Raw genomic sequence first — 55,033 nt, forward strand, 5'->3', positions numbered from 1 at the left:
CGCAGATGCGCTCGATTCGCATCTGTGGACCTACCGCGACGATTCCTTTCTGCCGCATGGAACCTGGCGCGATCGCGATGCAGCAGAGCAGCCGATCGTTCTCGCGGTGAATGGCGGCAATCCGAACGGCGCGTCGGTGCGCTTCCTCGTTGACTGCTCCGAGCTGCCGGAGGACGCGGCAGCTTACGAGCGGCTGGTGCTGGTCTTCAACGGCGAGGACGACGACGCGACTGCTGCGGCCCGCGCCGCCTGGTCAGCAAGCAAGTCGAAGGGCTTCGACGTCACCTACTGGCAGGCGGACGAGCAGGGCCGCTGGCAGCGGAAGGCGTAAATCGCTGCGATGCAGGGGCTGGCGTCGACTTAACCGATTGTGGCATTAAGCATGTTTCCCAACCAAGCTGACGCGCGAGGCTCGGGTCATGGTGATGCCGCAAACCCTCTGTTCAGTATCAGCGCGAAAGCGTTTAGCTCAGATTCATTTGGTAGCGTTTCCCGGGTTCAGCGAATGATTGGATTGGTGCAAGGCCCTCGCCTGAGGGTGGCAATCGCGCTGTTCGCAGTCCAACCGCTGCTGGCCGGCTGCGGCAGTGTGGATTTTTCATTGAAGGACCAGGAGTGGTTCAGGCGGCCGGCGATGTTCAGCCGAAGTCTGACGATCGAAACGCCACCGCTCAGCAACACGCGTGCGGTATCGGCGGCCGATTTGATCAGCGCCGAAGGCCATTGCGCTGGCATGGCGTCGCCCGCCGATGCCAGTGCGCTCGCCGAGACGACGCAGTCGATCGACCCGACGCAGGCCGGCGCAGGTGTCGCCATCGGCCGGACCGAGTGTGAGGTTGCCCGCGCTGCCGGCGCGCCGGACAATGTCGCGATCTCGAACGAACGCGGCCAGCGCGTCACCGTGTTGACCTACGTGCGCGGCCCACGGCCGGGGATCTACCGCTTCGCCGACGGACGCATGGTCTCTATGGAGCGTGCAGCCGAACCCGAACCGCCCGCACGCAACCCCAGGGGTTCGCGGGCGAAGCGCCAAGGCTGAGCTCGAGTTCGGATGAGTCGATCAGCCTGAAGCAGCCTCGAGCGAGCTGCTCGCCATCAACCATTCGTCTTCGGCGCGCTGGAGTGCTTGAGCCGCAGCGCTGCGCGCCTTGCTGAGCTGGGCTGCCTTGGCAGGCTCGCGCGTGAAGATGTCGGGCAGCGCGAGGGCGGCATCGATCTTGGCGATGATCGCGGTGATGCGTTCGACCTCAGCCTCGGCATCGGCGATCTTCTGCCGTAGCGACGTCTGTCCGACGGTTGTCTTACTGCGCGGCGTCTCGGTCGATTGTGGCTTTTCACGGCGGTCGCGCGGCGAGGTCCGCAGACCTCGTGCCGACAGCACCTCGCGTCGATAATCATCGAGATCGCCGTCGTAGGGCGTGACGGCGCGATCGGCGACGACCCAGAGGCGATCCGCGCAAGCGTCGATCAGGTAGCGGTCGTGGCTGACCATGATGACGGCACCGGGAAATTCGTTGATAGCCTCGGCAAGAGCTGCACGGCTGTCGATGTCGAGATGGTTGGTCGGCTCGTCGAGGATGATGAGCTGCGGGCCGAAGAAGGTCGCAAGACCAAGCAGCAGTCGCGCCTTCTCGCCGCCCGACAGGTTCTTCACCGGCGTGTCGGCAGCCGCAGCCGAAAAACCAATCGCGCCTGCGCGGGCGCGCACCTTGGCTTCCGGCGCGTCGGGCAGGAGCCTGCGGATATGCGAGTAGGGCGTACCGTCCTCGTTCAGTTCGTCCAGCTGGTGTTGAGCGAAGTAGCCCACGACGAGCTTGTCCGCGCGGGTCACGTGGCCTGAAAATGGCGCGAGACGCCCGGCGAGCAGCTTGACCAGGGTCGACTTGCCGTTGCCGTTCTGGCCGAGCAGGGCGATGCGGTCGTCGTTGTCGATCCGCAAGGTGACGCGGTTGAGTACCGGCTTTTCGGTTTCGTAACCGACGGTCACGTCGTTGACGGCGATGATCGGTGGCGACAGCAGTTTTGAAGGCTCCGGGAATACGATCTCGCGCACATCCTGCGTCACCAGCGCCGCGATCGGTTCCATCCTTTCGAGCATCTTGACGCGCGACTGCGCCTGACGCGCCTTCGATGCCTTCGCCTTGAAGCGATCCACGAAGGCTTGCAGACGGTTGCGCTCCGCCTCCTGCCGCTTGACCTGTTTGGCATCGAGCAGTTCGCGCGCAGCGCGCTGCTTCTCGAACGACGAATATCCGCCGCGATAAAGCGTCAACTTGCTACGATCCAGATGCAGGATCTGATCGACTGAGTTCTCCAGGAGATCGCGATCGTGACTGACGACGATCATGGTGCGCGGATAGCGTGCCAGATGATCCTCCAGCCACAGCGTGCCTTCGAGATCGAGATAGTTGGTCGGTTCATCGAGCAGCAGCAGGTCGGGTTCGGCGAACAGGGTCGCGGCAAGCGCAACGCGCATGCGCCAGCCACCGGAGAATTCCGAGCACGCGCGCGCCTGATCCGCCGTTGAAAAGCCAAGGCCCGAGAGAATGGCCGCCGCACGCGCCGGTGCGGAATGAGCGTCGATGTCCGTCAGACGGGTTTGTATGTCGGCGATCCGGTGCGGATCCTGCGCGGTTTCTGCCTCGCGCAACAGTGCGGCGCGCTCGAGGTCGGCGGCAAGCACCACATCAATCAGGCTTTCGGCGCCGTTCGGGGCTTCCTGCGCGAGGCTTCCGACGCGCCAGCGCGGTGGCAGCGCGATTTGTCCGCTCTCGGTCGGGATCTCGCCGCGGATGGCCTGGAACAGCGTGGATTTCCCCGCGCCGTTACGTCCGACCAATCCGATGCGCGCGCCCGGAACGATCTGCACGGTGGCATGATCGATCAGCAGCCGTCCGGCGATCCGGATCGAGATGTCGGTGATGGATAGCATTCGGCCTTTTCACCGCTCCGACGGCGCAAGGCAACCGCTTTCTGGAACTTGACCCGCCTGTCCCGGACGGCAAAGCGAAGTCGAACTTAGTGGCTGTTCTCTTTCGAATTGTCGCGCGCTTCGCGCTGGCGCATCTCGTCGAGCAGCTTCTGCAGCCGATCGGATACAGGCGGCTCAGCGCCGAGCGCCTGCCTCAACCTTTCGCCAATGCCGTCCGCTACGGCACGGCTGGTCGGTGCGTCGAGCTGGACATTGCTGATTGTGATCCGGCCGGCCATGACTGGTTCCATCGTCAACTCATTCACGTTCATGGCGATCAAGCGGCGAGCACCCTAATAGTTGCAGCGTCGGCCAAATGATGTGGGGAATTGCGTAAATTTTGAATGAATTGCGGCTTTAAGGAAACAGTCCGGTTCCCAATTTGAAGCCCCGGCCGCGCGGCGGCCGGGGCAATTGGCGACGATCAGTACGCGCAGACGTTCACGGTCCTCCAGCGCAGACCCTTCTTGGTCTGGACGAGGCGCTTCTCGAAACAGCCCGGCGACATCATCGGTGCGCCGATGTAGAGCGACGGCGCCATATAGACCGGATGATGGTGATGCCAGTGCGGATGCGGATGCGGATGCCAGCCCTTGCCCTTCAGCGGGAATGCAGACGCGGCGGTCGGAGCGAGCGCAGCGGCGCCGAGAGCAGCAACGGCAACGAGGCCAAGGGCGAATTTACGGATCATGCTTTAACTCCAAGGATGCGGCGAAGAACGCCTCTGTGGTGTCCCATGCGAGTTCGTCGCGATGGCTATGTTTTCCGTTCAATGACTTTTTTCGATCTTCAATCGAGGCCGCATCGACGAAAAACCCCGGCCGCGAAACGCGACCGGGGTTCAGAAGACTTACGGTTAACAATTGTTAACGGCAGACGTTGACCGGGCGATAGCGGAAGCCCCAGGGGGTTCTCACCAGCCGTTGCTGGATGCAGCCGTGATGGCGGGAGTGCGCTCGCGCGCCATGCCATCCGCGGTGCATCCCGAAGCCATGATGATGGCCTCGGAAGTGGGGGCCGTCGTGATAGGCCGATGCGCTGGTGGGCGCGAACGCAGCGATACCAAGCGAGCCGGCGGCGACGAGACCGAGAGCGAATTTGCGAAGCATTGTCCTCTCCATCCACGGGCGCTTCGACAGCGTCCGGTGTTGTGAGCGGTCCGTTCGAGCGTCTGCTGTTCGTTCGCTACGGCCACCCAATGCGGGGAAGACTAGAAGGGCGGGCCTGAACGGTCAGGCAGCGCGCGTGTCAGACAGGGTTCATCTTCGTGAATTCGCAGAAAGCTATATGACGTCGTGGTGATGTCAGCGCTTGCGCCTGAAAGCGACACTGCCGCAATCGGCAGCAGGGGCGGGTGGCGGCTTGCCGCCGCAAGTCGGCGCCGTTATAAGCCCGGCACCTTGTAACCCCCGTATTTTCCTAAGGACCAGACCATGGCGATTGAGCGCACCTTTTCGATCATCAAGCCGGATGCGACGGCCCGCAACCTGACCGGCGCCGTGAACTCCATCATCGAAAAGGCGGGGCTGCGTATCGTTGCCCAGAAGCGTATTCGCATGACGAAAGATCAGGCGGAAACCTTCTATGCCGTGCACAAGGCACGCCCGTTCTTTGGCGAACTTGTCGAGTTCATGACGTCCGGCCCAGTGGTCGTGCAGGTGCTCGAGGGCGAGAACGCAATTGCGCGCTACCGCGACGTGATGGGAGCGACCGACCCGTCGAAAGCCGCGGACGGCACCATCCGCAAGCTCCATGCGAAGTCGATCGGCGAGAATTCCGTGCATGGCTCGGATGCACCGGAGACAGCCGCGATCGAGATCGCGCAGTTCTTTCCGGGCAACGAGATCGTCGGCTGATCGTCCTGGTTCAAGCGCCCGGCGCGATCATGATCGTGTCGGGCGCCACCGCGCCTTCCGTCACACATCGGTCGCCGTCGATACGGACACGCATGTCGGCGACCAGGCGCACGGCCGCCGGATAAATCCGGTGCTCAACCGCAAGGATGCGCGCCGACAGCGTTTCCGCCGTGTCGTCGTCCTTCACGGCCACCACACCCTGGATCACGATCGGTCCTGCGTCTGTGTCCGGCGTCACGAAGTGCACGGTCGCGCCGGAGACCTTCACGCCGGCTTTCAAAGCCTGGCCGTGCGGGTCGAGGCCGGGAAAAGATGGCAGCAGTGATGGGTGGATGTTCAGCATCCGTCCGTGCCAACGCTGCACAAACTCGGGCGTGAACAACCGCATGAAACCGGCAAGGCACACGAGATCGATGCTGCGCTGATCCAACACGATTTGCAGCGCTTTCTCAAAAGCGGCGCGGTCCTTGCCGAACGGCCGGCTCTCGACGATCTCCACGGGAATTCCCGCAGCGCGCGCCTTGGCGACGCCGGCGGCGTTGGCCTTGTTCGAGACCACGACGGAAATTTCAGCCGGGAAATCGTACGCCCGCGCGCCCTCGATCAACGCGGTCATGTTCGATCCGCGGCCGGAGATCAGGATAGCGACGCGGCGTCTCATCGCGTCAGGCTCGCAGGTCGAGGTGATTGTCGTAGACGACCCGCTGCTCGTCACTGGTCTCGATGACGTAACCCAGATGGGAGACGATCTCGCCGCTGCTTGCGAGCACGTCCATCACACGCGCAAGTGTATCCGCCTTGACGATCGTCACCATGCCGATGCCGCAGTTGAACGTCCGCAGCATTTCCAGTTCGGCAATTCCGGCTTGGGCCGCGAGCCACTTGAACACCGGCAGCACGTGAACCTTGGCGAGATCTATCCGTACGCCGAGTCCTTTCGGCAGCACGCGTGGGATGTTGTCGGTGAAACCGCCGCCGGTGATGTGAGCGAAACCCTTGACGCCGTCGGTCTCGCGGATCGCACGCAGGCACGATTTGACGTAGAGCTTCGTCGGAGTCAGCAGTGCGCCGCCAAGCGTCATCACCGGTGCGAAAGGCGCCGGCGCCCCAAGGCTCGCGCCTGATTGTTCAACCACCTTGCGGACCAGCGAAAAGCCATTCGAGTGGAGGCCGGACGATGCGAGCCCTATGACAGCATCACCCGGGGCAATGTCGCGTGAGGGCAGCAGTGTGCCGCGTTCGGCAGCACCGACCGCGAAGCCTGCCAGGTCGTAGTCGCCGTCCTCGTAGAGGCCTGGCATCTCGGCGGTCTCGCCGCCGATCAGGGCGCAGCCGGATTCGCGGCAGCCTTCGGCTATTCCGGCCACAATGGCCGCCGTAGCTTCGGGATCGAGCTTACCGCAGGCAAAATAGTCGAGGAAAAACAGTGGTTCAGCGCCCTGGACCACGAGATCGTTGACCGACATCGCAACCAGATCGATGCCGATTCCCGAATGGATGCCGGTTTCGATCGCGATCTTCACCTTGGTTCCAACGCCGTCGGTGGCCGCGACCAGCACCGGGTCCTGGAAGCCCGCCGCTTTGAGGTCGAACAGGCCGCCAAAACCGCCGATTTCGGCATCCGCGCCCGGTCGCGCGGTGGCGCGCACCATCGGCTTTATGAGATCGACCAGCCGATTGCCGGCATCAATGTTGACGCCTGCATCTGCGTAGGTGAGGCTGTTCTTCCGATCGGTCATGCGGTTTCCTGTTGCCAAACCGGTGGTTACGCAGGATTCCGGTCGCGCGCAATGGCTCGCACCGGTCTCTCAGCTGTACTATGTAACAGGCAGCCCGGACGGACGCCCTGCAGGGAAGGACCGCCCTGTGCCGCGAGTGCGCTGGATTTGACGTTCGTACCAGTGCTTGCGGCGAGTCCTGCCTACGAACGTCAAATCCAGGAAGCGCACCAGCTTCATAACGTCGCTCGTGTCCCTCTTGGTTCTAACGTTCGCAGACGAGGTTGCCGCAAGGGGATGCGAACGTTAGAACCGGGATACTAGGACCTGCGCGTGAACCTTCCCAATCTTATTACTCTTGGCCGGATTCTACTCGTCCCGGTCATCATCTGGGCGATCACGTCCGGCCAGATGGCGGTGGCGTTCGTGCTGTTCTTCATCGCCGGCGTCAGCGACGCCATCGACGGCTTCCTTGCCAAGCGCTTCAACATGCAAAGCGAGATCGGCGCGCTGCTCGATCCGCTGGCCGACAAGTGCCTGTTGGTCTCCATCTATGTTGCGCTTGGCATCACCGCGGACATTCCGCGCTGGCTCGTCATTCTGGTGGTCTCGCGCGATATCATCATCATCGGTGCCGTGATCGTCTCTTGGCTGGTCGATCGGCCGATCCCGATGAAGCCGCTCATGGTTTCGAAGCTCAATACCGTGGCGCAGGTGGTCTACGCAGGGCTGGTGCTGGCCGGGCTCGGTTTTGGTTTCGTGTTCAGGCCGTTCGATATTATCCTGATGGCGATCGTCGCCGTGCTGACACTGCTGTCGGTCGGCTTCTATCTCGTCGAGTGGATCCGCCACATGAACGCGCTGGAGTCCGGGCGCTAGGCTTGTCGGCTGGGGCGGGCGCCGCGTCTGCGACGAGGGCCGCCGGACCATTCGAAATCGTCATTCGAGGAGTTGAGTGCAGTGACGGCAGGCGCGCAACCGAGGCAACTGGCATTCAAGTTGCCGCATGCGGAAAGCCTTTCGCGGGAGGATTTCCTGGAGGGGCCGCCGAACGCTGCCGCCCTTGAACTGGTCGACCGCTGGCCGAAGTGGCCAAGTCGCGTTGTCATGCTGGTCGGCGATAGCGGTTCCGGCAAGAGCCATCTTGCGGCCATCTGGGCTGCCAATGCCGGCGCCCGTTCAACCGCTGCCCGGGCCCTGACCGCAGGCGCAGTCCCAGGCGCGCTCGCGACAGGCGCTCTGGTGGTCGAGGACGTCGCACCTGCCGACATCGACGAGCGGGCGCTGTTTCACCTGCTCAATCTCGCGCGGCAGGAGGAGGTCGACGTGTTGATGACGGCGCGAACGTTGCCGGCGGGCTGGACGCTCGAGTTGCGGGATTTGCAGTCACGCCTGCGCGCGGTGCCGGTCGTGACGCTGGCGCCGCCGGACGATGCATTGTTGCGTGCCTTGATCGTCAAGCTTTGCATGGACCGTCAGCTCAGTGTCGATGAGGCGTTGGTCAACTACCTCGCGAGCCGGATCGAACGCTCATATGTCGCCGCGCGGAAGGCGATCGAACTGCTTGACGCCGAGGCGCTGCGCCTCAGGCGGCCTGTGACACGTGCACTCGCCTCGGAACTATTCCGCGGGCCTGCGGCTTGACGCCTCGTAGGGGCGGTTCATCATGGTCATCGAAACGTCACGGCTGATGGCGATGGTGCGCCGTCCGCGAGACCGCAACAAACCGTCTTTGCCCCGAACTTGGCTGAAGTGTCATGGATTCCTCTGAAGCTATTGTTCTAGAACAAAAAAATGTTCCAGCGGCTACCTCATCGACCGTCGCGGACGCAGGCCCCGAGCGGTTCATAAACCGCGAACTGTCCTGGCTGCATTTCAACCGCCGCGTGCTCGAGGAGGCGGTTAATACGCTCCATCCTGCGCTGGAGCGGTTGCGGTTCCTGTCGATATCGGCCAACAACCTTGACGAGTTCTTCATGGTCCGCGTCGCGGGTCTGAAGGCGCAGGTGCGCGAAGGGATCACCGAGCGAAGCCCCGACGGGCTTTCGCCGGCCGTGCAGCTCGTGCGTATCAACGAGGCGGTTTCTGCCCTCGCAAGCGATCAACAGGCGATCTGGCGCGACTTGCGGAAGATTCTCGCCGATGCGGGCATCGTGCTGGTGGAAGGCCGGGACGTGTCGAAGGCGGAGCGGGCGTGGATTGAGGATCACTTCCTCCACAACATCTTTCCGCTGCTGACGCCGCTGGCGATCGATCCGGCGCATCCGTTCCCGTTCATTCCAAGCCTCGGCTTCTCGATTGCGCTCCAGTTGACGCGTATCTCCGATGGCAAGGCGATGGACGCGCTGATCCGTATGCCCGGCAAGATCGATCGCTTCATCCGCCTGCCTTCGGCCAAGGACGAGGCGATGCGGTTGATGACGCTGGAGCAGGCGACGGGCCTGTTCATTGGCCGGCTGTTTCCCGGCTACACGGTGCAGGGACAGGGCGCGTTCCGTATCATCCGCGACTCCGAAATTGAAATCGAGGAAGAGGCCGAGGATCTGGTCCGCGTGTTCGAGACGGCGCTCAAGCGCCGCCGCCGCGGATCCGTGATCCGTCTCGAGGTCGAGGCGGCGATGCCGGAAGAGTTACGTGCGTTCGTGCAGCGCGCGCTGGCGGCGGCCGACGACGAGATGTTCCTGGTCGACGGCGTGCTGGCGCTGAACGAGCTGTCACAACTGACGCGGCTTGACCGACCGGATCTGGAATTCGTGCCCTATGTGCCGCGTCATCCGGAGCGCGTACGCGATCATGGCGGCGACATCTTCGCCGCCATCCGCCAGAAGGATCTGATAGTCCATCATCCCTACGAATCCTTCGATGTGGTCGTTCAATTCCTGCAGCAGGCAACGCGTGATCCGGACGTCGTGGCGATCAAGCAGACGCTCTATCGCACGTCGTCGAATTCGCCGATCGTTCGCGCACTGGTTGAAGCGGCGGAGGCCGGGAAATCAGTCACCGCGCTGATCGAACTGAAGGCGCGTTTCGATGAGGAAGCAAATATTCGCTGGGCGCGCGACATGGAACGCGCCGGTGTGCAGGTGGTTTACGGCTTCATCGAACTGAAGACCCACGCAAAGCTGTCGCTGGTGGTGCGCCGGGAGGCGGGCAGCCTCGCTACTTACGTCCACGTCGGCACCGGCAATTATCATCCGGTCACCGCCCGCATCTATACCGACCTTTCCTACTTCACGTCCGACGCGGTGATCGCGCGCGATGCGGCGCGGGTGTTCAACTACATCACCGGTTACGCCGAGCCGATCGACATCGAGAAGATGGCGGTTTCGCCGTTGACGCTGCGCAAGCGCATGCTTGAACACATCAATGAAGAGATCGGCTACGCCAAACAGGGAAAGCCTGCCGCGATCTGGATGAAGATGAACTCGCTGGTCGATCCCGAGATTATCGATGCGCTCTATGAAGCGTCGAATGCAGGTGTTTCGATCGATCTCGTGGTGCGCGGCATTTGCTGCCTCCGGCCTGGCGTCCCCGGCCTGTCGGAGAACATTCGCGTCAAGTCCATCATCGGCCGGTTCCTCGAGCACGGGCGAATCTACTGCTTTGGTATGGGACATGGACTGCCATCCCCGAAAGCAGCTGTGTATATCTCCTCGGCCGATATGATGCCGCGCAATCTGGACCGCCGGGTCGAGGTACTCTGTCCGTTGCAGAATCCCACTGTCCATCAACAGGTTCTGGACCAGATTATGCTGGCGAACCTGAAGGATAATGAGCAGAGCTGGCAGTTGTTGCCGGACGGATCGTCAACGCGTATGAAGGCCGCGAAAGGCGAGGAGCCTTTCAACGTCCATAAATACTTCATGACGAATCCAAGTCTGTCGGGCCGTGGCAAGTCGCTCAAAGAATCTTCACCGCGACGGCTCACGCGCCGTTCGGAACGCCAGCAATCACCACTTTAAGCTTGCGCAGCTTCGCCATGCGCGGCTTACCCATGCGTCGCGCAAAGCGGGCCCCGCCGTTGCCGTCATCGACATCGGTTCGAACTCGGTACGCCTCGTGGTCTACGAGGCGTTGACGCGCGGCCTCACGCCGTTCTTCAACGAGAAGATTTTGTGTGGGCTCGGACGTGAGGTCCATTCCTCGGGCCTGCTGGCGCCGGACGCAGTCGAACGCGCATTGGCGGCGCTGCGACGGTTTCGCGGATTGTGCCGCGTCATGCATGTCGGCCGCACGTTCGTCGTTGCGACGGCCGCCTGTCGCGAAGCCAACAACGGACCCGAATTCATTGAGCGCGCCGAGCGCATTCTCGGCACCGGAATCGAGATCCTGTCGGGGGCGCGTGAAGCCAAGCTGTCGGCGCTCGGTGTGGTGTCCGCGGTCTACAAGCCGGACGGGATCGTCGGTGACCTGGGCGGCGGCTCGCTGGAGCTCGTGGATATTTCTGGCAGGCGTGTCGGCCATGGGGTCAGTCTGCCGCTCGGCGGACTGGCCCTGCAGGACATGTCGCACAAGTCCATCAAACGTGCCGACAGGATCGTCAGGGAGGCTCTGGAGGGCCTGCCGGAGCTGAAGGCCGGGCGAGGGCGTACGTTCTATGCGGTTGGCGGCACCTGGCGCGCGCTGGCGCGGCTGCACATTTCACAGACCGATTATCCCCTGCGTGTGATGCACGGCTACGCCATCCCGGCGGATCAGGCGCTCGCGTTCGCCGGCCGGGTCAAGCGCATGCGGCCGGGGCGTGCTCTGCCGGACATCGAAGCGGTGGCCGATGCGCGGCGTCCGCTGCTCGCCTATGCGGCGCTGGTGCTGGAGCATATCATTCGCATCGCCAAGCCGAAGACGATCATGATCTCCACGTTCGGCGTGCGAGAAGGTCTGCTGTTCTCGAGGCTTTCCGCGAGCGAGCAGGTCAAGGACGGATTGCTCGCGGCCGCGCACGATCTCAACATTCTTCGATCGCGTTCGCCGAAGCACGCCGAAGAACTGTTCGACTGGACCAGTCGTTTCGTGAGAGCGGCGGATATCGTCGAGACCGCGGAGGAACGCCGCTGGCGGCACGCCGCCTGCCTGGTTGCTGATATCGGTTGGCGCGCGCACCCGGACTATCGCGGCGAGCAGTCGCTCAATTTGATCGCCAACGGCAATTTCGGCGCGATCGATCACGAGGGCCGGGCCTTTATCGGCCTGACGATCTACTATCGATACGCAGGTCTCGGCCAGCCGCATGACGAACTATCGCCGCGTATCAGCGAACTGATTCCCGAGGGCCTGATTGGCTGGGCGCAGATTCTCGGTACGGCGATCCGCGTCGCCCATCTCATCTCCGCTGCGCAGACCGGCGTGCTCGGTGCGACGCATTTCAAGCGTCGTGGCCGCAAGATCACGCTGGTGTTCGAACCGCGGGTCGCCGCGCTGGCCGGCGACCGGATCGCTGCTCGCTTCCGGCAACTGACACGGCTGATGGGGTTGTCGTCGGCGATCGAACGGGACTAGGTCCGATCGACCCGGACGACCCGTCCTTTTTCCACAGCGAGCGCGAGACTGCCGTGCTTCAACGCGAGCGCTGCTTCGCCGAACAATTCGCGCCGCCAACCGTGCAGGGCCGCTACGTCGGCAGAATCGCTGACCGCGATCTGCTCGAGGTCATCGATCGTGGCGATCACCTTTGCGGCGACGTGATGTTTCTCCGCCGTCATGCGCAGCAGGACCTTCAGTAGCTCCACCGTCGCCGATCCGGCATTGCCGCGCGGCCGGTCGAGCTTCGGCAGGGTGTGCGGATCGCGCGCAAGGCCGCGCTCCACCGCGGCGACGATGTCGCTGCCCCATTTCGAGCGCTCGAAGCCTTTCGGGATCGAGCGCAGGTTGGCCAGCTTTTCCAGCGAGGTGGGAGCGTGGGTGGCGATGTCGCCAATGGCGTCGTCTTTCAGCACGCGGCTGCGGGGCACGTCCCGCGTCTGCGCTTCGCGCTCACGCCAGGCGGCCACCTCCATCAGCACCGCGAGTTCTTTCGGCTTGCGCACGCGCGACTTCAGCCGCTCCCATGCGCGCGACGGCTCGTTGTCGTAGGTGCGTGGCGAGGTGAGAACTTCCATCTCTTCGGAGACCCAGTCGCTGCGGCCACGCTTCTTCAGGTCGGCATCCAGCACCTTGAAGACGTCACGCAAGTGAGTGACGTCGGCTTCGGCATAGACGATCTGTTCCTTGCTCAAGGGCCGCCGCGACCAGTCCGTGAATCTGTGGGTCTTGTCGGGGCGATGCCCGGTGACTTTCTCCACCAGCGCGTCATAGGCGATGCTGTCGCCGTAGCCGAGCACCATGGCGGCGACCTGCGTATCGAAAATCGGGTGCGGCAGCATGTTCGCCCGGTGCCAGACGATTTCGATGTCCTGGCGCGCCGCATGAAAGACCTTCAACACCGATTCCCTGGCCATCAGGTTGAAGAAGGGCTTGAGGTCGATTCCCTCGGCGAGGGCATCGATGACCACCGCCTCCTCGGGACTGGCCATCTGGATGACGCAGAGCAGGGGATAATACGTCGTCTCCCGCAAAAACTCGGTGTCGACGGTGATGACGGAATGTCGGGCGAAGCGCTCGCACGCGTGGGCGAGGTCCGCAGTCTCGGTAATCAAATCCATGGGCGCTGAATATCGCAGCTTTCGGGCCTTGTCGCCCTGCATTTAGCCCCGGATGGTATTGATTTCAGCCATGTTTCTGCCCCGAACCGCGGTCCGGGGGCAGAACCAAAGCAACCCAGGCACTCGGTTGCCGCGCAGCGCCGCCTCGGCTAAACCGGCGCTCGTCCAAACGCGGCGGATTCTCCCGCGTTTTCCGAGCCTTCAGGGTTATCATGCATCGCTACCGGTCCCACACCTGCGGGGCGCTCCGCGCCAGTCACATCGACGAGACAGTCCGCCTTTCCGGCTGGGTCCATCGCGTTCGGGATCACGGAGGTGTGCTATTTATAGACCTGCGCGACCACTATGGCCTGACCCAATGCGTGGCCGACCCGGATTCGCCCGCCTTCAAGGATGCCGAACGGCTCCGCTCTGAGTGGGTCGTCCGGATCGACGGCAAGGTCCGCCGCCGGCCGGAGGGGACCGAGAATCCGGAACTGCCGACCGGTGAGGTCGAGGTATTCGTCTCCGAGATCGAGGTGCTGGGTCCGGCCGGCGAGCTGCCGCTGCCGGTGTTCGGCGACCAGGACTATCCGGAAGATATCAGACTCAAATATCGCTTTCTCGACCTGCGCCGCGAGCGGCTGCATGCCAACATCATGCGGCGCGGGGCGATCATCGACTCAATGCGCCGCCGCATGAAGGAGAGCGGGTTCTTCGAATTCCAGACGCCGATCCTTACGGCGTCGTCGCCGGAAGGTGCGCGCGACTTCCTCGTGCCGAGCCGGATTCATCCGGGAAAATTCTACGCGCTGCCGCAGGCGCCTCAACAGTACAAGCAGCTGTTGATGATGTCCGGCTTCGATCGCTACTTCCAGATCGCACCGTGCTTCCGCGACGAGGATCCGCGCGCGGACCGTCTGCCGGGCGAGTTCTATCAACTCGACGTCGAGATGAGCTTCGTCACGCAGGAAGACGTGTTCACGACGATGGAGCCGGTGGTCACTGGCGTATTCAACGAATTCGCCGACAGCAAGCCGGTGACGTCCAACTGGCCGCGCATTCCGTTCGCCGAGGCGATGCAGAAGTACGGGACCGACAAACCCGACCTGCGCAATCCGCTGATCATGCAGAACGTCTCCGAACACTTCCGCGGATCGGGCTTCAAGGTGTTCGCGCGGATGCTCGAGGACCCGCGCAACCAGGTTTGGGGCATTCCGGGTCCGGGCGGTGGCAGCCGTGCGTTCTGCGACCGCATGAACTCGTGGGCGCAAGGCGAAGGTCAGCCCGGCCTCGGTTACATCATGTGGCGGGAGGGCGGTGAAGGTGCTGGCCCACTCGCCAACAATATCGGGACCGAGCGCACCGCTGCGATCCGCAGCCAGCTCGGCCTGAAGGACGGCGATGCGGCGTTTTTCGTCGCGGGCGATCCGGCGAAATTCATGCGCTTCGCAGGGCAGGCGCGCACGAAGGTCGGCGAAGAGCTGAACCTCGTCGACAAGGGCCGTTTCGAGCTCGCGTGGATCGTTGACTTCCCGATGTACGAGTACAATGAGGAAGAGAAGAAGGTCGAGTTCTCGCACAATCCGTTCTCGATGCCGCAAGGCGGCCTTGAAGCGTTGCAGAACACCAAGGACCCGCTGACGATCAAAGCCTTTCAGTACGACATCGTCTGCAATGGCTACGAGATCGCCTCAGGCGGCGTGCGTAACCACGTCCCGGAGGCGATGGTGAAGGCGTTCGAGATTGCAGGTTATGGCGAGGCCGACGTGGTCGAGCGCTTCGGCGGCATGTACCGCGCTTTTAACTACGGCGCGCCGCCGCATGGCGGCATGGCGGCTGGCGTCGATCGCATCGTCATGTTGCTTTGCGGTACGACCAACCTGCGCGAGATCTCGCTCTTCCCGATGAACCAGCGTGCCGAAGATCTGCTGATGGGCGCTCCGTCGGAGGCGACCACCAAGCAACTGAGAGAGCTTCACATCCGGCTTAATTTGCCGCAAAACTAAGCTCGGCAGGAACGCTCGAAAACTGACGGGCGTCAGAGGAAATACATGTCGTCGTCATCGGGTTCTGAAGACCTCAACGCCGCAGCGCTGGCGTATCATCGTTTGCCGCGGCCCGGAAAACTTGAAATTCAGGCCACCAAGCCGCTCGCTAACCAGCGCGATCTTGCGCTCGCCTATTCGCCGGGTGTCGCTGCCGCCTGCGAGGCCATCGCAGCCAATCCGCAGGAGGCGGCTTCCCTGACGAGCCGCTCGAACCTCGTGGCGGTGGTGTCGAATGGCACCGCGGTGCTAGGCTTGGGGAACATCGGCCCGCTCGCCTCGAAGCCGGTGATGGAAGGCAAGGCGGTTCTGTTCAAGAAATTCGCCGGCATCGACGTGTTCGACATCGAGATTTCGGCCGACACGATCGCGCGGGTGGTGGATACGGTTGCTGCGCTGGAGCCGACCTTCGGCGGCATCAATCTTGAGGACATCAAGGCGCCGCAGTGCTTCGACATCGAAGCCCAGCTCAAGGAGCGGATGAAGATCCCGGTCTTCCACGACGATCAGCACGGCACCGCCATCATTGTCGCGGCTGCCGTTCAGAACGCGTTGCTGCTGAACGGTAAGAAGATCGAGAACGTGAAGATCGCGGCCGCCGGCGCCGGTGCTGCTTCGCTCGCCTGCCTGAATCTGCTCGTTGCGATGGGAGCGAAGAAGTCCAACATCTACGTCTGCGACCAGGACGGCGTGGTCCATGAAGGACGAAACACGCGGATGGACCGCTGGAAGGCGCAGTATGCCCGCAAGACCGAGAAGCGGACGCTCGCTGAGGTGATCGGCGGTGCGGATATTTTCCTCGGTCTGTCGGGCCCCAAGGTGCTGACCCAGGAGATGGTCGCAACGATGGCCGACCAGCCGCTGGTCATGGCGCTGGCCAACCCAACGCCGGAGATCATGCCGGACGAGGTGCGCGCCGTCCGGCCCGACGCGATGATCTGCACCGGGCGCTCCGACTTCCCGAACCAGGTCAACAACGTTCTCTGCTTCCCCTTCATGTTCCGCGGTGCGCTCGATTGCGGTGCGACCGCGATCAACGAGGAGATGAAGCGAGCTGCGGCATCGGCGATCGCCGCGCTCGCGCGCGAGGCACCGTCGGACGTCGTCGCGCGTGCCTACGAAGGCGAGGTGCTCGGCTTTGGTCCGGGCTCGCTCATTCCTTCGCCATTCGATCCACGTCTGATCCTGCGCATCGCGCCCGCCGTCGCGAAGGCGGCGATGGCTTCGGGCGTCGCCTCGCGGCCGATCGCTGACTTCGAGGCATATCAGGAAACACTCGAACGCTTCGCGTTCCGCTCCGGTTTCGTGATGAAGCCGGTGTTTGCCAAGGCGCGCGCGCAGCCTGTTCGGGTGATCTATGCGGAAGGCGAGGACGAGCGCATTTTGCGCGCGACCCAGGCGGTGCTCGAAGAGCGGCTTGCAAAACCGATCCTGGTTGGCCGGCCGGCGGTGGTCGAGACGCGGCTGAAGCGTTTTGGACTGTCGATCCGTGCAGGCCACGATTTCGACCTCATCAATCCGGACGACGATCCGCGCTACCGCTCCTACGTGCAAGATTATATCGACGCCGCAGGCCGCTCCGGCATCACGCCGGAAGCTGCGGCCACGCTCGTTCGCACCAATAACACGGTGATTGCGGCGCTCGCGGTGTTGCGCGGCGAGGCGGACGCGATGCTCTGCGGCGTTGAGGGCCGCTATCTCAGCCACTTGCGACGCATTCGCGAGATTATCGGCTATGCGCCCGGCATGACGGAGTTTGCTGCGCTCGCGCTTGTCATCACGTCTCAGGGTGCGTTCTTCATCACCGACACCCATGTGCGGCCTGATCCGTCCGCCGATGAGCTCGCTGAGATGGCAGCGCTAGCAGCTAAGCACGTCGAGAGGTTTGGCCTGAAGCCGAAGATCGCCTTCCTGTCGCATTCCAATTTCGGCAGCTACGACACGCACTCGGCTCGCAAGATGCGCCGGGCGACGGAGCTGTTGAAGGAAGCGCATCCCGATCTTGAAGCTGACGGCGAGATGCACGGCGACTCGGCGTTGTCGCCGACGTCGCGGTCGCGTGTGCTGCCGCATACCTGCCTGGAGGGCGTTGCCAATATCCTGATGATGCCGAATCTGGATGCGGCCAACATCGCCTATCAGATGACGAAGGCGCTGACCGACGCATTGCCGGTTGGGCCGATTCTCATAGGAGCCGCGCGGCCGGCGCATATCCTCACGCCATCCGTCACGGCACGCGGAGTGCTGAACATGACGGCCGTGGCCGCTGTCGAGGCTCAGGAGCAGGCGGGGCGCGTCCGGCCAAGCTTGGTCTGAAACGCGGGTCCGTTCCGTTCTTACCGCCGGACGGCACGTCATGAATTGCGGCGAAAGCCGGACATTGGAAGCCGCGATCGTCCTTTGAAAAGGAACCGCCAGAGGGTAACAATCCGGCCCGGGTGGAGCTGAGAAGGAGATCCTTACGATGCGTTATTTGGGAGCTTCCCTGCTGCTCGCGTCAGCAATGGCGTTGCCGCTGCAGGAGGCGAAGGCGCAGGATCCGCTCGCCACCATTCTTGGCGGTGCGATCGGAGCAGGCGTTGGTGCTGCCGCGACCGGCGGTCGCGCTGCAGGTGCGATCGCAGGCGGCGTGATCGGTGCGACCGCTGCGGCTGCCATCACCTTCCAGCCGCGCCCGCGTGGCTACTACTGGTACGACAATCGCTGCTGGTACCGCTATCCGAACGGCGAGTACCGCTTGGTGCGGCGCGGCCATTGCGGCTGAGGAGCTGCGTAAGGGGATTCGGAAAAGGGCTGTCATGCAATATGGCGGCCTTTTTTCATGTATAATGATTGCGCTTTCGTTCTGGGGGATCGACAGATGCTGATGACGAGTGGCCGGGTGCTGTTTGCGTTGCTTTTCATTTTTTCCGGCGCGTCGAAATTTTTCGACATTGGCTCGACCGCGGCGATTATCGAGGCCAAGGTCGGCATTCCCGAGTTTGCCGCTGCCTATGCAAGCCAGATCGAAGGCTCTCTCGGCATGACCGTGTTCCGCCTGCTGGCGTTTACGGCCGCGAGCGTCGAGGTCATCTGCGGATTGATGATCGCTTTCAATCTCGCCCCGCGGTTCTTTGCCGCCATTCTCGTGCTTTTCGTCGCGGTGACGACGTTCTATGTGCATGACTTCTGGAATCAGAGCGGCGGTAGCGAGCGGCTCGAAAATATCGTGCATGTGATGAAGAACATCTCGATCATCGGCGCGCTCTTGATGATCATCGGCTATCGGTCCGTCTCGACAGTCACGCCGGAGCCGATCTATCACGACCGGGTGGCGCTGTGACGGGACGCGCCTCTGCAATGGATCGATGCCTCCGCGAGATACAATGCCGTCCCCGCGGGCGCGCAGTTACCCAGTAACTCGTCGCGATTTCAAAATGGTGCGAGGCTACTCTACGTCCGCACCCATTTGACGAGACGGACGTCTTGTGACGCATCCAGCAATCGGGATTCAGCTTGCGTAAGCCCGTGGCTGCGCAGAATCTCTGCGGGCGCTGACTGCGGAACGCCGCTGAACGCCGGTACACCGCCTGGAAGCTTGACGCGCGGCGCGAGCGTCAACCAGAAGACGTCATAGCGATCGAGGAATAGGTCGAAAATCTCCGTCCCGCCAATGACGGCGACGAGTCCGGCGCGCACACCGAGAAGAGCCGCCGCCTGCTCGATAGACGCGCCGGCGGGATTCCAACGCACGGCGTTACGATTCCTCTCATCCGGCTCGATCGTCTCGATCTGTCGCGTTGCGATGAGACGCTTGCGGTTCGGCGAATTGCGCTGGCCTTCGGACGAGTGGCGCCCGTGCACGATCAGCGCGGCCGCATCGAGCTTGGCTTCGAAGAAGCGCTTGTCTGCCTCTACGATCAATTCGGGCGGCTGGTTGCCTTGCGCGTCCGCGAGCATGCCGTCAGAGGAGACGATCGCACAACCTTCGAAATGGAAGTCGGCCACGAGGCTGGTGTCCTGTTTCTGACGCTCGCACTGAATGGGATCGCGGCAAGGTTGATCGGAACGTCAAAAGCGCCGCACTAATTGGAAAGCCTTACGGCGCCGTCGAGCTGCCGCGCAATCGCAGTAACGACGCGAGTGTCCGTCGGCTCGACGCGTTCAGCGAACACATCGACAATATGGCCGTCACGGCCAATCAGGTACTTGTGGAAATTCCAGCGGGGCAGGTCCCTTGGACGCTCCGTCGCTGCCCATTTGTAAAAGGGGTGTGCATTTGGCCCGCGAACGTCAACCTTCGCCGCCATGGGAAACGACACGCCGTACTGATGATGCGCAGTCTCGGTGATTTCCTTCTCCCCGCCGGGTTCCTGATTGCCGAAGTCATTTGAGGGAACGCCAATGACGACGAGCCCGCGCGCACCGAACTTCGTCCAGAGCTCCTGCAGGCCCGCATATTGCGGCGTGAAGCCGCACAGCGAGGCCGTATTGACGATCAAGAGCGGTTTGCCTGTGTAGTCGGCAAGGTTGATCGGCTCGCCCTGCAGCGATTGGAAGGAAAAACCGTATGCGGTGCGGGTGCTCATGGCGGGTTGTCCGAACGCTGGCGACGCCGCGCTCGCGAGCATCAACCCCAGCAACTGCCTGCGACTGAAGATCATTTTAGGTCGTCCGGACCGATAGGAACGGCATCGGGCACGAGTGAGCTAAATTTGACGCTCACACCAGCATTGAAGGCCCGCCTGCGAGCGTTAAAATCAGGAGATGAGTGTCCCTCCAAATGCCGCGATTTGCAAACGGCAATCGTCTGGTTCCGTGCGGTTGCGCGGCGCGCAGGTCGGCATCACGCAGAATTGCAGCCGCAGGCCGGCTGCACGGGGCCTGGCCTGCGCCACGCAGCGTCAGGCCAGCTTGCTGTCGGCGAACCGAAAAATTAGCGCAGCGGCACGATGAAGTCGGTGCCCTTGCCGGTTTCCCAACCGTTCAGGCCGTGATCAGAGATCAGCAGTGAACCGCCGGGCGTAATGATCGACGCGATCTTTGCAATTGCTTCGTCCGGAATCGTGATGCGATCCAGCGCCTCCGACGCATTGAGCGGCGCGATCACTGTCGACTGAGCGGGGACCGGGGCAGCTTTGGTCCCGCGTCGTGCCTCGCGCTTGGGCGCGGATTTGCGGGGGACCTGCGGCAGTGAGACGACGGACCAGCGCAGCGCAGTGGTGTCGGCCTTGTCGCCGCGCGCCGTGAAGACGTGCGTGCCGAGCGGACGATCCGCGTCGGCGATTTCGACCGGCGTATCGAAGATGGGCTCGTATCCGTGGCGGATGTAGAGCTTCTTGTCCTTGCGGCTGATGAACACCGCGATGTGGTTGTGGCTACGCGAAGTGCTGGCGGGCGCAGGCTTGGCCGGCGCAGGCATTGCACTGGGCGTTATGATATCGGCGGGCCTAGCGATCTCCTGCGCGGGTTCGGCGACGTCAGCCGAGGCTGCAGCGGCGGATTTGGTCGGGGCCGACTTTTCCTTCGCCTTTGGCTCGGTCGATTGCGCTGTCGCGACGGAGATGAGTTCGGCCGGCTTCTCCGTCGCGTCCGCGAACTTGGTTTCGGCAGCGGCTTCAACCTCGGCTTCGACTGTCTGTGGACCGTCGGCCATGGTGTTGCTGCCGGCCGTGGTCGGCTCGTTATATCCTTCAGTAGTCTTGGTTTCAGTATCCCGCGCTTCGGTATCCTTGGCCTCGGCGTTCTTGGCCGGCGTTACGTCCGACAGCGTTCCCTTGATACCTGTCATTGTACCGCGTGCGTCCGCCGTGCGCTGTTGCGCCATCGCTGCGCGATCCGATTTGGAAAGGGCGGTTTCGGCGACAGTGACTGGCGTGGGCGCACCCGACATGGTCGGCAGCGGCACCATCCTTGCGACCAGCTTGGGATGCGAAAAGTCCATTGGCGAGGCGTCGCCCGGCGCGACGATGACGCGTGTGCCCATCTTCGTCCACGTCCACAGCCGCGATGCGAACTCGTTCGGCAGGCGAATGCAGCCGTGCGACGCGGCATAGCCGGGTAGCGGGCCGGTGTGGAGCGCGACCCCTGACCAGGTGATGCGTTGCATGTAGGGCATCGACGCTCCGTAAAGGTTGGAGACGTGATGACGGTTCTTCTGGATGATACTGAAGACGCCGTAAGGCGTCGGATTCGTTTTCGTGCCCGTAGAGACGGGCGCTTCGGCGAACAACCCGTTCGAGTCGTAAACCTTGACGCGTTGCCTTTCGACCGAGACCGCAATGACGAGCGGTCCGACCGGCTTTGCGGCCTTGTTCGCTACCGCTGCAGCTTTGTCTGCTGCAGCTTCGGCCGGATCGGTCGCGCGCTTAACCTTGGCGCGCCTCGGCTTGCTGGATCGCGGCGCGTAGGAGCGCGGCTCGTACTCGGGTTCGTACTGCGGCGCGTGGTAGCGCGGCCTGTAGTAGTCAGACGGGCCCCAGTTCCAGTACATCTGGGCATTGGCGGCCTCCGGCACGGCGAACAGTGCAGCCGCGGTCATCAAGCAGATGCGACGCGCCCGCAGTGTGGTCAATGGTGCCGGTGAATGCTCTACAGGTGCGCGGCTAAACTGATGACTGCCGCCGACAAGATACTGCCCGCTCAAGCCCCAAATCCTTCCATGCCGATCCAAACGGTTAACGCACCATTTGAATCCTTTGCTCGCGGCCCAATCCTTTGGCCCAATCCTTTGGCCCATGAGTGTCTGACAGAGGTAAAGGGTTCATGAGCACGCTTCAGGATTTAGGCCGCGCACGCTGAAAATGCCACAAGCACTCTATATGTTGACTAACGGTTGGTCAGTTGCCTTCGAACATCTCGCTTCAAAGGCGGTTTTGCCATGCCTACATAGGCCTTTGTGGGTTTCTTGGAGCAAAAGATGAGCGTTCTGACAGTTCGAGGCGGCGTTTTCCGCCGCCTTACTTGTGCCGCGGGGCTGTGTGCATTGCTGTTTGCGACGGCCGGATCGATCGCCCATGCCGCAGACGAGCCCGATTTGATCTTCCGCCGCTCCACGGTGTTCAAGTGGCTGTCGCCCAACGACAAGCTTGGCACCTATGGTATCGATGACCCCGACGTCGAGGGCGTGGCATGCCACTTTACGGTGCCGGAGAAGGGCGGGTTTAAAGGCTGGCTTGGACTTGCGGAGGAGGTCTCGGACATCTCGCTCGCCTGCCGGCAAGTCGGCCCGATCCGGTTCAAGGCGAAGTTCGAGCAGGGCGATGATATGTTCCGTCAGCGGCGGTCGCTGCTCTTCAAGAAGATGCAAATCGTGCGCGGGTGTGACGTCAAGCGGAATGTGCTGGTCTATATGGTCTATTCGGACCGGATCATCGAAGGCTCTCCGAAGAATTCGACATCGTCGGTGCCGATCATGCCGTGGGGCGCGAATGACAGCGTTCAAAAGTGCGCTGACTACGTGACGAACTAGTATCGTAGCTCAAAATTCGCTCCATCGCCTGCCGCGAATCTAAGCAGCGAACTTCTGAGCCCTAGGGACGCTAGAATCATAACTTTGCCGGTGGCTTTATCAAATCCTAAGTTTGCTCTGTGGGTGCCGCGAAAAGTGGCGAGCTTCGGATTCTGGACACTCGTGTTCTAGCGCGGGCATTGCGCAGAGCTCTCGGGTTGGGTATTGGGCGGTTTGCGTCTGAGTTGGGCGCATTTGATTGGGGGATAGTTTTGGCGACGCTTTACCTGGTGCGGCACGCAAAGCCGGCGTCGGCCTATGGCGATTCTCTCGATCCCGGCCTGGATGAGGTGGGCGCAGCGCAAGCGGTCAGGGCTGCGGAGGAGTTGCAGGCCCTGCCCAATCGTCTTCCGCTTTACACCAGCCCGCTGCGTCGCTGCCGCGAGACTGCGCGGCCGCTGGCGGAGGCCTGGGGCGTGCAGCCGATCGTTCTCGCCGAAATCGGTGAGGTGCCTTCGCCGCCGCTATCGCTCAAGGAGCGGCAGGAGTGGCTGCGCAAGGCCATGACATCCGACTGGGCCAATCTGCAGGCGACTGCGCCGGCCGGCTCGCCGGATTACGCCGCCTGGCGTTCGACGTTGCTCGACGCGGTACGTGCCATGGCTGGCGACGCCGTGATCTTCAGCCACTTTATCGCGATCAACGTTGTGGTCGGGGCAGCGGTCAACAGCGAACAGGTCTTAAGTTTTCGTCCTGACCACGCATCGGTCACGATCGTCGATGTCAGCGAGGGTGACATCGCGATCCGCGCGCTCGGGCGTGAGGTCGGATCCGGCGAGGCCGGCGTGCTGCTCGGGCGCTAATGCGGCGCAATCGTTCATTGGCCGACTCGATGTTTGAATCACCAGGTCACTGACCGAGCAATGTCCTCTGAGTATGTCGAGTATGTCGCCGCTGCGCGCGGACGACATATTTCGTCGCGTCGAGGAAACCGTTTTGCTGAACTGACGCAGAAATCCGGAAACCGTGCGAGCGTATCAAGTCGCACGACGTCATAGGCGTTCAGCCTTCCGGACAAAAAGCAAATGCCGAACATTTTAGCCGCAGCAGCCGTAACCGCCGCAATCATGGCCGGCAGCGCCCAAGCCGCGCCCCCCGCTCCAACCGTGATGGAGCGCGATCTGTTCGTATCGGTCTGTGCGCCGCGCATGAGCGCGCGGATGGCGAAGCAGCCTGAGGTCGTCTGCGGCTGTCTGCACGACAACGCCGTTTCCCGCGAGCAGGACACCGAGCTTCGCATGGCGCTCATCCGCGGCGTCTCGGAGACCGGCGTTCCGAGCATCCAGTACGCATGGGTTCCGGGTCGGTCGCATGAACGTGTGGTCGAGGCGCTCGACAAGATCGCGGCGCCCACACTCGCCTGCATGTTTGGCTCGCGCTAGGCATCCAAGATGCGCGTCCCTCAGGTGCGCTCTCTCGACGCGCCCGATCTAATGCGCGACCGACTTTGAAAATACGTTGATGGTGATGACGCCGGCGATGATCAACGCAAGGCCTACCAGCGCCGGGGTGTCGAGCTTCTGGCCGAACCAGACAAGGCCGATCAGAGCAATCAGCACGATCCCAAGCCCGGACCAGATCGCGTAGGCGATGCCGACCGGCATGACGCGAAGCGTCAGCGATAGGAAATAGAACGACGCTGCATAGCAGACGGCTGTCAGCAGCAGCGGCTTCGGCTTCGTGAACTGCTCGGACGCCTGCAGCGCAGAAGTTCCGATCGTCTCGAGAGCTACGGCCGTCAGGAGGTAAAGATAGGTCCCCATCGTCTGCCCTTTGAAAGAATCGAAAATTGCGAACTGGTCCTTGAATAGGGCGGCTCCGCCGGTTCGCCAACTGGAGTTATCCTGCAATCTCGTTACAGTCGGTCATCAAATGGTCAGATAGTCGCGTGCCTCACGACGGGCGCCGGCCCGCGGCATCGACGAATACAAGAAGCACCGAGAGCACAACTGTGGACGAAACGAGCAAGACCGATCAGGCGAAATGGGCGCGATGGCGGGCGGTCGCCAATCTCTATCATGCCTTCTTCACGGGACTGATCCTGACTGTGGTGACACGACGCGGTGTGCCGGCCGCGGAGGAATTCGTCTTCCGTGTTTTCCGCCGCCAGCAGGAGGAACGCTTTCTCGCGGGCCTGGAGAAACTCGGCTTGAGCAAACTGCCGCCGGCGGTTGCCGCCGCGCAATATCACTATCTGTCCAATTGGATCGGCGGCGTGTTCGTCGAATACATGTACGAGAGTGACCGCAAGGCCTGGATCCGCTATCCGCCGCCGCGTTGGATCTGGCAGGGCACGGCGATCTGCGGCATCCCCATGGAGGTCTCGCGTGCCATGCTGCGGGGCTGGCACGCCAACAACGGCGTCGCGCTGCGCAACCTTAAGCTCGGCTTCGTCTGCACCAAGCAGACCGTGGACGTGCAGGATGGTCTAGAAGGCTACTACTACGAATACGATCGCGATCTCGGCGTAGACGAGCGGCTGGTGTTTGCGCGCCATCTTGAAGCACCACCATTCGATCCCGCGCGTGCGCCGGCGCTGCCGGTCGACGCGTGGCCAAAGCCGCGGCTGGAGAAGGCTTATCGCAACTACGCGATGGAGTATGTGCGAAGCGCGGCGCCGGTCATGGTGCAATTGTTCGGCGCCGAGGATGCGGGCCATCTGTTGCACAGGACCGCAAAATTGATCGGTATGCAGTTCTTCCCCGAGACCGCAGCGGCATTTTCCGAAGCCGGTTCGTCGTCCTTCAAGGCGGTTGATTTTGCAGCGTTTCTGTCGGCGGTCCTGAGCGCACAGGATGACCGGTCGACGGCTGACGAGCAGCGCGGAGTGTTTGCCGTCACCCAGCACGGCTGGCGGCTGATGATCGACGTGGCCGACTACCATCCTGCCTGCGGGCAGGTTCTGACGGGCCTGTTCGAGGGGCTGGCAGCGGCTTCCGGTCGGAACATCGGCCTGGCTGCCCATGTTCCGGCAGTCGGACGTGCCTCAGACGCATTTGTATGGACCGTTCGCCAGCGCTAAGGTTCACCTTGGGTGGACAGAGTTGGGCGAACGGACCGTATGGACAACGGCCTGTATTTCGTGCGCGTCGAGCCGGCCGGCGGGGGCAGGGCGGAGAACGGCGGCGTGCTGGTTCTGCGCGACGGCCGGATCCTCGGCGGTGATGCGTTTTTTTACTATGTAGGCACCTACAGCGGCGCTGATGGACGCTGGACGGGCGAGTTTTCGACCCGGCAACACACCCGTAGCGAGCTTGCCAAGCCGGCTTTCGGGGCCAAGGAAGTCGCTGTTGCTTTCTCGGGCACGTATACGCAGGGGACAGCCGAGGTTGAGGCGACCTGCGACCACGGCGGCTATCGGCTCGCGCTGCGCAGGATTGCAGATGCCTGACGCCCATGCGCTGGCGGGGGTGCAGCACGTCTGCGCCTTGGGTTAGACAGCGTCGAAAGCAAGGCCCGTTGAGAGGCCGGGTCGGGTCAGCCGCAAGCGATGTCACGAAGCGAAACGCGCGAAAAGCGCCCCGAGCAGGCTCCGGCCGATATGGATGGCCTGCCGTGGGAGCAGCGGCGGTGGGCTATCCTTGCCGTTGCCATGGCGGTGGCGATGAGTTCGCTCGACGGCTCGATTGCCAATGTCGCGCTGCCTACGATGGCCGCCGATCTCAAGGTCACGCCGGCGCAGATCGTCTGGGTCGTCAACGCGGTGCAGATTGCCATGGTGGCGACGCTCCTGCCGCTCGCCGCGCTCGGCGAGATCGTCGGCCACCAACGCATCTACTATGGCGGCTTGATTCTGTTTGGCATCGGCGCAGTCGGCTGCGCTTTCGCCCACTCGTTCGAGATGCTGGTGTTCGCGCGGCTGATCCAGGGGCTCGGCTCGAGCGGCATGATGAGCGTCAACTCGGCGTTGATCCGCTTCATCTGGCCGAGGCGGATCCTCGGGCGAGGCGTCGGCGTCAATGCGATGGTCGTGTCGACTGGCATCACCATGGGGCCGACCGTCGCCTCCATCATTCTGTCGGTCGCGCCATGGCCATGGCTGTTTGCGGTCAACATCCCGTTCGTGGTGGTCGCACTCATTCTGTCGGTCCGCGTGCTGCCGCGGATGCCGCGCGCACCGCATAAGTTCGATTTCCTCGGCGCAGTGCTCGCTGCGGGCTGCATGGGTCTGTTGGTTTTCGCGCTCGGTAGCGCTGCACGCGATCAGTCGTTGCTCGCCACCGCTGGTGAGTTGGCCGTGTCGGCAATCTGCGGCGTGTTGCTGATCCGCAGGCAGAAGGATCATCCGGCCCCGATGATCCCTGTGGATCTGTTCAAGATTCCGATGTTCGCGTTGTCGGTGATGACGGCGATCTGCTCATTCGCGACGCAAGGGCTTGCCTTCGTCTCGCTGCCGTTTCTCCTGATCGGATCGCTCGGCCGTTCGCAGGTGGAGACCGGATTCCTCATCACCCCCTGGCCAGTGGTCGTTGCGATCATGGCGCCGATCGCCGGCTTCCTGTCCGATCGCTATCGCGTCGGCCTGCTCGGCGGCATCGGCCTCGCGATCCTGAGCTGCGGCATGGCGATGCTCGCGACCATGCCGACCGATGCCAACGTGTTCGACATTGGTTGGCGCATGGCGCTGTGCGGATGCGGATTCGGCTTCTTCCAGTCGCCCAACATGAAGGCGCTTCTGCTTTCGGCGCCAGCGTCGCGCGCGGGTGGGGCGAGCGGCATGGTAGCGACCGCGCGGCTGAGCGGGCAGACGATCGGAGCTGCGCTTGCGGCTTTCTGCTTCAGTGTTGGTAATGGCAAAGGCCCGGTTCTCGCTCTCTCGATCGGCGTTGCATTCGCCGCGGTCGGCAGCGCGGCAAGCTTCCTGCGGCTGCGCTACAGCAAGGATGGGCCCATCGTGATCTGATCAAATATCTCCTCAATTTCCGCGGGAGCGGATACGCTCCGAGCGCCGAGGCCACCAGCGGAACTATTTGGGGTTGAGCGACGGCGGCAAGCTGGCCCTGTCGCATCATTTGGGTGAAAAAATTGTCCACAGGCTTCCTGGGCTGTTGGCCACGGCCGAAATGGGTCTAAAATCGGCACCTTAAGTGGGGGAGACGATGACGGGACCGCTCATCTCGAAACGCTTGGTATTCCATTTCGGTGGCTACCATCCCGACATGCCGCCAGAAATCTCGCATCGACGGTTCGCGCGGGAGTTGAGCCGATTTGAGAAGACCTGGTCGGCGAAAGCATCCGTGTCACCAGCCATCATCGACGCTGACAAGGCGATATGGGATGTGACGACGACAGGCCCCAATTGGCGTGTCGACTCGCGCCACTGTCTGGCGCGTTGGGATGACCTCGTTGAAACGTTCGCTCGTCAGCCTCAGTGGCGACGGATTCCGCTCGGCCAGCTCGCGTTTCTTGATTTTGCTATGACCGGCACGCTCTGGCGCTACTTTCGCGCCAACTGGCGTTATGCGCTTTTCTTCCTCTACCCATTTCTGATTTTCGACGCCTTTGTTGTGGCCGCCTGGTTCGCGGGTGGATTTTTCGCGAGAGCGACCGACGCCCTGCCGATCGGGATAGCCGCCGGGCTTCTGATCTTCGTCGCATTGATGCGAGGGCCGGGGCGATGGTTCAAGCTTGGCACGCTGTTCGACGATTGGATATTTTCCCGCGCGTACATCAGGGAGAAAGATTCGATCCTGGAACGAAGGCTCGATACCTTCGCCAGCCAGATCGTTGCCGCAGTGCGTCGCTCGGACTGCGATGAGATCGTTGTTATCGGCCACAGCCTTGGAGCCGTGCTTGCTGTTGACGTCTTGGACCGTGCACTGAAGCTGGGCGCGGCGCCGGGCAAGGGCACCGCCAAAGTGACCTTCGTGTCGATCGGTTCGTCCATTCTCAAGATAGGGCTGCATCCGCGGGCGGCTCGCTTCCGCGCGGCGCTGGAGCATGTTGCCATGACTCCCGGCCTATTCTGGGGCGAATATCAGGCGCGAACAGACGTGATGAATTTCTACAAGACCGATCCGATGCGCGAGATGGGGTTGAAGAGCAATGGCGGGCCGGTCGTGCGCCTCGTCAAGCTTAGGGAAATGCTCGAGCCGGCAACCTACCGGCGCATCCAGCATAACTTCTACAGGGTGCATTGCCAGTTTGTCAGCGGCAACGATCGGCGCAACGCTTACGACTATTTCATGCTGTTGTGCGGGCCGCTCTCGATAGAGCGCCAGATCAACCTTCCAAACGGCGCGGCTTCATCGATTGACGCAAACGGCGCGTTGTTCGCAGCGCCCTCGTATGAGGACCGCGCGCCTGAACCGGCATTTGCGGTTCAGCAATGACCCCGCTGCTTGCGAAATCCATCTTCGTGTTGCTCGCGGTCGGCTGGTTCATCATCCGCTTTCCCTACGCACGCCGCTCGCGCAGCATGCGCGTTGTTCGCAGCGCCCGCGGCGCCCGCGAGATCGCGCTGCTGCTCACATCGCTCACTGGCCTAGGTATTCTGCCCTTCGTCTACATCGCGACAGGGTTTCCTCGCTTTGCCGCCTATCCCTTTGGGCCGGCGCAAGCCTGGATCGGTCTTTTCGTGGCCCTGGCGTCGCTTGCGATGTTTCGGCTGACCCACCGCGCGCTCGGACGCAACTGGTCCGTCAGCCTTGATGTGCGCGAAAACCACGAACTCGTCACAGATGGCATTTATCGTCATCTGCGACACCCGATGTATACCGGCTTCTGGCTTTGGGCCATCGCGCAAGCGTTGCTGCTGCCCAACTGGATCGCCGGTTTCGCCGGGCTTGTCGGGTTCGGCATCCTGTTTTTTGGTCGAATCACTAAGGAAGAGGAAATGATGCTGGAAAGCTTCGGCGACACCTACCACGAGTACATGTCCCGAACTTATCGCATTGTTCCGGGGGTGTTTTGACGCGCGAGGGCGTTTTGGTCGGCCGCTAATGCGTCATTTGCGCCACACTTCGCGAAAACGATGAAGCTGTCCCGGGTGCCAAGTGTGCTTATGATTGTTTGGTAACTACCGGTAGCATATCTTGGCGATTGGGGCAGGAATCAAGTGCTCTGGGTCCAGCAACTGATACAAGGAGATTGCTTGTGCTTAAGGTTCTGATGACAACAACTGCATCGCTCGTCATAGCAGGTGCCGCCGTGGGTACCGCCGCTGCTGCTGACCTGCCGCGTGCACAGCCGGTGTACGAGCAAGCCCCAGTCGGCAAAATGCCGATCGGCAAGACTCCAATCGGCAAGACCCCGGTTGGCAAGGCGCCAGTCGGCAAGGCTCCTGAGCCGCTCGTTCGCAGAGGCTAATTCGTCCCTGCATTGGTGGGGGGCGGTGCGCCCCCTCCATCCCTTATACGAGAGGATTTCTGCCCCGCACTCTTCCAAGAGTGCTTCGGGCAGAGGATTTTGCGTTGACTGGTTAACGGATCGCGATTGGGGGTAACCGTGCGGGAAACTCTGGGGAAGAGGAGTCGCTTCGGTGTCGTGGCAATCCTTTGCGGGCTTTCGATCTCGGTAGGGATCGACGTTCAAGAGAGCCATGCGCAGCAGCTGACGGCACGCACGGAAACCGAGAAGTCGACGCAAGGTGTGAACCTCGCGTCAACCACCCCTGCAACCAGACCGGCTCGTAAGCCATCATCGGCGCAGTATCCGTACTATGTCGATTTCCGGTCACGGACGGCGGCTTCGTACGGCCACGCCTTCGTCTGGTATGGACGGACGAGTGAGCGAAAGGTTGAAGTTGCCGGCCTGCATCCGGCGGGGGAGAGCGCGGTGCCTTACGTTATCGGGCACGTGTTGCCGGTTCTGTCTGAAACCGGCGCCAGTTACGGCGACCTGGATGAACAGTATCTCACCGCCAACTATCGGGTCTATCTGACCAAGGCCGACGGCGAGAGAGTCTTTGCCTACATCAAAGAGCTGCAGAAAAGTTCGCCCGTGTGGAACGCCATGACATTCAACTGCACGGCGTTCATTGGACGAATCGCCAGCTATATGGGCTTGAAGACCCCGTATACGCACCTGCTGGTTCCGGAAGACTGGGTCAATAATCTTCGGGAAATCAATGGTGGCCGCAACACGGTGCAACTGCCACCTGAGCGATAACGCTCTAGCGATAACACTCCAGAGTGTGGTGAGATTTGGTTGGCAGCATCACTGCCAACGTCTCGATGTCGTCCCCATAGCCATTCGAAGAACGGCGTCGCTTCGCTCGCCGCTCGCCTATGGCAAAGCAGAGCGGCCAATGATCACAGTGTTTATTGTCGACTGCTGCGTCGGCTACTGACGTAGTCGCAGGACCAAAAACCTAGGCGCGGCGGATCGCCCGCGAGGGCTTGCGCTCGACGACGACAGCGCGCTGGTTGCCTGACGGAATCGATACCACGCGGCCGGTGCGGGCGGCCTTGCGAGCCTCCTTGAGGATCGTCGCGAGCACGGCGTCGACTGGCGTGCCGGTCAAATCGGAAGCGAATTCCGCCTGTTGCTGGACATCATCGGTAACGCCCTGAGCTGCGAAAATGGCTTCCGCAAGCGTCGGGGGCTCGACGCGCACGCGCCGCGTGCCCTGCTTGGTTTTCCATTCCACGCTCATCGCCTGACCTTTCGAAGATTCTCTGCGCCGCATTTAGGCTAAGTTTTTCGCCGTACAATGAACAAAGTGACGCATCAACGCTGCCATGCGTTATATCGGACGATCATCGGCCCGTTCGGTACGATTGTTGGTCTCGATAAGCACGATTGATGCCATTTCGTGCATCTTTTCGCACCACTATTGAACGAATTGATGAAGAACGGGCTCTACACGCTTCATATCGAGATGCTGGATGGCGTCGCAGGCCGCAACGGGGGCGTCATGGTCCTGCATGACGGCACCATCCGCGGGGGCGATTCGTATTTCTATTACACCGGGTCGTACAGCTTTGCGGATGGCAGGTGGAAAGGCGAGCTGATCAGCAACGAGCACACGCCGACGACGGCAGGCAAGTATCCGGTGTTCGGCGGCCGCGAGGTCGGGATTGGCTTTTCCGGTACCTACAGCGACGAGGGCGCCGAGGCGCTCGCGACCGCGCTCTCTGGCAAACGCAGCATTCGCTTTCGTGCGGTGATGCGGAAGCTCGTGGAGGCCTGAAAGGCCGCGGGAGGAACTTTTCGGGCTTGGACAGCGTTCGTGAGCCGCTGAAGGAATTCCCATGCAATCGCTCCTCGACATGCCGGACAGTTTTCGCGTGCTGCCGCATTTCGTGGCGCTGGCGGTCGCTTATCTGCTGGCGTTGCCAATCGGCTGGAATCGCGAGAAGGAGGAGCGCAGCGCAGGGTTGCGCACATTTCCCCTGGTGGCGATTGCAACCTGTGGCATCGTGCAGGCGACCGAGCATATGTTGCAAGGCCATCCCGAGGGGACCGCGCGCATCATCGAGGGCTTGATGACCGGCATGGGCTTTATCGGCGGCGGTGCGATCCTCAAGAATGAGAACACTGTGCATGGCACGGCGACGGCGGCGAGCCTGTGGGCTACCGGCGCGACTGGTGTGGCGGTCGGACTGGGCGCCTACGACGTCGCAGTGATGATCTCGCTGTTCATCTTTCTCACGCTGTGGCTGCTTGCGCCGTTCAAGCAGGAGCCGAAGACCCCCAAGGATGGGAAGAAGTAGCGGCGAAATTTTCGCCGCCGTCACGTTCTGCTCGCGCCCTTGTTATCGGTATCCGGCTGGCGATCATTCCCATCAGACGTAACTCACACGGCGACCCACCGGGAGTGTACGTCATGAAGGATTTTATTCAGAGCCTGCCAGTCGTTGCAGTTGCTGCGACCATGCTCACCGCGACGCCGGGCCGCGCCGAGGTCGAGTATCCGTGGTGTGCGATCACCTCGATCGGCCAGTCGGGCATGCCCGCGTGCCTCTACTCGACGCTCGAACAGTGCCGGGCCTTCATCGGCGGACAGGCGGGCTTCTGCCAACCGAACGCGCGCCTTGTCGCCGCGCCTCGTACCGTAAAGCGCGGCGCCCGGTAGCTGACCTGTCTGGAGCGGAACGTGTGCTTTAACCTTCAGCGTCGTCGGGGCTTTGCGATCGCGGGAGTTCTTCGAACTCGTAGCGGTCGCGAATGTAAAAGTTGAAGAATTCTCCCTTCGACGGAGCCATTGCGAATTGCCGATATACTTGCGGCCAGACGTCGAAATAGACATAGCGCCGTCCCGTCACGAAGGTCACCTCTAGCGTGCGGCCGGAGGGACGGTACTCGATACGCCGAATGGCGCTTGAGTCGACGGACGGCATGGGCGAGCCTCTCGCGTGTCGTCCATTTAACGCCTCCGGGACGCCAAGGGTCCCTGCACAGCGAAACGAGAGATCTCGATGCCGAAGCGCAGCGCGGCGATCCTGATGTGGAAGCATGAAGGCGGGCACCTGCAGGTCCTGCTCGTTCATCCCGGCGGCCCGTTCTGGCGGAACAAGGATGAGGGCGCCTGGTCGCTTCCCAAGGGTGAGTACGATGACGGAGAGGACGCCCTTGCTGCCGCCAGACGCGAACTGGTGGAGGAACTGGGGCCGTCTGCAGCTCGCGCCGCGGAGCAGCCGACGAGCGCGTTCATACCCATCGGTGAGGTGAAGCAGAAGGCCGGCAAGATCGTCACCGCATTTGCCATCGAAGCCGACTTCGATGTGACGCAGTTCGTCTCGAACACCTTTGAGCTCGAATGGCCGCCGAAGAGCGGCCGGCGCCAGTCCTTTCCCGAGGCTGATCGGGCACAGTGGTTCACGCTTGACCAGGCGCGGACAAAAATCCTGCCTGGACAGGTTGAGTTGCTGTCACGCGCCGTCCAGCTTTCGGCGACGGTCGCTCGAGACATCTCTTAAGGCGTCGGGACGACAATCAACCGACTGGAAGGATCATGCCGGAACCCAAACAGAAGCGAGCCATGAGTCAGCCGGCGCAGATCGCAGGCCGATGCTTGTGCGGCGCGGTCCGCTTCGAGATCGATGCGCCGCCGTTCTGGGCCTGGCACGACCACACCCGGGCCACCCGGATGGCGCACGGTGCCGCCTATGCGACCTATGTCGGAAGCTGGTGCAAGCGCTTCCGGGTGACGGATGGGGCGGACCATATCACCCGTTACGAAGACAGGGAGGCGAACACGGTACGCAGCTTCTGCAAGCGTTGTGGCACGCCCATCGCCTACGAGCGTGCGCGATCGCCGCACATGATCAACATCCCGCGCGCACTGTTTGCAAGCCGCACCGGCCGCCAGCCGCTTTATCATGTAGGTATCGATGAGGTGCAGGAGTGGATCTACACCGGTGAGGCGCTGCGGCCGCTGAAAGGCTTCCCCGGCGTCGTGTGGGAGCGCCCGCGGAGGAAAAAGGCGAAGGAATTTCCGTTCGCGTGAATTTGCTCGACGAAACAAGGCAGTGTCTTCGACTCCTGTGAGATTGGAGGTCTGTTCCATGTGTTGGTTGAGTGCACAAAAAATAGACTTGTCGCTTCGCGCGAAGCTTCAGCCACAAATTTGCCCGAGCGTGGCGCGACACTTTGATGACGATCAAGTGACGGGGATGGGTCATGAAAGGGGCGAAGCTCGAACTATACGAGGCCGCGGTTAGACTGGCGCAGTCCGGCGAGATGGAAAACTGGCGAAGCATTCAGCAGTCGCTGGTCGGACAAGGTTTCACATACGCTCCTGACTTGCTAGATGACGACAGAATCCGTGCGGTTCTCGACATCTGCTGCGACCAAAGCCGCCGGCCGCACTAAAACGGCTCTCAGAACGAAATGCAGCGCGCGGAGCCTCGGTCAATGGGGAAGGTTTACGTCGCGGGCAGCATCAACATGGATGTCGTCGCCACGACGACTCGATATCCAAGGCTCGGCGAAACGGTGCCGGGCAAGGCGGTCGTGTTTCTTCCCGGCGGCAAAGGTGCCAACCAGGCGGTCGCGGCGGCGCGCCTTGGCGCACAGACTGCACTGATCGGCCGCCTTGGCCGCGACAGTTTCGGTGCGGACCTGAGGACATTTCTTGCCGGGCAGCGGGTCGACCTGCAGCACGTGCAGGAGTCCGAGAATGCGCCGACGGGCGTAGCCATGATCACAATTGCCGATCGGGACAATGCGATCGTCGTGGTAGCGGGGGCGAACGCAGAGGTCGGCTTGGCCGACATCGGCGGCCCGGTTCTGCGCCCGGGCGACGTACTGGTCAGTCAACTGGAAATCCCTCCGCAAACGATCGCAGCCTTCTTCGCCCGCGGTCGCAGCAGTGGAGCGCGAACGATCCTTAATCCAGCACCGGCTATCGAGATCGATCGCGGGCTGTTTGCGCTGGCTGATCTCGTGATTCTGAACGAGACCGAGCTTGCGACATTCGCGCACCGGCCACTGCAGGAAGAGGCTTCGCTGGCCGAGATCGCCGGCGCCGCAAGGGCTCTCAGAACTCATGTCGATCAGGTGATCTGCGTCACGATCGGTAAGCGCGGAGCGCTTGCCCTTGTCGGCGCGGAGACGTTCTGCCTTGCGGCGGGGGAAGTCGAGGTGGTGGATACCACAGGCGCGGGCGATTGCTTCACGGGCGCCGTCGCCGCCGAACTGGCGCGGGGACGACCGATCCGCGACGCGCTGCAGTTCGCTAACATCGCGGCGTCAATCTGTGTGCAGCGGATGGGAGCAGGCCCGTCGATGCCGAGCCTGGAGGAGGTGACGACGGCACAGGGCCGTCAGATCTGACAACCCCGCCAAACCGTCATCAGGCCGCGCCTGGTTCGGAACGAATTGCCGGGAACCGGCATTTTGTGAGTGGGAGCACGATCGTTCGAGGCCCATCATGCCCGACAGTTCCGATCTTATCCATAAGGCCGATGAACTGAAGCAGCAGGCAGAGCGCGAGCCTGATGCAAGGATTAGAGCGCGCCTTATACGCATGGCCGATCACTACATTCACCTCGCCCAGAGTCAGGCCTGGTCACGAGAGCATCCGGCGTCGGCTGCGGGGCTCGCCGACGTATTCGTCAAGCGCAACTAGGGTTCGTCAGCCGCTCGCCGTCGTGACGTTGCCATGAGGGTAGCGGCATGCGGCGACGGCCTCTCGCCGGCATCACCTCACCACCTGTCGCCAATAGACCGTGACGCCGCGCTCGCGTAAGCTGTGCGGCACTCAAAACAAAGACAGGCGCGTTCTGCTTGGAGACGCTGCCACGAATATTGGGGAGGACGTGCTTATGACATCTCGTCTGCGCTTCGGCATCTTTCTTGCGCCTTTCCATAAGCCTGGCATCAATCCGACGCTGGCCTTGCAGAACGATCTGGATCTCGTCGCTTGGCTCGATCGCCTCGGTTATGACGAAGCGTGGTTTGGCGAGCACCATTCTGCAGGCACGGAGATCAGCGCGTCGCCCGAAATCATGATCGCAGTTGCCGCCGAGCGCACGCGTCATATCAAGCTTGGCACCGGTGTCGTCAGCCTGTCGTACCACAATCCGCTATGGGTTGCAGAGCGCATCGTGCTGCTCGATCATCTCACTCGCGGGCGGGTGATGTTCGGTGCCGGACCTGGTTCGCTGCCGACCGACGGCATCATGATCGGGGTTTCTCAGACGGAGACCCGTGAACTCCTCGAGCAAAGCCTCGACGTCATCATGAGGCTGTTGAGAGGAGACGAACCGGTGACATTCAAGAACCAGCGGTGGGACCTGCGCGATGCGCGGCTGCATCTGCGTCCCTTTTCCGATCCGCTTTTTGACGCAGCCGTGGCAGCTGTGGCATCGCCCACCGGCGCCAAGCTTGCGGGGCGGCACGGCATCGGGCTGCTCTCGGTCGGCGCCACTACCGCAGCCGGCTTCGATGCGCTGGCGCTGCATTGGGATGTGCTGAACGAGGAAGCACGGGTGCACGGCAAGACGGTCGACCGTTCGAACTGGCGTCTCGTTGGCCCGATGCACTGTGCGGAAACCAAGGAGCAGGCGATTGCCGACGTGCAGTACGGCATCGAGCATTGGTTTCGTTACTTTCAGGCAGTTGCAGCTTTCCCGCAAATGGCTGTGCTCGGCGACAGCACCGCCGAGATGATCGACTTCATCAACCAGTCCGGCCTCGGCGTGATCGGAACGCCTGACGAGTGCGCAGCGCAGATCGATCGGCTCGTCAAGCAATCAAACGGCGGTTTCGGCTGTTACCTGCTGCTCGGCCACAACTGGGCGAACCAGCAGGCGACCGCCAAGAGCTTTGAGCTGATCGCCCGCCATGTGATGCCTCATTTCCAGGGCCACGCCAGGCCGACCCTCGACGCCGCCGAGCGCGCCCGCGCCGCGCGGCCTGAGCTTGCTGGCCTGCATGCCAAAGCCGTCGAGGCCGCCGGCGAGCGTTACGCCAAGGAGCGTGGGGCGCGAACGCGTTAGGCGTTCTCATCCGACCACCTCGCCGTAAGGCGCGGCTCGACGCGCGTCGCGCAGCGCCACGGCCCACCAGCGCAGGCGCGACAGCATCGTGGCCATCGCCTTGCGGGCTTCCTCCAGGTTCATCGGGTGGCCGTCGGTGCCGAACCTGTTCCACGGATCGGCGAAGCTCACGCAATCCCGGATCGTGACGGCGTGCAGTTCGGCGAAGACCAGCCGCAGTTGCTCGACAGCACGCAAGCCGCCTGAGATCCCGCCATACGAGACGAACGCTACCGGCTTTGCCTGCCACTCGCGATAGGCCGCGTCGAGCAGGAGCTTCAGCACGGCTGGATAGCCATGATTGTACTCGGGGGTGACAACGACGAATGCGTCCGCCGCGTCAAGCCGTCTGCCGAGATCCTGCAAGGCGACGCTGTTGTCCTGCTCATGGTGAGGAGACAGCTCGAACTGCCTTGGGTCGATCAGGTCCAGGGTGAAATCATTGCGACTCCAGATCTCGCCGCCCACCCAGTTCGCCACCGTGTCGCAGAAGCGGCCTTGCCGCGTGCTGCCGTAGATCAATGCCGCTTTGACCGGTGTCATCTGTCTGCCTCTCCATGGTTGCCGATGGGAGACATGCTGATAGAACCTCAAGTAAAGTTGAGGTCAAGAGGCAATTCTCATGGACAGGATCAATCAAGCCAAGATCAGCCGGGAGCTCACCGTCGGTGAGGTCGCCGCCCGCAGCGGCGTGGCGGTCTCCGCACTACACTTCTATGAGGCGAGAGGACTGATCCGCAGCACGCGGAACCAGGGCAACCAGCGGCGCTACCCGCGCGAAGTGTTGCGGCGGGTCGCCATCATCAAGGTGGCGCAGCGAACCGGGATGCCGCTGGCCGAGATCCATGACGCGTTGTCGGCGCTGCCGGCGGGACGCACGCCGACTGCTGCGGATTGGCGTCGTCTGTCGGCCAGATGGAAGGCGCATCTGGATGATCGCATTGCCAGGCTCAGCCGGCTGCGCGACCAGCTCAACGATTGCATCGGCTGCGGCTGTCTGTCGACCGCGGCATGTCCCTTACGCAATCCTCATGACTCGCTTTCGGAGCAGGGACCGGGACCGCGGCTGCTTGATCCGGCTTGAGAGCTGCAGTTGGGGCACGGCTCTTCGGACGCTTCGCGGCACCGGGAGTGTCGTCGCGCGTGCTCGATCAAACGAGCAACGGATTCGTATGCTTGCAAGCCAGCTGCGTTGGATCCCGTCGGACGAGATGCGCTCGTGCCGTCAGATCGCGAATATGGCCGGCGGAACGTGCGTGCTCCGTGCCTTCGTCAGCAGATTACGCCACCCGTTCTCCGGCCAGGCGTCGATATGCGGCGAGCCGATCCGCGTAAGGCGGTGGGCGGCCTGTGGCGATATCCGGCGGCGCGGCGCCGAGTTCGGCGGCGAAATGGCAGGCGACGCGGTGACCGCCACCGAAGTCGGTCAGTGCCGGCTCTTCGTTGCGGCACCGGTCCTGGACATACGGACAGCGTGTGTGAAACCGGCAACCGGACGGTGGCGCCAGCGGGCTTGGGATGTCGCCTTCGAGTAGCGTTCGCGTGCGTGTCAGGGTCGGGTCGGCCACCGGCACGGCCGAGAGCAGTGCACGGGTATAGGGATGGCGCGGCATGGCGTAGAGCGCGCGTTTGGGAGCGAGCTCGACGATCTTGCCAAGGTACATCACGGCGACGCGGTCGCTGATGTGCTTCACCACGGCGAGGTCATGGGCGATGAAGATGTAGGCGAGGCCGAACTGGCGTTGCAGGTCCTGCAGCAGGTTGATCACCTGTGCCTGGATCGACACGTCGAGCGCCGAGACCGGCTCGTCGCAGACGACCAGCTTTGGCCGCGACGCGAGCGCGCGCGCAATGCCGATGCGCTGACGCTGTCCGCCGGAGAACTCGTGCGGATAGCGTAACGCATGCCAGGGCGAGAGGCCGACGGTCGACAGCAGGTCTTCGATCCTGCGCCGCAGCTTGGCACCGCTCGCGAGGTCGTGCAGGCGCAGCGGTTCGGCCAGAATGTCGCCCACGCTCATGCGCGGGTTGAGCGAAGCGTAGGGGTCCTGGAAGATGATCTGCATGTCGCGGCGAAGCGTGCGCAATGCCTCACGGTCGGCAGCACGCACATCACTTCCCTGAAAGCGGATCTCGCCCGCGGTCGCCTCGATCAGGCGCAGCAGAAGCCGGCCGGTCGTGGACTTGCCGCAGCCGGATTCGCCGACAAGCGCCAGCGTTTCGCCGGGATGCAGGTCGAAGGACAGTCCATCGACCGCCTTCACCGCACCGACGGCGCGCCGCAGTACAATTCCCTTGGTGACCGGGAAATGCTTGGCAAGGCCTGTGACCTGGAGGAGGGGCTCGCTCATGAGGCTCTCTCAAGGGCGGGCAGCGCCAGCTCGAGCGGCGTCTTCCAGCAGGCACTGCGGTGGCCCGGCTTGATCTCGATCAGGGGCGGTGCTTCGTGGCGACATCGCGCGTCGGCCAGCGGGCAGCGCGGATTGAAACGGCAGCCCGTTGGCATGGCATAGGGATTCGGCACCATGCCGCGGATCGCGACGAGGCGTTCCTCCTCACCCTGCAGCTTGGGGATCGAGCCGAGCAGGCCGAGCGTGTAGGGGTGCTGGGGGTCGCCGAACAACTCCCTGACTGGTGCCTCCTCGACGATGCCTCCGGCATACATCACCAGGACACGGTCGGCGAGCTCGGCGATAACGCCGAGATCGTGGGTGATCAGCACGATCGCAGCGCCGGTGCGTGCGCGCAGGTCGCGCATCAGATCCAAGATCTGGGCCTGAATCGTGACGTCGAGCGCGGTGGTCGGCTCGTCGGCGATCAGGATCTTGGGATCGCAGGCCAGCGCCATGGCAATCATCACGCGCTGGCGCATGCCGCCGGAAAGCTGGTGCGGATAGTCGTCGATGCGCGTCTCGGGAGACGGGATGCGCACCAGGCGCAACATCTCGAGGGCACGCTCGCGCGCCTCGGCGCGCGAGATGCTGCGGTGAAGCTGGATGGTCTCGATGATCTGCTCGCCGACGGTATGGACCGGGTTGAGGCTCGTCATCGGCTCCTGGAAGATCATGGCGATGTCGTTGCCACGGATCTTGCGCATCGCGTCTTCCGACAGGGGCAGGAGATCGCGGCCGTCGAAACGGATTTCGCCCGCTGCGACGCGGCCTGGCGGCGAAGGCAGCAGCCGCATGATCGACAGGGACGTCACCGACTTGCCGCAGCCGGATTCGCCGACGATGCCGAGCGTCTCGCCGCGTGCGACACCGAAGCTCACACCATCGACCGCCCGCACGACATTGCCGCCGGAGCGAAACTCGGTGACCAGATTGCGGATTTCGAGCAGGGCGTTCATGCGTGTTCCTTGGACGTGGCGCCGCGAAGGCTGTGGCGGGCATGTCCGCTTTCGGACACGGTGATGCCAACCATCAATGCACTGGCCGGCTCTGCGGAAGCCGCTCCTTCTTCGTGATCACTGGCGGCGCCATCTGCTCAGCGGTCCGGCGCGCCCAGTCGCGCTGCGGAACGGTTGCCATGCGTCGCCGCTGGCCCTCGACCAGGCGATCGGTCTCGGCCTCGATGTCCACGGTGAGCACCTTGCCGCTTTTCACCACCTGCACGCCGTCGATATAGACGTCGCGGACGGCGCGCTCACTCGCCGAGTAGATCAGGCTGCGCAGCGGCTCATAGGCCGGCTGCATGTAGGGGTGGCTGAGATCGACCAATGAGAAATCGGCCTTGCAACCGGCGGCGATGCGGCCGAGATCGGGCCGCCGCAGGATCTTGGCGCCGACGATGGTGGCGGCCTCGAAGGCATGCCGCGTCGTGCCCATCTTGTAGTTGCCGGTGAGGATGCGTGCGACGTAGCAGGCGAGCCGCATCTCGTCGATCATGTTGTGCGGAAACGTATCGGTGCCGAGCCCGACCGGGATGCCCGCGTTCATGTAGCGGCCGATCGTGTTGAGTGCGATACCGCGCCGCGCGAACACCGTCGGGCAATGCGCCACGGCCGCGCCTGAATCCCGCAACCGCGCGAAATCGTCGCTGTGAGGCCAGTGGATCTGCGGATGATCGTTGAGGAAGATGCCGTGGCCGATCACCAGGTCCGGTCCCAGCACGCCGATCTGGTCGAGCCACTCGACCGGCGTCTTGCCGTGCCGGCGCACCATCTCGTTGAATTCGACGATCGCCTGGCCCGCATGCGTCTGCAGCGGAATATTGCGCCGCTGCGCTTCCGCGAGGCTGTCCTTGAACAGCCCCTCGGTGCAGGTATCGATCTGTGCAGGCCCCATCATGCCGGAAAGTCGGCCGCTCGGGTGCTTGGCGGCACGGTCGACGGTTTGCAGCGCCGCGGCGAAGGCTGCTTCGCCCGCCTTCTGGTCCCAGGCATATTCCACTTCGTGGCCGTTCTTCGTGTACCAGTAGCCGGAGCGGTACATGGGGCAGACGAATGCGCGAATACCGGTCGAGGCGAGATCGTCGAGCCAGCCCTCGCGGTTAATCGAGAGATCAGCCACTGTAGTGACGCCGCTCTTCAGCAGCTCGGAGATCGCCACGCGCGATGAGGCGCCGGCGTCCTGCGGCTCCATGCCGAACACCGGCAGGTATTCGTAAAGGGAGCTCTGCCCGAGCTTGTCGCTGGCGAACTCCTCGGTGACGCCCTTGTTGCCGGGCTCGGAGAACGGATGGCTGTGAATGTTGACGAGGCCCGGCATGGCCATCAGGCCCCGGCCCTCGATCGTGACATCCGCCTGGCCGACGAAGCCAGGTCCGGCATGCACCACCTCGTTGCCCGTGAAGGCAAGGTCGGCATTCTGCAGGTAGACATGCCGGCTATCCGACTCGTCCCAGGCAACGATCAGGTCGAGGTTGCGGATCAGCGTGGTTCTGGCAGTCATCGGCGTGTCCTTCCCAAAAAGAAAGCGAGCACCTGCTGCGCATGCGCTCGCATGCTTGGTGCTTATTTGAATTCCAGGCTGAGTCCCTTGTACAGGCCGCAGCCGTAGTTGCCGTGCGCGCGCACCGGTTTCAGCTTGGCACCGGTGACGACGTGCAGCGGCTCGTGATAGAGCGGGATCCAGACCGCCGCGTCATGCACCTTTTCCTGCACCTGCGCATAAGCCGCATTGCGGACTTTCTCGTCGGTCGCCTGCGAGCCCTTGTCGAGCAGCTCGTCAGTCTCCTTGTCGTTCCAGTTCATCCGGTTTGGTGCGGGACGGTTTGCCGAACGGAAATAGAGATTGAGCGCGTCGCCGGCGCTGACATAAGGGAAGCTCATGCCGAAGGCGTCGAACTCCTGCGTGGAAAGCTTGCCCCAGGCGACGGTCGCGTCGAAGAGCTGGATCTGCAGGTCGACGCCGATCTTGCGCATGTCACCCTGGACCGCCTCGGCGACTTCCTTGAACTGGCCTGCAATGCCGTAGACCACCGGTGCTAACTTCTTGCCGTCCTTGTAGCGGAATTTGTCCGGGCCGATCTTCCAGCCTGCCTCGTCGAGCAGCTTGTTGGCCTGGGCGACGTTCTCGCCATAGACGCCGCGATCGACCTTGTCGTTGAAATCGAGGATGCCGGGCCGCAACAGGGTGACGGCCGGCTCGCCGAAGCCAAAGGTCACGGCATCAGTGATCGCCTTCTGATCTACGGCGAGATTGATCGCCCGGCGCACGCGCACGTCGTTGACGAACTCCTTATCCACCTTGAAGCCGATGAAGTAGGTCCAGAAATAGTTCTCGGCGCGCGAGACCGAGAGATCCTTGTTGTCCTTCAGATCCTGCAGCGCCCAGTAGGGCACATACTGACTGACGTCGGCCTGGCCAGCCTGAAGCGCGGTGACCCGCGTGTTCTCCTCGGGCACGACCTTCCAGATCACGCGATCGACCTTGGCCGTGGCGTTCGGATAGAAGGACGGACCCCATTTGTAGGCGGCATGGCGCACCAGCACCGTCTGGTCGCGTGGTACCCAGCTCTCCATGCAGTACGGACCGGTACCATCGAAACCCTTGATGCCGAAGTCGGCGCCGAGCTGCTTCACCTGGTCGACATTGATGATGGTGTGGAAGTATTGCGTCATCTGATAGAGCAGCTCGGAGAACGGCTTCTTGAGCTTGTACTCGACCGTGAAGTCATCGATCGCGCTGACCTTGTCGACGTCGCCCATGCGCCACTTCACCAGGCCCTTGGTCTCCGGGTCGAGCCAGCGCTCGTAGGTGGCGACGACGTCCTTGGCCGTCATCTTGCGGCCGCTGCAGAAGGTCACGTCGTCACGCAGCTTGAAGGTATAGAGCGTGCCGTCCGGCGACACCGTCCAGCTCTTGGCCAGGCCCGGCGTCAGCGTTTTCAAGTCAAAATCGAGGTTCACCAGCGTGTCGCCGACCATATAGAGAACCTCGCCGTTCGACCGCGCCGTCGATTTGTGCGGATCGTAACGATCGGTGTCGATCTCGCGCACCACGGTGACGGTGCGCTGCTGTGCCGATGCGACGGCGCTCAGGAGGGTCGTACCGGCGAGCAGTGCTGCAGCTCCCAGCGTCAGCGTGCGTATGATTGCACTCATGGTCCGCTAATGCCTCCTCATTGTCTCAATTTCGGATCGAGTACGTCCCGCAGTGCGTCGCCCACGACATTGAAGGCGAGCACCACAAGGAAGATCGCCGTCGCCGGTATGGTGGCGACATGCGGAAAGTTGGTGAGGAACTTGCGGCCGTCAGCGGCCATGCTGCCGAGTTCGGCGGTGGGCGCCTGCGCGCCGAGGCCTAGGAACGAAAGACCCGCTCCGAGCAGAATGATCTGGCCAAGCTGCAGGGTCATGTAGATCAGGATGGTCGAGCCGCAGTTCAGCGCCAGGTAGCGCCCAATGAGCGCTGGGTCGCGGAGGCCCACCGCACGGCCGGCTTCCATGTATTCCTGCTGCATCACGACAGTCGCTGCACCGCGCGTGATGCGGGCGATCACCGGCACGGCAGCGATACTCAGCGCCAGAACGAGGCTCGGGAGACCGGGTTTGAGGACGGCTGCGATCGCCAGTCCGAACAGGATCGACGGGAACGACAAGAGTACGTCGACCAGGCGCATCAGCGGCGTCTCGAGCCGGCGATAGTAGGCGGCCAACAGGCCGACCACAGCGCCGACGGTGCCACCGCAGAGCACAGCGATCACGCCGATCGTCAATGTCGAACGCATGCCGAACAAAAGGCGTGCGACCATGTCGCGCCCCTGGTTGTCGGTGCCGAGCAGGTAGAAGACGCCGTCGCGGCCCACGGTCCACGGCTTCGTGAAACGTACGACGAGCTTGTTGGCGTAAGGATCGGCGGGCGTGATCCATGGCGCGAGGATCGCGGCCAGCACGACCAGGATCAGGAAGGTGAGTGCAAGCAGCGCCGGGACGTCCCGCAGCAGGCGGCGCCAGATCGCGTTCTTGCGCCGGATCATGTCCAAGGCGATGGCATCGGCGTCCGGCGCCCGGTCGAGGATCGCATCACTCATGAGCGCGCGATCCTTGGATCGAGATAGGCATAGAGCACGTCGACGACGAGGTTGACGGCAAGGAAGGCGACGGCAAGCATCAGGATGGCGCCCTGGGCCAGCGGGAAGTCAGTCGCGCTGATCGCGCCCACTGCCATGCGGCCGACACCGGGCCAGGCAAACATCGTCTCGGTCACCACGGCGCCGCCGAGCAGGAAACCGATCTGCAGGCCGATCAGGGTGACAACGGGAATGAGCGCGTTGCGCAGCGCGTGACGCATCACGACGCGCCATTCCGGCGCGCCCTTGGCACGCGCGGTGCGCACATAGTCGGCACCGAGCGTATCGAGCACCGATGTGCGGGTCATGCGCGCGACGGGCCCGATGAAGACAAGGCCTAGCGTAACGGCCGGGAGCACGATGTGACGCAGCCCTTCGAAGGTCCATATCGGACCGCCACGCCCCTGAAAGGGCAGCAGGCCGGCGCCGCCGACGTACTGGATCAGCAGCAAGCCGATCCAGAACACGGGCATCGACACGCCGGCGACGGAGACCGCCATGATCAGCCGGTCGAGCCACGTGCCGCGCTTGCGCGCGGCAAGCGTGCCGAGCGTGATGCCAGTCGGCACCGCCCAGACCAGGCACGCGAGCATCAACTCGACCGTCGGGCCGATCGTGCTGGCGATTTCCTCGATCACCGGCCGGTTGGAGATCATGGAGCGGCCGAGATCAAACTGCAGCACGCGTCCAAGATAGAGCGCGAACTGCAGCCACAGCGGCTGGTTCAGACCCATCTGCTCGCGGATCGCCTCGATCTCCGCCTGGCTCGCCGTCGGCCCCGCAAGCACGGTCGCCGGATCCGTCGGCACGACCTGCAGCAGCAGGAAGCCGATCAGCAGCACGCCGAGCAGAACCGGCACAGAAATGATCAAACGATGGGCAATATGCCGCAACACACGCGCGCCTTCCCTGCGTTGTGGTGAGGTTGAACCCTGCCTGGAAGATCTCTTTGCAGGAAACGTACCAGCGGCAAGGCGTTCAGCAACAGGTGATTTGCACGGAGAGAATTTGCAGTGCGTGGCCGTCCACAGTCAGTCTTTGCAAGGCATTGAGGTCGTCCCGCGGGGAACGGTGATCCCTTCAGCACATTTGTTCAAACAGTTAGACAGTTCTCTTCACGTACCTTCGTTGCGACATTCGGCACCGGCGGTGCCAGTGCGGGAGCAATCTCGCCGCTCATCTGTTAGGCCATCGGAGATGGGCCGGGTCAGAGAGGCTGGAGATGGTCGGACCGCACCGCCTTCCTTGCGAAACGCCGGAGGCGCACCAGCCGAGTGACGTGGAACCCGCAGATACACGATGGGTGCTGCCTGCCACCATCCTCGGCTCGAGCATGAGCTTCATCGACGGGTCGGTCGTGAACGTGGCGCTGCCGGAGATGCAGCGCAGTCTCGGGGCGAGCCTCGGCACCATGCAATGGGTCATCAACGGCTATCTGCTGACACTGGCGAGCCTGATCCTGCTCGGCGGCTCCGCCGGCGACCGCTTCGGACGCAGGCGCCTGTTTATTGTCGGCCTCATCGGCTTTGCGCTGACCTCGCTGGCCTGCGCGCTCGCAACGTCGGCCGTCTGGCTGATCGTCGCCCGCCTTGCTCAGGGAGCGGCGGCGGCGTTGTTGACGCCGGCCAGCCTGGCGATCATCGGCGCGGCCTATCGTGGGGAAAAGCGCGGGTCGGCGATCGGCACATGGGCCGCTGCCGGCGCGCTCACCACCGCGTTGGGTCCACCGCTGGGGGGATGGCTTGTCGATGCGGTCGGCTGGCGCTCGATCTTCTTCATCAACCTGCCGATTGCTGCAGCGGCGTTGCTGCTTGCGATGAAGCTACCGGCGGACTGTGAGCCAAAGAGTTCCGAACGGCTCGATCTGACGGGGTCGATGTTGGCCGTTCTGTCGCTCGGCTTGTTGAGCTATGGCCTGATCGCACTGGGTGAGGGCATGTCGATCCGCGGTGCTGCTGCGATCGTTGCGACCGTGCCCGCGGCCTGGCTCTTCGTGCGAACAGAGGCGCGGGCGAGCCCGCCGTTGATGCCCTTGTCGCTGTTTCGCGATCCCGACTTCAGCGGAGCCAACGCGCTGACGGTCCTTCTCTACGCCGCCCTCAGCGGAGCGCTATTCCTGCTGCCTTTCATGCTCATTGAGGTACATGGCTACAGCGCGATGGCGGCGGGCGCTGCTTTCCTGCCTTTCTCGGTGATCATGGGCCTCGGCTCAAGCTGGTCGGGCGGCCTGGTCGAGCGCGTTGGATCGCGGCCACCGCTGGTGATCGGCCCGTTGGTAACCGCCGCAGGGTTCGCAATCCTCGGCTTCTCGGGCAACGACCCGAGCTATTGGAAAGGCTTTTTGCCGGGCTTGATCGTGGTTGGTGTCGGGATGACGATCGCCGTGGCGCCGTTGACCACCACCGTCTTCAATTCGGCGCCGACCGATAAAAGCGGCACCGCGTCGGGCATCAACAACGCGGCGGCACGGACCGGGAGTATGATCGCCGTTGCCGCGCTGGGGCTTGCCGTCGGTGGAACGACCGGCGCCGACGCGGGTAGTGGCGGGTTGGCAAACGCCTACCGGGTGGTGATGTATGTCGCCGCTGTCGTGGCTGCGCTCAGCGCGCTCACTGCGCTCGTGTGGATCAGGCCGGGGCAGGGCGCTCGATCGGCGTCGTCAAAGGAGTGTCCTAATAAGCGGTAGCCCGCATGAGCGTAGCGACATGCGGGACCAGTGCCGAAACCTGACACCCGGATGTCGCTTCGCTCATCCGGGCTACGTTGTTGCGGCTGGATCGCAGGGTCAATCGACCCGTGCGCCGGACTTCTCGACGAGAGGCTTGAATTTCGCGATTTCGCTCTCGATGAAACCGGGAAGCTCCTTGGGCCCGATATCGGCAAGTGAGATCGAGTCGTTGCTGTCGAAATAGGCGACGACGGCGGGATCCTTGAGCGCGTCGCGGAAGGCGCTGCCGAGCTTTTCCGTGACGTCTGCCGGTGCATTGGCGGGCAGCACGATGGCGGACCAAGCGGTCACCTGCACTTGTGGCCAGCCTTGCTCGACGAATGTTGGAATGTTCGCCGCATTCTTCAGGCGCTGTGCCGAGGTGATGCCGAGTGGCCGCAGCTTGCCGGCTTCGATATGCGACCGCACCACCGACGGATACTCGAAGCTGACGTCGATGTTACCCCCGAGCAGGTCGGCCATCTGCGATCCGCCGGTTTTGTAGGGGATGTGCGTCATCTTGAAATCAGCCGCGAGCTGCAGCAGTTCGCCCGTCAGGTGCTGGGTCGTTCCCGCACCCGAAGTGCCGAAGTTGATCTTCTCCGGATTTGCCTTCGCGTAATCGACGAACTCCTTCAGCGTCTTGAACTTGCTGCTTGCGTTCACGACCATGATGAGCGGCGAGCCGGACATCGCGTTCACGGGCGTAAAGGATTTGAGCGGCGAATAGGAAAGCTTCGGATACAGCGAGGGATTGATGGCCATCGGCCCCGACGATGCGTAGAGGAAGGTGTAGCCATCCGGCTTGGCGTTCATCGCGTATTCGGTGCCGACGATGCCGGCCGCGCCCGGCTTGTTCTCGATGATTACCGACTGCCCGATCTTGTCACCAAGCGCCTTGGCAACCACGCGCGCGCTGTTGTCCGTGACCGTGCCAGGACCGAAGGGCACCACCCAGGTGATCGGCCGGTCCGGATAGGTTTGGGCATGAGCCGGAGCGGCCGCCATCCCCGTTCCAATTCCCGTCGCGATCAGGCCAACCGCGGCCAAGGCGGCGCGCGTCAGTTTGCGGGTCATTTTCTTCTTCTTCTCCTTGTTCTTCTTGTTGCACACGGCCCCATTTGGTCCGTGGGCGCTGATTGGCGCGAACGAAGGCGCGCGTCAATGGAGATGCCGCCGCCTGGCGCGCAGCAAGGCGAATCCGCTGGTTCCGTCACCGTGGACGGGCCTGGATGTCGGTGAGAGCCACGAAGGCCGGACGCGCCGCAACCGACGCGTGCGTCAAGACGCCCGACCAACGTAAGGCAGACTATTCGACTGTGGCTCCGGACTGCTCGACCAGCGCCTTCATCTTTGCCGCCTCGGTCGCGAGAAATGCGGGAAATTTGTCGCTTCCAATATCAAGCACGAGCGAGTCGCCGACGCTGTAGTACTCCGTCATCGTCGAAGTTTTCAGCGCTTCGGCGAGCGCGGCATCGAGTTTCCGGACGATCGGCGACGGAGTGCCGGCGGGCACGAGGAACACACCCCATGCTGCGATCTTCATGTCCGGGTAGCCAAGCTCTGCGAAGGTCGGGACGTTCGGAAAGTTCTTCATCCGCTCGTCGCTCGCAGTCGCGACAGCAAGGACCTTGCCCGTTGCGATGTGGTCTCTCATGCCACTCGGGAATTCGAAGCCGATATCAAGCACGCCGGACAGCAAGTCGGCCTGCAGCGACGGACTGAGCCTGTAGGGCACGTGCGTCATCTTGATGCCGGTCAACTGCTGCAGCAACTCGCCCGCCAGATGTCCGGGGGAGCCGTTTCCAATGGAGCCATAGTTGATCGCGTTCGGATGCTTCTTCGCGTAATCGATGAACTCAGGCAGCGTCTTGTAGGGCTTCGATGAATTGAACACCATCATGTACGGGTTCGATGCGCCAGCGCGAATGGCGGTAAACGAGGTCGCGGGATCGAAGGAAAGCTTCTTGTAGAGCCAGGGAAAGATCGCCATCGCTCCGGACGAACTGAAGATCATGGTGTAGCCGTCCGGCTTTGCGAGCGCGGCGAGCTCCATGCCGAGGATACTGCCCGCGCCAGGTTTGTTGTCGACCACCACTGTTTGCCCGAGTTTCTCCGACAGCAGGCGCGCGATCAGCCGTGAACTCGTGTCGGGATTGCCACCGGCCGAGAACGGCACGATCAACGTGATGGGCCGGTTGGGGTAATCGTCCGCGGCGAATGCGTGTGGTGTTGCCGCAAGGAGTGCAATGGCTGCGGCAACGACGGCAATCCAGATCCTCATGTGCGGCTCCCGGATTCATATTCAAGCGTACGGGGATCGTCAGTCTGCTGTCGCGCCGGAGCGTTCGACGAGCATCTTCAGCCGGGCCGTCTCCTTTGCGAGGAAGTCCGGAAACTGCTTGTGATCGACGTCGAGCACGACCGAGTCGCCGATGGCGTAGTAGTCGGTCATGACCGGGCCTCGGATCGTTTCGGCGATCGCCGCATCAAGCTTTTCGACGATCGGTAGCGGCGTGCCGGCGGGCACCAGCAATGATGACCATGCCGCGATTTTCATGTCCGGATAGCCGAGCTCGGCGAAGGTCGGCACACTCGGAAAATTCTTCATGCGCGCGTCGCTCGCCATCGCGATCGCGGCCAGTTTTCCGGACTCGATGTGCGCCTTGACGCCGCTTGGAAATTCGAAGCCGACATCCAGCACACCCGACAACAGATCGCCAATCTGCGTGGCGCTGACCTTGTAGGGTACGTGCGTCATCTTGATGCCGGTCAACTGCTGCAGCAGTTCGCCGCCAAGATGTCCGCTGGAGCCATTGCCCACAGAGCCGTAGTTGATCGTGTTCGGGTGCTTCTTGGCGTAATCGATGAATTCGGCCAGCGTCTTGTACGGCTTGGCGGGATTGAACACCATGACATATGGGTTCGAGGCGGCCGCGCGGATCGCAATGAACGATTTCGCCGGATCGAAGGAAAGGTTCTTGTAGAGCGAGGTGAACGTCGCCATCGGCCCCGACGAGCCGAAGATCAGCGTATAGCCGTCCGGTTTTGCCGCGGCGCCGATCTCCATGCCGAGGATGCCGCCGGCGCCCGGCTTGTTGTCGATCACCACGGTCTGGCCGAGCTTCTGCGACAGCACGCGCGTGAACGGGCGCATGCTGTTGTCTGCGGCGCTGCCCGGCGAGAACGGAACGATCATGGTAATCGGACGGTTCGGATAGTCATCCAACGCGCGCGCGTCGACGACAAGCGCTGCGTAGATCGCGATAACGATAAGGCTTCGGATGTTCATTTCTGGCGTTCCCCCGTTTCTTGTCGTTGTCAGCTCATCGATACGTGATCGCTGCGTCAGCCTGGCGAGGCGAAGTAGGCGTCGAGAAAGTCGAGGTAAGGTGTGCGCCAGCCCTGACCCACGCGGATCTCGTCATCGAGCTCGAGGTAGCGCTCGTCGGCGTCATTGACCGGCCAGTGCGGCAGGTCGCCGCCGTTCGGGTTGCCGGTGCCGGCGAAGCGGACCCAGGCATCCTGGATCGTTTCCGCCAGTTGTTCGTCGACCGCGTCATAAGGGGCGGCATCGAGCTTTGAGGCGGCAGCAAGCGAAGCGAACACGTACGGCACGTCGTCGCCGTGGTTGGGCGGGCCGCAGCCCGGTCGCTGCCGCCTGAGCAGATAGCGATAGACCGGCGCGCCCTTTGCGGTCAGACCACGCGCGACACCGCGCGCGCCGTCGTTGAACTGGGTATCGGCGAACATCGCCGCGACGATGACGCGTGCATCTTGCGTGGTGTTGCCAACGTAAAGCTCTCTCGCGCGTTGCGCCGAGCGGCCAAAGCTCTCGTCGATCAGTCGGTCCAACGCCTCGGAGCTTGTGACATCCCATGCAGCCGTCAGCTTGCGACCTTCGTCCGCATTCGTTCCGACGATCGAGGGCAGGGGAAGGATGTCGCCGCGGCCATAGGCGTCTCGTTCGTCGCTTCGGATCACCCATCCGTCGCGAATCGGGCGCAGCACACGCGGCGTCGTCAGGCCGCGCTGCTTCGGGACCAGCAGCGGCGTTTTCGCCAGGATTTCCTCGCTCGACATGCGGCGGAGCGCGGTGATGTCCTCACCGAGCTTCCGTCCGGCGGCTTCCGCTTCCTGCAGAGTCGCGAGCGGACGGAACGCGCCGGGACTTTGCTGGATCGTCTGTTGAAACAGCCCGCGGGAAAGCCCGGAGGTCAGAAGCAGCGAGATCAACGCTCCTCCGGCGGAGACGCCGAAGAGCGTCACTCGGTTCGGGTCGCCGCCGAATGCATCGATGTTGCGCTTGATCCAGGCCATTGCCGCCAGCGTGTCGAGCAGGCCGTAGTTTCCCGAGCTGCCGTGCTCCGATTCCGCGGTGAGCGCGGAATGCGCCAGGAAGCCGAGCACGCCGATCCGATAGTTGATCGAGACGACGACGACGCCCTTGCGCGCAAAACGCTCTCCATCGCAGCGTGGGTCCGAGGCGCTGCCGGCGACAAAGCTGCCGCCGTAGAGCCAGACCATCACGGGTAGCTTGTTCGACGTCCGTCGCGCCGGGGTCCAGACGTTGAGCGTCAGGCAATTTTCGTCCATCCGTTCGGCGCGCGTGCGCGTGGTGGGCGCCTGTGGCGGGTCGGCGCCGAACGTTTGCGCCGAGCGAACGCCTTTCCAGCTGGCAGCGGGCTGCGGTGGCCGCCAGCGCAGGTCGCCCGTGGGCGGCGCGGCATAGGGGATTCCCCTGAAGGAGATCACGTCGTCACCTGAGCCGCACAGGAGACCGGTTTCGACTGCAGCGATTCTAAGATCGTGCCTGTTCGGACGTTCGGCGGGCACTGGCTTGTCCATGCACTTCTCCCTATAAGAGCAGCAGGGCGGACCGACGCGCTGGCGTCGCGTCCATCGCGCGTCGAGGAGCTGAAATTTGGTTGGACGACCCCGGCAACAGAAACCGTCGAGCACGCTTTCGCGCCGCCAGGGACTCGATGCAAAAAGGCAGGAGGTCCACCAGCAGTCGGCGCTGGGGCGCGGTCTGCTGATCCTTCGGGCCTTCGAGATCGGCGATCCGCCGCTCGGCAATGCCACGCTCGCCGAACGCACCGGCCTTGCGAAGGCAACGGTCTCGCGCCTCACGCAGACCTTGCTGGAGCTCGGCTACCTGCAGTACCGCGGCGAGATCGGCAAATACGAGCTCGCGCCGAGCGTGCTCGGACTGTGCCATTCCTATCTCGGCAACATGCCGGTGCCGGCGGTGGCGCGGCCGGCGATGCTCGAGCTTGCGCGGGAGGGCCAGGTTAATGTCGGTCTTGCCATCCAGGATGGACTGAGCATGGTCTATGTCGAATCGGCGCTTGGCGAGCCGATGAGCGGCCGGCAGCGCGTGGGCCTGAGCGTGCCGATTCATGTCAGCGCGATCGGGCTTGCCTGCATCGGTGGCATGACGGCGGAGCAGCGCGAAGCGCTGTCGCGGCAGCTCTTCCAGGCGTCGACGCCGGAGGAGTGGCGTATGATCTCGGCCAGGATCGACGAGGCCACCGCCCAGGTGCACACGCGCGGATTCTATCTCGGCCTCGGTACGCTGAGCCCAAACACGAACATGCTGGGTGTGCCTTTTTTCTATGAGCCGTCCGGTGTGATGATGGCGTTCAACTGCGGCGGCTCGTCGCCGGTGCAGACGGCGGAGAAGCTCAGCGGTCTCGGTCCCAAACTGATCGACCTTGTCGTGCGCGTGCGAGGCGAGCTCGGCACGATGTCTGCGCCCTATACAGTGCGGCGTTGACGAGCCGTCCCTGCGAGGAAGGCCGTTTGTCATAGATCCAGCACCAATGTCGGGGTCAGGCTCGCCCCGCAGCAAACCATCATCGTCTCGTTCGAGGCTTTTTCCTCCTCCGACAGGATCATGTCGCGATGGTCGGGAATGCCGGCGAGCACGCGCGTTTCGCAGGTGCCGCAGATGCCTTGTTCGCAGGAAACCTTCACGTTCAGGCCGGCGGCCTGCAGCGCCTGCAGCAGCGTCTGCCCCGGCCGAACGGTGAGCGTCCGTTTCGACTTTGCAAGCTCGACCGTATATGCGCCGTCGCTCGCGGCGACGTTGTCGGGCGCGCTGAAGCGCTCGAGATGCACGCGCGCCGAAGGACGGCCTGCGCAGGCCGCCTCGAATGCGACGAGCATCGGCGCCGGCCCGCAACAATAAAGCTCGGCATCTGGCGGCGCACCGGCAATGATGGCCGCAATATCGAGGAGCCGACCGTCCTGCTCGGCGTCAACATGCAGGTGGATGCGCCTGTCGCCTTCATCGATCTCCGCAAGCAGCGCCTCTGTGCGCATGCGCACCGCGTAGTGCAGTCGGAAATCGCGGCCGAGCGCTTGCAGGCGGTCGATCATGCAGAGGATCGGCGTGATGCCGATGCCGCCGGCGATGAGGACCGACGATGAAGCGTTCTCATTCAGTGCGAAATTGTTACGCGGCAGGCCGATCTTCAAAACGCTGCCGACACGGACCTGCTCGTACAGAAAGCGTGAGCCGCCGCGCCCCTGTTCCTCCAGCTTGATGCCGAGCAGGTAGCGCGACCGGTCGGCCTGCGAACTCGCGATAGAATATTGACGGATGGTGCCGTTCGGCAGATTCACGTCCACATGCGCGCCAGCCGTGAATTTCGGCACACTGCGTCCATCCAGCGTCCTAAACTCGAACAGGTTGGTGCCCTCACCGCCGTAAAGAATGGCGGTCAGCCGCATGTGGATGGCACCGTTCGCATCGACGGGTGCTTGCATCTCGGCGGGGATGCGAGAGGGAATGCGGTTCAACATGCGTGTGTCCACCGCCGCGTCTTGGCGTCGAAGGTCATCGTTCGCGCACCATGAGCACACGGTCGATCTGGCCGGCGCGACTGAGGCCGGCATAGCCTTCGACGCGATCGAGATCGATGATGACGGCCGTGCCGAGCTGCGCGAAGTCATGCGCCTGCTCCACGGCGGGAGATGCATTGTAGATGCGCAGCCGTTCGGCGTTGTCGGTGGTGATGCGGGCGCGGCCCTGGAATTGATACGTCGATTTGCTGTCCTCGTTGCGATACATCAGCGCAACTCTTGGATTGGCTCGGATCGACCGCAGCATCTGTCCTTGCGTGTTACGCACCCACAGCGCCAGCTGATCGTCGCCGAACGCTTGCACGGAGCCGCGAAACGACAGCACCGGCTGTCCGCGTTCGTCCGTGTAGGCGATCAACATTGGATGTCGTGTCGCCAGAGCGTTGTCGACGAGGTCTTTCAACTTCGGTGTCAGGCGAAGCGCGGTTGAAGGCGCCGGGCGAGGCGGCAGGTGCTGATGCTGCACGGCGCTGATGCGCTCGCCGTCGAAGCGGAACGTCAGCACCACGCCGGCGCGCGGGGCGTCCTTCGGCAGTTGTCCGGTCGCGCGGGTGCCGTCGGCGATCAGTTCGGGCGTGGTCCAGGCGGCCTGCCGATACATTTCACGCGTCGGCTGTCGGGCGATGCGGTCGAGCACGCTGTCGACCCCAGACAGATTGACGCCGAGGGCCGTGAAGGCCGGCGTCTCGGTCAGGAGCGGGCGCATGGCCGCTTCATCGCTCTGCGAAAGCGCCTCCAGCATCCGGCGCGTGGTCTCGATCCGCTCGTTCATCGGACGGGCCGCCGGCGGCACGAAAGAGGCGTCATAAGCGCCCG

At 62.9% G+C, this 55,033-nt stretch carries 58 protein-coding genes (1 of these 58 cut by a window edge); 32 read left to right on the plus strand and 26 right to left on the minus strand.

Going from position 1 to position 55,033, the window contains the following annotated elements; translation table 11 throughout:
• Positions 1-331, plus strand: partial view of a DNA polymerase III subunit chi gene (locus tag RCO31_RS19395; protein ID WP_308970080.1) — the 3' portion only. The gene continues 122 nt to the left of window position 1, outside the view; 331 of the gene's 453 nt are visible here — the last part of the coding sequence; its start codon lies off the left edge, out of view; its stop codon occupies positions 329-331.
• Between the two features lie 186 nt (positions 332-517).
• Positions 518-1,039, plus strand: a complete 522-nt coding sequence (locus RCO31_RS19400; RefSeq protein WP_308970081.1) for a hypothetical protein — start codon at positions 518-520, stop codon at positions 1,037-1,039.
• A 21-nt stretch (positions 1,040-1,060) separates the two neighbouring features.
• Here RCO31_RS19400 and RCO31_RS19405 read toward each other — a convergent pair whose 3' ends face one another.
• The 4 genes from RCO31_RS19405 to RCO31_RS19420 all read right to left on the minus strand — a co-directional run bounded on the left by RCO31_RS19405 (position 1,061) and on the right by RCO31_RS19420 (position 4,080).
• The gene (locus RCO31_RS19405) at positions 1,061-2,932 is read right to left on the minus strand and encodes an ABC-F family ATP-binding cassette domain-containing protein (protein WP_308970082.1); all 1,872 of its coding nucleotides are present in this window, start codon (positions 2,930-2,932) and stop codon (positions 1,061-1,063) included.
• A gap of 86 nt (positions 2,933-3,018) precedes the next feature.
• Positions 3,019-3,222, minus strand: coding sequence for a hypothetical protein (locus RCO31_RS19410; RefSeq protein ID WP_308970083.1), 204 nt, complete (start codon positions 3,220-3,222; stop codon positions 3,019-3,021).
• Between the two features lie 173 nt (positions 3,223-3,395).
• A complete protein-coding gene (locus RCO31_RS19415; RefSeq protein ID WP_308970084.1) occupies positions 3,396-3,662 on the minus strand; it encodes a hypothetical protein in 267 nt (88 codons plus the stop codon).
• 175 nt (positions 3,663-3,837) lie between these two features.
• Positions 3,838-4,080: a hypothetical protein gene (locus tag RCO31_RS19420; protein WP_308970085.1), complete on the minus strand. Its 243-nt coding sequence runs from the start codon at positions 4,078-4,080 to the stop codon at positions 3,838-3,840.
• A gap of 324 nt (positions 4,081-4,404) precedes the next feature.
• Here RCO31_RS19420 and ndk point away from each other — a divergent pair, with 324 nt between their 5' ends.
• Positions 4,405-4,827: a nucleoside-diphosphate kinase gene (ndk, locus tag RCO31_RS19425; RefSeq protein ID WP_308970086.1), complete on the plus strand. Its 423-nt coding sequence runs from the start codon at positions 4,405-4,407 to the stop codon at positions 4,825-4,827.
• Between the two features lie 10 nt (positions 4,828-4,837).
• Here the strand turns inward: ndk and purN are convergent, their stop codons facing one another.
• Positions 4,838-5,488: a phosphoribosylglycinamide formyltransferase gene (purN, locus tag RCO31_RS19430; RefSeq protein WP_308970087.1), complete on the minus strand. Its 651-nt coding sequence runs from the start codon at positions 5,486-5,488 to the stop codon at positions 4,838-4,840.
• A 4-nt stretch (positions 5,489-5,492) separates the two neighbouring features.
• Positions 5,493-6,566 (minus strand): phosphoribosylformylglycinamidine cyclo-ligase, encoded by a 1,074-nt coding sequence (gene purM, locus RCO31_RS19435; RefSeq protein WP_308970088.1) that lies wholly within the window; start codon positions 6,564-6,566, stop codon positions 5,493-5,495.
• Positions 6,567-6,878: 312 nt separating this feature from the next.
• Here purM and RCO31_RS19440 point away from each other — a divergent pair, with 312 nt between their 5' ends.
• From RCO31_RS19440 to ppx, 4 genes are all read left to right on the plus strand, one after another.
• Positions 6,879-7,424, plus strand: a complete 546-nt coding sequence (locus RCO31_RS19440; RefSeq protein WP_308970089.1) for a CDP-alcohol phosphatidyltransferase family protein — start codon at positions 6,879-6,881, stop codon at positions 7,422-7,424.
• An 81-nt stretch (positions 7,425-7,505) separates the two neighbouring features.
• Positions 7,506-8,189: a chromosomal replication initiator DnaA gene (locus RCO31_RS19445; RefSeq protein WP_308970090.1), complete on the plus strand. Its 684-nt coding sequence runs from the start codon at positions 7,506-7,508 to the stop codon at positions 8,187-8,189.
• 113 nt (positions 8,190-8,302) lie between these two features.
• A complete protein-coding gene (locus tag RCO31_RS19450; RefSeq protein WP_308970091.1) occupies positions 8,303-10,507 on the plus strand; it encodes an RNA degradosome polyphosphate kinase in 2,205 nt (734 codons plus the stop codon).
• Positions 10,508-10,574: 67 nt separating this feature from the next.
• A complete protein-coding gene (gene ppx, locus RCO31_RS19455) occupies positions 10,575-12,041 on the plus strand; it encodes an exopolyphosphatase (protein ID WP_308970208.1) in 1,467 nt (488 codons plus the stop codon).
• On the opposite strand, the gene rnd is transcribed toward ppx, so the two are convergent.
• Entirely contained in the window at positions 12,038-13,183 is a 1,146-nt protein-coding gene (gene rnd, locus RCO31_RS19460; RefSeq protein ID WP_308970092.1) for a ribonuclease D, read from the minus strand. The two genes, ppx and rnd, sit on opposite strands and share 4 nt — an antisense overlap.
• A 212-nt stretch (positions 13,184-13,395) precedes the next feature.
• Here rnd and aspS point away from each other — a divergent pair, with 212 nt between their 5' ends.
• The 4 genes from aspS (at position 13,396) to RCO31_RS19480 (ending at position 18,532) form a co-directional block, all read left to right on the plus strand.
• Positions 13,396-15,171 carry an aspartate--tRNA ligase gene (gene aspS, locus RCO31_RS19465; RefSeq protein WP_308970094.1) on the plus strand — a complete coding sequence of 592 codons (1,776 nt, stop codon included), beginning with the start codon at positions 13,396-13,398 and terminating at the stop codon, positions 15,169-15,171.
• A gap of 45 nt (positions 15,172-15,216) precedes the next feature.
• Positions 15,217-17,526 carry an NADP-dependent malic enzyme gene (locus RCO31_RS19470; RefSeq protein ID WP_308970096.1) on the plus strand — a complete coding sequence of 770 codons (2,310 nt, stop codon included), beginning with the start codon at positions 15,217-15,219 and terminating at the stop codon, positions 17,524-17,526.
• A 148-nt stretch (positions 17,527-17,674) separates the two neighbouring features.
• Positions 17,675-17,974 carry a hypothetical protein gene (locus tag RCO31_RS19475; protein WP_308970097.1) on the plus strand — a complete coding sequence of 100 codons (300 nt, stop codon included), beginning with the start codon at positions 17,675-17,677 and terminating at the stop codon, positions 17,972-17,974.
• A gap of 96 nt (positions 17,975-18,070) precedes the next feature.
• Positions 18,071-18,532 (plus strand): DoxX family protein, encoded by a 462-nt coding sequence (locus RCO31_RS19480; RefSeq protein ID WP_308970098.1) that lies wholly within the window; start codon positions 18,071-18,073, stop codon positions 18,530-18,532.
• A 110-nt stretch (positions 18,533-18,642) separates the two neighbouring features.
• On the opposite strand, the gene RCO31_RS19485 is transcribed toward RCO31_RS19480, so the two are convergent.
• From RCO31_RS19485 to RCO31_RS19495, 3 genes are all read right to left on the minus strand, one after another.
• Positions 18,643-19,197, minus strand: a complete 555-nt coding sequence (locus tag RCO31_RS19485) for a dihydrofolate reductase (RefSeq protein ID WP_308970099.1) — start codon at positions 19,195-19,197, stop codon at positions 18,643-18,645.
• Between the two features lie 77 nt (positions 19,198-19,274).
• Positions 19,275-19,820 (minus strand): glutathione peroxidase, encoded by a 546-nt coding sequence (locus RCO31_RS19490; protein ID WP_374991510.1) that lies wholly within the window; start codon positions 19,818-19,820, stop codon positions 19,275-19,277.
• 305 nt (positions 19,821-20,125) lie between these two features.
• Complete coding sequence (locus tag RCO31_RS19495; protein WP_308970100.1) at positions 20,126-21,730, minus strand: L,D-transpeptidase; 1,605 nt, start codon at positions 21,728-21,730, stop codon at positions 20,126-20,128.
• A gap of 378 nt (positions 21,731-22,108) precedes the next feature.
• On the opposite strand from RCO31_RS19495, the gene RCO31_RS19500 reads away from it, so the two are divergent.
• The 3 genes from RCO31_RS19500 to RCO31_RS19510 all read left to right on the plus strand — a co-directional run bounded on the left by RCO31_RS19500 (position 22,109) and on the right by RCO31_RS19510 (position 24,081).
• Positions 22,109-22,660 (plus strand): CreA family protein, encoded by a 552-nt coding sequence (locus tag RCO31_RS19500; RefSeq protein ID WP_308970101.1) that lies wholly within the window; start codon positions 22,109-22,111, stop codon positions 22,658-22,660.
• A gap of 251 nt (positions 22,661-22,911) precedes the next feature.
• The gene (locus RCO31_RS19505) at positions 22,912-23,502 is read left to right on the plus strand and encodes a histidine phosphatase family protein (RefSeq protein ID WP_308970102.1); all 591 of its coding nucleotides are present in this window, start codon (positions 22,912-22,914) and stop codon (positions 23,500-23,502) included.
• Between the two features lie 222 nt (positions 23,503-23,724).
• The gene (locus RCO31_RS19510) at positions 23,725-24,081 is read left to right on the plus strand and encodes a hypothetical protein (RefSeq protein ID WP_308970103.1); all 357 of its coding nucleotides are present in this window, start codon (positions 23,725-23,727) and stop codon (positions 24,079-24,081) included.
• A gap of 48 nt (positions 24,082-24,129) precedes the next feature.
• On the opposite strand, the gene RCO31_RS19515 is transcribed toward RCO31_RS19510, so the two are convergent.
• A complete protein-coding gene (locus RCO31_RS19515; protein WP_308970104.1) occupies positions 24,130-24,462 on the minus strand; it encodes a multidrug efflux SMR transporter in 333 nt (110 codons plus the stop codon).
• A gap of 188 nt (positions 24,463-24,650) precedes the next feature.
• On the opposite strand from RCO31_RS19515, the gene RCO31_RS19520 reads away from it, so the two are divergent.
• The 7 genes from RCO31_RS19520 to RCO31_RS19550 all read left to right on the plus strand — a co-directional run bounded on the left by RCO31_RS19520 (position 24,651) and on the right by RCO31_RS19550 (position 30,808).
• Positions 24,651-25,721 carry a hypothetical protein gene (locus tag RCO31_RS19520; RefSeq protein WP_308970105.1) on the plus strand — a complete coding sequence of 357 codons (1,071 nt, stop codon included), beginning with the start codon at positions 24,651-24,653 and terminating at the stop codon, positions 25,719-25,721.
• Positions 25,722-25,760: 39 nt separating this feature from the next.
• A complete protein-coding gene (locus RCO31_RS19525; RefSeq protein WP_308970107.1) occupies positions 25,761-26,090 on the plus strand; it encodes a GrlR family regulatory protein in 330 nt (109 codons plus the stop codon).
• Positions 26,091-26,189: 99 nt separating this feature from the next.
• The gene (locus RCO31_RS19530) at positions 26,190-27,602 is read left to right on the plus strand and encodes an MFS transporter (RefSeq protein WP_308970108.1); all 1,413 of its coding nucleotides are present in this window, start codon (positions 26,190-26,192) and stop codon (positions 27,600-27,602) included.
• A gap of 196 nt (positions 27,603-27,798) precedes the next feature.
• Entirely contained in the window at positions 27,799-29,031 is a 1,233-nt protein-coding gene (locus RCO31_RS19535) for a hypothetical protein (RefSeq protein WP_308970109.1), read from the plus strand.
• Positions 29,028-29,612, plus strand: a complete 585-nt coding sequence (locus RCO31_RS19540; RefSeq protein WP_308970110.1) for a protein-S-isoprenylcysteine O-methyltransferase — start codon at positions 29,028-29,030, stop codon at positions 29,610-29,612. The genes RCO31_RS19535 and RCO31_RS19540 overlap by 4 nt, the downstream gene beginning before the upstream one ends.
• A gap of 197 nt (positions 29,613-29,809) precedes the next feature.
• On the plus strand, positions 29,810-30,007 hold the full coding sequence (locus tag RCO31_RS19545; protein WP_308970112.1) for a hypothetical protein: 198 nt from the start codon (positions 29,810-29,812) through the stop codon (positions 30,005-30,007).
• Positions 30,008-30,184: 177 nt separating this feature from the next.
• On the plus strand, positions 30,185-30,808 hold the full coding sequence (locus RCO31_RS19550; RefSeq protein ID WP_374991508.1) for a hypothetical protein: 624 nt from the start codon (positions 30,185-30,187) through the stop codon (positions 30,806-30,808).
• 202 nt (positions 30,809-31,010) lie between these two features.
• On the opposite strand, the gene RCO31_RS19555 is transcribed toward RCO31_RS19550, so the two are convergent.
• Positions 31,011-31,295, minus strand: coding sequence for a hypothetical protein (locus tag RCO31_RS19555; RefSeq protein WP_308970113.1), 285 nt, complete (start codon positions 31,293-31,295; stop codon positions 31,011-31,013).
• A 192-nt stretch (positions 31,296-31,487) separates the two neighbouring features.
• Here RCO31_RS19555 and RCO31_RS19560 point away from each other — a divergent pair, with 192 nt between their 5' ends.
• The 3 genes from RCO31_RS19560 (at position 31,488) to RCO31_RS19570 (ending at position 32,717) form a co-directional block, all read left to right on the plus strand.
• The gene (locus tag RCO31_RS19560) at positions 31,488-31,832 is read left to right on the plus strand and encodes a GrlR family regulatory protein (RefSeq protein WP_308970114.1); all 345 of its coding nucleotides are present in this window, start codon (positions 31,488-31,490) and stop codon (positions 31,830-31,832) included.
• A 61-nt stretch (positions 31,833-31,893) separates the two neighbouring features.
• Positions 31,894-32,355 carry an MgtC/SapB family protein gene (locus RCO31_RS19565; RefSeq protein WP_308970115.1) on the plus strand — a complete coding sequence of 154 codons (462 nt, stop codon included), beginning with the start codon at positions 31,894-31,896 and terminating at the stop codon, positions 32,353-32,355.
• A 113-nt stretch (positions 32,356-32,468) separates the two neighbouring features.
• Positions 32,469-32,717 carry a DUF3551 domain-containing protein gene (locus RCO31_RS19570; RefSeq protein WP_308970116.1) on the plus strand — a complete coding sequence of 83 codons (249 nt, stop codon included), beginning with the start codon at positions 32,469-32,471 and terminating at the stop codon, positions 32,715-32,717.
• A gap of 28 nt (positions 32,718-32,745) precedes the next feature.
• On the opposite strand, the gene RCO31_RS19575 is transcribed toward RCO31_RS19570, so the two are convergent.
• Positions 32,746-32,982: a KTSC domain-containing protein gene (locus tag RCO31_RS19575; protein WP_308970117.1), complete on the minus strand. Its 237-nt coding sequence runs from the start codon at positions 32,980-32,982 to the stop codon at positions 32,746-32,748.
• Between the two features lie 78 nt (positions 32,983-33,060).
• On the opposite strand from RCO31_RS19575, the gene RCO31_RS19580 reads away from it, so the two are divergent.
• The 5 genes from RCO31_RS19580 (at position 33,061) to RCO31_RS19600 (ending at position 37,086) form a co-directional block, all read left to right on the plus strand.
• On the plus strand, positions 33,061-33,561 hold the full coding sequence (locus tag RCO31_RS19580) for an NUDIX domain-containing protein (RefSeq protein WP_308970118.1): 501 nt from the start codon (positions 33,061-33,063) through the stop codon (positions 33,559-33,561).
• Between the two features lie 35 nt (positions 33,562-33,596).
• Positions 33,597-34,091, plus strand: coding sequence for a GFA family protein (locus tag RCO31_RS19585; RefSeq protein ID WP_308970119.1), 495 nt, complete (start codon positions 33,597-33,599; stop codon positions 34,089-34,091).
• 407 nt (positions 34,092-34,498) lie between these two features.
• Entirely contained in the window at positions 34,499-35,419 is a 921-nt protein-coding gene (locus tag RCO31_RS19590) for a ribokinase (protein ID WP_308970120.1), read from the plus strand.
• Between the two features lie 97 nt (positions 35,420-35,516).
• Complete coding sequence (locus RCO31_RS19595) at positions 35,517-35,714, plus strand: hypothetical protein (protein WP_308970121.1); 198 nt, start codon at positions 35,517-35,519, stop codon at positions 35,712-35,714.
• 196 nt (positions 35,715-35,910) lie between these two features.
• Positions 35,911-37,086, plus strand: coding sequence for an LLM class flavin-dependent oxidoreductase (locus tag RCO31_RS19600; RefSeq protein WP_308970123.1), 1,176 nt, complete (start codon positions 35,911-35,913; stop codon positions 37,084-37,086).
• A 6-nt stretch (positions 37,087-37,092) separates the two neighbouring features.
• On the opposite strand, the gene RCO31_RS19605 is transcribed toward RCO31_RS19600, so the two are convergent.
• Positions 37,093-37,668, minus strand: coding sequence for an NAD(P)H-dependent oxidoreductase (locus RCO31_RS19605; RefSeq protein ID WP_308970124.1), 576 nt, complete (start codon positions 37,666-37,668; stop codon positions 37,093-37,095).
• A 79-nt stretch (positions 37,669-37,747) separates the two neighbouring features.
• Here RCO31_RS19605 and soxR point away from each other — a divergent pair, with 79 nt between their 5' ends.
• On the plus strand, positions 37,748-38,209 hold the full coding sequence (gene soxR / locus RCO31_RS19610; RefSeq protein WP_308970125.1) for a redox-sensitive transcriptional activator SoxR: 462 nt from the start codon (positions 37,748-37,750) through the stop codon (positions 38,207-38,209).
• Between the two features lie 196 nt (positions 38,210-38,405).
• On the opposite strand, the gene RCO31_RS19615 is transcribed toward soxR, so the two are convergent.
• The 6 genes from RCO31_RS19615 to RCO31_RS19640 form a co-directional block, all read right to left on the minus strand.
• The gene (locus RCO31_RS19615; protein WP_308970126.1) at positions 38,406-39,476 is read right to left on the minus strand and encodes a dipeptide ABC transporter ATP-binding protein; all 1,071 of its coding nucleotides are present in this window, start codon (positions 39,474-39,476) and stop codon (positions 38,406-38,408) included.
• Positions 39,473-40,474: an ABC transporter ATP-binding protein gene (locus RCO31_RS19620; RefSeq protein ID WP_308970127.1), complete on the minus strand. Its 1,002-nt coding sequence runs from the start codon at positions 40,472-40,474 to the stop codon at positions 39,473-39,475. The genes RCO31_RS19615 and RCO31_RS19620 overlap by 4 nt, the downstream gene beginning before the upstream one ends.
• A gap of 73 nt (positions 40,475-40,547) precedes the next feature.
• Complete coding sequence (locus RCO31_RS19625) at positions 40,548-42,017, minus strand: amidohydrolase family protein (protein ID WP_308970128.1); 1,470 nt, start codon at positions 42,015-42,017, stop codon at positions 40,548-40,550.
• A 62-nt stretch (positions 42,018-42,079) separates the two neighbouring features.
• Positions 42,080-43,672, minus strand: a complete 1,593-nt coding sequence (locus RCO31_RS19630) for an ABC transporter substrate-binding protein (protein ID WP_308970129.1) — start codon at positions 43,670-43,672, stop codon at positions 42,080-42,082.
• Positions 43,673-43,689: 17 nt separating this feature from the next.
• Positions 43,690-44,601, minus strand: coding sequence for an ABC transporter permease (locus tag RCO31_RS19635; protein ID WP_308970130.1), 912 nt, complete (start codon positions 44,599-44,601; stop codon positions 43,690-43,692).
• Entirely contained in the window at positions 44,598-45,536 is a 939-nt protein-coding gene (locus RCO31_RS19640; RefSeq protein ID WP_308970131.1) for an ABC transporter permease, read from the minus strand. Before RCO31_RS19640 ends, RCO31_RS19635 begins: the two co-directional genes overlap by 4 nt.
• A gap of 383 nt (positions 45,537-45,919) precedes the next feature.
• Here RCO31_RS19640 and RCO31_RS19645 point away from each other — a divergent pair, with 383 nt between their 5' ends.
• On the plus strand, positions 45,920-47,326 hold the full coding sequence (locus RCO31_RS19645; RefSeq protein ID WP_308970132.1) for an MFS transporter: 1,407 nt from the start codon (positions 45,920-45,922) through the stop codon (positions 47,324-47,326).
• A 99-nt stretch (positions 47,327-47,425) separates the two neighbouring features.
• Here RCO31_RS19645 and RCO31_RS19650 read toward each other — a convergent pair whose 3' ends face one another.
• From RCO31_RS19650 to RCO31_RS19665, 4 genes are all read right to left on the minus strand, one after another.
• The gene (locus RCO31_RS19650; protein ID WP_308970133.1) at positions 47,426-48,424 is read right to left on the minus strand and encodes a tripartite tricarboxylate transporter substrate binding protein; all 999 of its coding nucleotides are present in this window, start codon (positions 48,422-48,424) and stop codon (positions 47,426-47,428) included.
• Positions 48,425-48,656: 232 nt separating this feature from the next.
• Positions 48,657-49,631 carry a tripartite tricarboxylate transporter substrate binding protein gene (locus RCO31_RS19655; RefSeq protein ID WP_308970134.1) on the minus strand — a complete coding sequence of 325 codons (975 nt, stop codon included), beginning with the start codon at positions 49,629-49,631 and terminating at the stop codon, positions 48,657-48,659.
• A gap of 39 nt (positions 49,632-49,670) precedes the next feature.
• Positions 49,671-50,639 (minus strand): tripartite tricarboxylate transporter substrate binding protein, encoded by a 969-nt coding sequence (locus RCO31_RS19660; protein WP_308970135.1) that lies wholly within the window; start codon positions 50,637-50,639, stop codon positions 49,671-49,673.
• Between the two features lie 56 nt (positions 50,640-50,695).
• On the minus strand, positions 50,696-52,195 hold the full coding sequence (locus tag RCO31_RS19665) for a carboxylesterase family protein (protein ID WP_308970136.1): 1,500 nt from the start codon (positions 52,193-52,195) through the stop codon (positions 50,696-50,698).
• Positions 52,196-52,271: 76 nt separating this feature from the next.
• Between RCO31_RS19665 and RCO31_RS19670 the strand changes: the two genes are divergently transcribed.
• Positions 52,272-53,126, plus strand: coding sequence for an IclR family transcriptional regulator (locus tag RCO31_RS19670; protein ID WP_308970137.1), 855 nt, complete (start codon positions 52,272-52,274; stop codon positions 53,124-53,126).
• A 29-nt stretch (positions 53,127-53,155) separates the two neighbouring features.
• Here the strand turns inward: RCO31_RS19670 and RCO31_RS19675 are convergent, their stop codons facing one another.
• Together RCO31_RS19675 and RCO31_RS19680 are read right to left on the minus strand one after the other, a co-directional pair.
• Complete coding sequence (locus RCO31_RS19675) at positions 53,156-54,157, minus strand: PDR/VanB family oxidoreductase (protein ID WP_308970138.1); 1,002 nt, start codon at positions 54,155-54,157, stop codon at positions 53,156-53,158.
• Positions 54,158-54,191: 34 nt separating this feature from the next.
• Complete coding sequence (locus tag RCO31_RS19680; RefSeq protein WP_308970139.1) at positions 54,192-54,989, minus strand: pyridoxamine 5'-phosphate oxidase family protein; 798 nt, start codon at positions 54,987-54,989, stop codon at positions 54,192-54,194.
• Positions 54,990-55,033 lie beyond the last annotated feature (44 nt).

Origin of the sequence: Bradyrhizobium sp. LHD-71, assembly GCF_031157255.1 — a bacterium.
Taxonomy (GTDB): domain Bacteria; phylum Pseudomonadota; class Alphaproteobacteria; order Rhizobiales; family Xanthobacteraceae; genus P52-10.

Bases quoted from the DNA above. Each gene is read 5' to 3' on its own strand.
- RCO31_RS19510 (WP_308970103.1), top strand. From the start codon at position 23,725: ATGCCGAACATTTTAGCCGCAGCAGCCGTAACCGCCGCAATCATGGCC.
- soxR (WP_308970125.1), top strand. From the start codon at position 37,748: ATGGACAGGATCAATCAAGCCAAGATCAGCCGGGAGCTCACCGTCGGT.
- RCO31_RS19625 (WP_308970128.1), bottom strand. From the start codon at position 42,017: ATGACTGCCAGAACCACGCTGATCCGCAACCTCGACCTGATCGTTGCC.
- purM (WP_308970088.1), bottom strand. From the start codon at position 6,566: ATGACCGATCGGAAGAACAGCCTCACCTACGCAGATGCAGGCGTCAAC.
- RCO31_RS19540 (WP_308970110.1), top strand. From the start codon at position 29,028: ATGACCCCGCTGCTTGCGAAATCCATCTTCGTGTTGCTCGCGGTCGGC.
- RCO31_RS19530 (WP_308970108.1), top strand. From the start codon at position 26,190: ATGTCACGAAGCGAAACGCGCGAAAAGCGCCCCGAGCAGGCTCCGGCC.
- RCO31_RS19480 (WP_308970098.1), top strand. From the start codon at position 18,071: ATGCTGATGACGAGTGGCCGGGTGCTGTTTGCGTTGCTTTTCATTTTT.
- RCO31_RS19470 (WP_308970096.1), top strand. From the start codon at position 15,217: ATGTCGTCGTCATCGGGTTCTGAAGACCTCAACGCCGCAGCGCTGGCG.
- RCO31_RS19420 (WP_308970085.1), bottom strand. From the start codon at position 4,080: ATGCTTCGCAAATTCGCTCTCGGTCTCGTCGCCGCCGGCTCGCTTGGT.
- RCO31_RS19575 (WP_308970117.1), bottom strand. From the start codon at position 32,982: ATGCCGTCCGTCGACTCAAGCGCCATTCGGCGTATCGAGTACCGTCCC.
- RCO31_RS19515 (WP_308970104.1), bottom strand. From the start codon at position 24,462: ATGGGGACCTATCTTTACCTCCTGACGGCCGTAGCTCTCGAGACGATC.
- RCO31_RS19675 (WP_308970138.1), bottom strand. From the start codon at position 54,157: ATGTTGAACCGCATTCCCTCTCGCATCCCCGCCGAGATGCAAGCACCC.
- RCO31_RS19565 (WP_308970115.1), top strand. From the start codon at position 31,894: ATGCAATCGCTCCTCGACATGCCGGACAGTTTTCGCGTGCTGCCGCAT.
- RCO31_RS19660 (WP_308970135.1), bottom strand. From the start codon at position 50,639: ATGAACATCCGAAGCCTTATCGTTATCGCGATCTACGCAGCGCTTGTC.
- RCO31_RS19605 (WP_308970124.1), bottom strand. From the start codon at position 37,668: ATGACACCGGTCAAAGCGGCATTGATCTACGGCAGCACGCGGCAAGGC.
- RCO31_RS19450 (WP_308970091.1), top strand. From the start codon at position 8,303: ATGGATTCCTCTGAAGCTATTGTTCTAGAACAAAAAAATGTTCCAGCG.
- RCO31_RS19490 (WP_374991510.1), bottom strand. From the start codon at position 19,820: ATGCTCGCGAGCGCGGCGTCGCCAGCGTTCGGACAACCCGCCATGAGC.
- purN (WP_308970087.1), bottom strand. From the start codon at position 5,488: ATGAGACGCCGCGTCGCTATCCTGATCTCCGGCCGCGGATCGAACATG.
- RCO31_RS19590 (WP_308970120.1), top strand. From the start codon at position 34,499: ATGGGGAAGGTTTACGTCGCGGGCAGCATCAACATGGATGTCGTCGCC.
- RCO31_RS19630 (WP_308970129.1), bottom strand. From the start codon at position 43,672: ATGAGTGCAATCATACGCACGCTGACGCTGGGAGCTGCAGCACTGCTC.
- RCO31_RS19415 (WP_308970084.1), bottom strand. From the start codon at position 3,662: ATGATCCGTAAATTCGCCCTTGGCCTCGTTGCCGTTGCTGCTCTCGGC.
- RCO31_RS19585 (WP_308970119.1), top strand. From the start codon at position 33,597: ATGCCGGAACCCAAACAGAAGCGAGCCATGAGTCAGCCGGCGCAGATC.
- RCO31_RS19595 (WP_308970121.1), top strand. From the start codon at position 35,517: ATGCCCGACAGTTCCGATCTTATCCATAAGGCCGATGAACTGAAGCAG.
- RCO31_RS19600 (WP_308970123.1), top strand. From the start codon at position 35,911: ATGACATCTCGTCTGCGCTTCGGCATCTTTCTTGCGCCTTTCCATAAG.
- RCO31_RS19620 (WP_308970127.1), bottom strand. From the start codon at position 40,474: ATGAACGCCCTGCTCGAAATCCGCAATCTGGTCACCGAGTTTCGCTCC.
- RCO31_RS19560 (WP_308970114.1), top strand. From the start codon at position 31,488: ATGAAGAACGGGCTCTACACGCTTCATATCGAGATGCTGGATGGCGTC.
- RCO31_RS19570 (WP_308970116.1), top strand. From the start codon at position 32,469: ATGAAGGATTTTATTCAGAGCCTGCCAGTCGTTGCAGTTGCTGCGACC.
- RCO31_RS19535 (WP_308970109.1), top strand. From the start codon at position 27,799: ATGACGGGACCGCTCATCTCGAAACGCTTGGTATTCCATTTCGGTGGC.
- RCO31_RS19475 (WP_308970097.1), top strand. From the start codon at position 17,675: ATGCGTTATTTGGGAGCTTCCCTGCTGCTCGCGTCAGCAATGGCGTTG.
- RCO31_RS19410 (WP_308970083.1), bottom strand. From the start codon at position 3,222: ATGGAACCAGTCATGGCCGGCCGGATCACAATCAGCAATGTCCAGCTC.
- RCO31_RS19555 (WP_308970113.1), bottom strand. From the start codon at position 31,295: ATGAGCGTGGAATGGAAAACCAAGCAGGGCACGCGGCGCGTGCGCGTC.
- rnd (WP_308970092.1), bottom strand. From the start codon at position 13,183: ATGGATTTGATTACCGAGACTGCGGACCTCGCCCACGCGTGCGAGCGC.
- RCO31_RS19500 (WP_308970101.1), top strand. From the start codon at position 22,109: ATGAGCGTTCTGACAGTTCGAGGCGGCGTTTTCCGCCGCCTTACTTGT.
- RCO31_RS19655 (WP_308970134.1), bottom strand. From the start codon at position 49,631: ATGAGGATCTGGATTGCCGTCGTTGCCGCAGCCATTGCACTCCTTGCG.
- RCO31_RS19680 (WP_308970139.1), bottom strand. From the start codon at position 54,989: ATGAACGAGCGGATCGAGACCACGCGCCGGATGCTGGAGGCGCTTTCG.
- RCO31_RS19545 (WP_308970112.1), top strand. From the start codon at position 29,810: ATGACAACAACTGCATCGCTCGTCATAGCAGGTGCCGCCGTGGGTACC.
- RCO31_RS19405 (WP_308970082.1), bottom strand. From the start codon at position 2,932: ATGCTATCCATCACCGACATCTCGATCCGGATCGCCGGACGGCTGCTG.
- RCO31_RS19525 (WP_308970107.1), top strand. From the start codon at position 25,761: ATGGACAACGGCCTGTATTTCGTGCGCGTCGAGCCGGCCGGCGGGGGC.
- RCO31_RS19615 (WP_308970126.1), bottom strand. From the start codon at position 39,476: ATGAGCGAGCCCCTCCTCCAGGTCACAGGCCTTGCCAAGCATTTCCCG.
- ndk (WP_308970086.1), top strand. From the start codon at position 4,405: ATGGCGATTGAGCGCACCTTTTCGATCATCAAGCCGGATGCGACGGCC.
- RCO31_RS19635 (WP_308970130.1), bottom strand. From the start codon at position 44,601: ATGAGTGATGCGATCCTCGACCGGGCGCCGGACGCCGATGCCATCGCC.
- RCO31_RS19580 (WP_308970118.1), top strand. From the start codon at position 33,061: ATGCCGAAGCGCAGCGCGGCGATCCTGATGTGGAAGCATGAAGGCGGG.
- RCO31_RS19665 (WP_308970136.1), bottom strand. From the start codon at position 52,195: ATGGACAAGCCAGTGCCCGCCGAACGTCCGAACAGGCACGATCTTAGA.
- RCO31_RS19650 (WP_308970133.1), bottom strand. From the start codon at position 48,424: ATGACCCGCAAACTGACGCGCGCCGCCTTGGCCGCGGTTGGCCTGATC.
- RCO31_RS19495 (WP_308970100.1), bottom strand. From the start codon at position 21,730: ATGACCGCGGCTGCACTGTTCGCCGTGCCGGAGGCCGCCAATGCCCAG.
- aspS (WP_308970094.1), top strand. From the start codon at position 13,396: ATGCATCGCTACCGGTCCCACACCTGCGGGGCGCTCCGCGCCAGTCAC.